70 protein-coding genes and 2 other annotated features (1 of these 72 cut by a window edge) are annotated in these 56,290 nt (G+C 42.6%); all 70 genes read right to left on the bottom strand.

Annotated elements, in window-relative coordinates; all coding sequences use genetic code 11:
• Positions 1–259: the 5' end (the start) of an N-acetylmuramoyl-L-alanine amidase CwlD gene (gene cwlD / locus P4V41_RS18575; protein ID WP_328086653.1), read on the bottom strand. It extends 467 nt beyond the left edge of the window; 259 of the gene's 726 nt are visible here — the first part of the coding sequence; its start codon is at positions 257–259; the stop codon falls past the left edge of the window.
• A gap of 64 nt (positions 260–323) precedes the next feature.
• A complete protein-coding gene (locus P4V41_RS18570; protein WP_066390704.1) occupies positions 324–764 on the bottom strand; it encodes a DUF2521 family protein in 441 nt (146 codons plus the stop codon).
• Positions 765–1,109: 345 nt separating this feature from the next.
• A complete protein-coding gene (rpsI, locus tag P4V41_RS18565) occupies positions 1,110–1,502 on the bottom strand; it encodes a 30S ribosomal protein S9 (protein ID WP_066237857.1) in 393 nt (130 codons plus the stop codon).
• Between the two features lie 16 nt (positions 1,503–1,518).
• Positions 1,519–1,956, bottom strand: a complete 438-nt coding sequence (gene rplM, locus P4V41_RS18560) for a 50S ribosomal protein L13 (RefSeq protein WP_066237860.1) — start codon at positions 1,954–1,956, stop codon at positions 1,519–1,521.
• A 151-nt stretch (positions 1,957–2,107) separates the two neighbouring features.
• The gene (truA, locus tag P4V41_RS18555; protein WP_328086652.1) at positions 2,108–2,860 is read right to left on the bottom strand and encodes a tRNA pseudouridine(38-40) synthase TruA; all 753 of its coding nucleotides are present in this window, start codon (positions 2,858–2,860) and stop codon (positions 2,108–2,110) included.
• A 13-nt stretch (positions 2,861–2,873) separates the two neighbouring features.
• Entirely contained in the window at positions 2,874–3,671 is a 798-nt protein-coding gene (locus P4V41_RS18550) for an energy-coupling factor transporter transmembrane protein EcfT (protein ID WP_328086651.1), read from the bottom strand.
• A gap of 1 nt (position 3,672) precedes the next feature.
• Positions 3,673–4,539, bottom strand: coding sequence for an energy-coupling factor ABC transporter ATP-binding protein (locus P4V41_RS18545; RefSeq protein ID WP_328086650.1), 867 nt, complete (start codon positions 4,537–4,539; stop codon positions 3,673–3,675).
• Positions 4,524–5,354 carry an energy-coupling factor ABC transporter ATP-binding protein gene (locus tag P4V41_RS18540; RefSeq protein ID WP_328086649.1) on the bottom strand — a complete coding sequence of 277 codons (831 nt, stop codon included), beginning with the start codon at positions 5,352–5,354 and terminating at the stop codon, positions 4,524–4,526. The genes P4V41_RS18545 and P4V41_RS18540 overlap by 16 nt, the downstream gene beginning before the upstream one ends.
• Before the next feature lie 318 nt (positions 5,355–5,672).
• Entirely contained in the window at positions 5,673–6,035 is a 363-nt protein-coding gene (gene rplQ / locus P4V41_RS18535; RefSeq protein ID WP_066237878.1) for a 50S ribosomal protein L17, read from the bottom strand.
• Positions 6,036–6,093: 58 nt separating this feature from the next.
• A complete protein-coding gene (locus P4V41_RS18530; RefSeq protein ID WP_066390697.1) occupies positions 6,094–7,038 on the bottom strand; it encodes a DNA-directed RNA polymerase subunit alpha in 945 nt (314 codons plus the stop codon).
• A gap of 143 nt (positions 7,039–7,181) precedes the next feature.
• Entirely contained in the window at positions 7,182–7,577 is a 396-nt protein-coding gene (gene rpsK, locus P4V41_RS18525; protein ID WP_066237883.1) for a 30S ribosomal protein S11, read from the bottom strand.
• A 20-nt stretch (positions 7,578–7,597) separates the two neighbouring features.
• Entirely contained in the window at positions 7,598–7,963 is a 366-nt protein-coding gene (gene rpsM / locus P4V41_RS18520) for a 30S ribosomal protein S13 (protein ID WP_066390695.1), read from the bottom strand.
• Positions 7,964–7,984: 21 nt separating this feature from the next.
• Complete coding sequence (rpmJ, locus tag P4V41_RS18515) at positions 7,985–8,098, bottom strand: 50S ribosomal protein L36 (RefSeq protein ID WP_007203526.1); 114 nt, start codon at positions 8,096–8,098, stop codon at positions 7,985–7,987.
• A 35-nt stretch (positions 8,099–8,133) separates the two neighbouring features.
• Positions 8,134–8,352, bottom strand: coding sequence for a translation initiation factor IF-1 (infA, locus tag P4V41_RS18510; protein WP_066237890.1), 219 nt, complete (start codon positions 8,350–8,352; stop codon positions 8,134–8,136).
• The gene (locus tag P4V41_RS18505; protein ID WP_066390694.1) at positions 8,345–8,668 is read right to left on the bottom strand and encodes a KOW domain-containing RNA-binding protein; all 324 of its coding nucleotides are present in this window, start codon (positions 8,666–8,668) and stop codon (positions 8,345–8,347) included. Before P4V41_RS18505 ends, infA begins: the two co-directional genes overlap by 8 nt.
• 14 nt (positions 8,669–8,682) lie before the next feature.
• A complete protein-coding gene (gene map / locus P4V41_RS18500; protein ID WP_197134178.1) occupies positions 8,683–9,429 on the bottom strand; it encodes a type I methionyl aminopeptidase in 747 nt (248 codons plus the stop codon).
• Entirely contained in the window at positions 9,426–10,079 is a 654-nt protein-coding gene (locus tag P4V41_RS18495; RefSeq protein ID WP_066390692.1) for an adenylate kinase, read from the bottom strand. The genes map and P4V41_RS18495 overlap by 4 nt, the downstream gene beginning before the upstream one ends.
• Positions 10,080–10,148: 69 nt before the next feature.
• Positions 10,149–11,450 carry a preprotein translocase subunit SecY gene (secY, locus tag P4V41_RS18490; protein ID WP_066390690.1) on the bottom strand — a complete coding sequence of 434 codons (1,302 nt, stop codon included), beginning with the start codon at positions 11,448–11,450 and terminating at the stop codon, positions 10,149–10,151.
• Positions 11,450–11,890, bottom strand: a complete 441-nt coding sequence (rplO, locus tag P4V41_RS18485) for a 50S ribosomal protein L15 (protein WP_066390689.1) — start codon at positions 11,888–11,890, stop codon at positions 11,450–11,452. The genes secY and rplO overlap by 1 nt, the downstream gene beginning before the upstream one ends.
• Before the next feature lie 31 nt (positions 11,891–11,921).
• Positions 11,922–12,110: a 50S ribosomal protein L30 gene (rpmD, locus tag P4V41_RS18480; protein WP_066237910.1), complete on the bottom strand. Its 189-nt coding sequence runs from the start codon at positions 12,108–12,110 to the stop codon at positions 11,922–11,924.
• A gap of 14 nt (positions 12,111–12,124) precedes the next feature.
• Positions 12,125–12,625 (bottom strand): 30S ribosomal protein S5, encoded by a 501-nt coding sequence (gene rpsE / locus P4V41_RS18475; protein WP_066237913.1) that lies wholly within the window; start codon positions 12,623–12,625, stop codon positions 12,125–12,127.
• A gap of 14 nt (positions 12,626–12,639) precedes the next feature.
• Positions 12,640–13,002 (bottom strand): 50S ribosomal protein L18, encoded by a 363-nt coding sequence (rplR, locus tag P4V41_RS18470; RefSeq protein WP_066237916.1) that lies wholly within the window; start codon positions 13,000–13,002, stop codon positions 12,640–12,642.
• A 31-nt stretch (positions 13,003–13,033) separates the two neighbouring features.
• Complete coding sequence (rplF, locus tag P4V41_RS18465; protein ID WP_066237919.1) at positions 13,034–13,573, bottom strand: 50S ribosomal protein L6; 540 nt, start codon at positions 13,571–13,573, stop codon at positions 13,034–13,036.
• A 24-nt stretch (positions 13,574–13,597) separates the two neighbouring features.
• Entirely contained in the window at positions 13,598–13,996 is a 399-nt protein-coding gene (gene rpsH / locus P4V41_RS18460; protein ID WP_066390683.1) for a 30S ribosomal protein S8, read from the bottom strand.
• 32 nt (positions 13,997–14,028) lie between these two features.
• On the bottom strand, positions 14,029–14,214 hold the full coding sequence (gene rpsN / locus P4V41_RS18455; protein ID WP_066390681.1) for a 30S ribosomal protein S14: 186 nt from the start codon (positions 14,212–14,214) through the stop codon (positions 14,029–14,031).
• A 24-nt stretch (positions 14,215–14,238) separates the two neighbouring features.
• The gene (gene rplE / locus P4V41_RS18450; RefSeq protein WP_066390678.1) at positions 14,239–14,778 is read right to left on the bottom strand and encodes a 50S ribosomal protein L5; all 540 of its coding nucleotides are present in this window, start codon (positions 14,776–14,778) and stop codon (positions 14,239–14,241) included.
• Between the two features lie 26 nt (positions 14,779–14,804).
• Positions 14,805–15,116 carry a 50S ribosomal protein L24 gene (gene rplX, locus P4V41_RS18445; RefSeq protein ID WP_328086662.1) on the bottom strand — a complete coding sequence of 104 codons (312 nt, stop codon included), beginning with the start codon at positions 15,114–15,116 and terminating at the stop codon, positions 14,805–14,807.
• Positions 15,117–15,173: 57 nt separating this feature from the next.
• A complete protein-coding gene (gene rplN, locus P4V41_RS18440; RefSeq protein WP_066237936.1) occupies positions 15,174–15,542 on the bottom strand; it encodes a 50S ribosomal protein L14 in 369 nt (122 codons plus the stop codon).
• Positions 15,543–15,587: 45 nt separating this feature from the next.
• Positions 15,588–15,851, bottom strand: a complete 264-nt coding sequence (rpsQ, locus tag P4V41_RS18435; protein WP_066390676.1) for a 30S ribosomal protein S17 — start codon at positions 15,849–15,851, stop codon at positions 15,588–15,590.
• A gap of 22 nt (positions 15,852–15,873) precedes the next feature.
• Positions 15,874–16,077: a 50S ribosomal protein L29 gene (gene rpmC, locus P4V41_RS18430; protein ID WP_066237940.1), complete on the bottom strand. Its 204-nt coding sequence runs from the start codon at positions 16,075–16,077 to the stop codon at positions 15,874–15,876.
• Positions 16,067–16,501: a 50S ribosomal protein L16 gene (rplP, locus tag P4V41_RS18425; RefSeq protein ID WP_066237943.1), complete on the bottom strand. Its 435-nt coding sequence runs from the start codon at positions 16,499–16,501 to the stop codon at positions 16,067–16,069. Before rplP ends, rpmC begins: the two co-directional genes overlap by 11 nt.
• Before the next feature lie 2 nt (positions 16,502–16,503).
• The gene (rpsC, locus tag P4V41_RS18420) at positions 16,504–17,163 is read right to left on the bottom strand and encodes a 30S ribosomal protein S3 (RefSeq protein ID WP_066237945.1); all 660 of its coding nucleotides are present in this window, start codon (positions 17,161–17,163) and stop codon (positions 16,504–16,506) included.
• A gap of 3 nt (positions 17,164–17,166) precedes the next feature.
• Positions 17,167–17,508 (bottom strand): 50S ribosomal protein L22, encoded by a 342-nt coding sequence (gene rplV / locus P4V41_RS18415; protein WP_066237948.1) that lies wholly within the window; start codon positions 17,506–17,508, stop codon positions 17,167–17,169.
• A gap of 19 nt (positions 17,509–17,527) precedes the next feature.
• Positions 17,528–17,806 (bottom strand): 30S ribosomal protein S19, encoded by a 279-nt coding sequence (rpsS, locus tag P4V41_RS18410; protein ID WP_066237951.1) that lies wholly within the window; start codon positions 17,804–17,806, stop codon positions 17,528–17,530.
• Between the two features lie 57 nt (positions 17,807–17,863).
• Positions 17,864–18,694 (bottom strand): 50S ribosomal protein L2, encoded by an 831-nt coding sequence (rplB, locus tag P4V41_RS18405; RefSeq protein WP_066390675.1) that lies wholly within the window; start codon positions 18,692–18,694, stop codon positions 17,864–17,866.
• Positions 18,695–18,722: 28 nt separating this feature from the next.
• Positions 18,723–19,010: a 50S ribosomal protein L23 gene (gene rplW, locus P4V41_RS18400; RefSeq protein ID WP_066390671.1), complete on the bottom strand. Its 288-nt coding sequence runs from the start codon at positions 19,008–19,010 to the stop codon at positions 18,723–18,725.
• A complete protein-coding gene (gene rplD, locus P4V41_RS18395; RefSeq protein ID WP_066390669.1) occupies positions 19,010–19,633 on the bottom strand; it encodes a 50S ribosomal protein L4 in 624 nt (207 codons plus the stop codon). Before rplD ends, rplW begins: the two co-directional genes overlap by 1 nt.
• A 17-nt stretch (positions 19,634–19,650) precedes the next feature.
• Positions 19,651–20,289: a 50S ribosomal protein L3 gene (gene rplC, locus P4V41_RS18390; protein WP_066390667.1), complete on the bottom strand. Its 639-nt coding sequence runs from the start codon at positions 20,287–20,289 to the stop codon at positions 19,651–19,653.
• A gap of 49 nt (positions 20,290–20,338) precedes the next feature.
• Positions 20,339–20,647: a 30S ribosomal protein S10 gene (gene rpsJ, locus P4V41_RS18385; RefSeq protein WP_053356198.1), complete on the bottom strand. Its 309-nt coding sequence runs from the start codon at positions 20,645–20,647 to the stop codon at positions 20,339–20,341.
• A 1,021-nt stretch (positions 20,648–21,668) separates the two neighbouring features.
• Positions 21,669–22,859 carry an elongation factor Tu gene (tuf, locus tag P4V41_RS18380; protein ID WP_328086643.1) on the bottom strand — a complete coding sequence of 397 codons (1,191 nt, stop codon included), beginning with the start codon at positions 22,857–22,859 and terminating at the stop codon, positions 21,669–21,671.
• 116 nt (positions 22,860–22,975) lie between these two features.
• Positions 22,976–25,054, bottom strand: a complete 2,079-nt coding sequence (gene fusA, locus P4V41_RS18375) for an elongation factor G (protein ID WP_066390663.1) — start codon at positions 25,052–25,054, stop codon at positions 22,976–22,978.
• A gap of 75 nt (positions 25,055–25,129) precedes the next feature.
• Complete coding sequence (gene rpsG, locus P4V41_RS18370; protein WP_066237973.1) at positions 25,130–25,600, bottom strand: 30S ribosomal protein S7; 471 nt, start codon at positions 25,598–25,600, stop codon at positions 25,130–25,132.
• A 40-nt stretch (positions 25,601–25,640) separates the two neighbouring features.
• Positions 25,641–26,063 carry a 30S ribosomal protein S12 gene (gene rpsL / locus P4V41_RS18365; protein WP_066390653.1) on the bottom strand — a complete coding sequence of 141 codons (423 nt, stop codon included), beginning with the start codon at positions 26,061–26,063 and terminating at the stop codon, positions 25,641–25,643.
• A gap of 116 nt (positions 26,064–26,179) precedes the next feature.
• Positions 26,180–26,428, bottom strand: a complete 249-nt coding sequence (locus P4V41_RS18360) for a 50S ribosomal protein L7ae-like protein (protein WP_066237983.1) — start codon at positions 26,426–26,428, stop codon at positions 26,180–26,182.
• A gap of 84 nt (positions 26,429–26,512) precedes the next feature.
• Positions 26,513–30,136: a DNA-directed RNA polymerase subunit beta' gene (gene rpoC, locus P4V41_RS18355; RefSeq protein ID WP_328086640.1), complete on the bottom strand. Its 3,624-nt coding sequence runs from the start codon at positions 30,134–30,136 to the stop codon at positions 26,513–26,515.
• 29 nt (positions 30,137–30,165) lie between these two features.
• Positions 30,166–33,708: a DNA-directed RNA polymerase subunit beta gene (gene rpoB / locus P4V41_RS18350; protein WP_197134196.1), complete on the bottom strand. Its 3,543-nt coding sequence runs from the start codon at positions 33,706–33,708 to the stop codon at positions 30,166–30,168.
• Between the two features lie 291 nt (positions 33,709–33,999).
• Positions 34,000–34,602, bottom strand: coding sequence for a class I SAM-dependent methyltransferase (locus P4V41_RS18345; protein ID WP_328086639.1), 603 nt, complete (start codon positions 34,600–34,602; stop codon positions 34,000–34,002).
• A gap of 232 nt (positions 34,603–34,834) precedes the next feature.
• Positions 34,835–35,200, bottom strand: a complete 366-nt coding sequence (gene rplL, locus P4V41_RS18340) for a 50S ribosomal protein L7/L12 (protein ID WP_198769413.1) — start codon at positions 35,198–35,200, stop codon at positions 34,835–34,837.
• Between the two features lie 47 nt (positions 35,201–35,247).
• The gene (gene rplJ / locus P4V41_RS18335; protein ID WP_198769412.1) at positions 35,248–35,748 is read right to left on the bottom strand and encodes a 50S ribosomal protein L10; all 501 of its coding nucleotides are present in this window, start codon (positions 35,746–35,748) and stop codon (positions 35,248–35,250) included.
• 39 nt (positions 35,749–35,787) lie between these two features.
• Positions 35,788–35,939 (bottom strand) — a sequence feature (ribosomal protein L10 leader region).
• 45 nt (positions 35,940–35,984) lie between these two features.
• On the bottom strand, positions 35,985–36,686 hold the full coding sequence (rplA, locus tag P4V41_RS18330; RefSeq protein ID WP_066390636.1) for a 50S ribosomal protein L1: 702 nt from the start codon (positions 36,684–36,686) through the stop codon (positions 35,985–35,987).
• A 160-nt stretch (positions 36,687–36,846) separates the two neighbouring features.
• Positions 36,847–37,272 carry a 50S ribosomal protein L11 gene (gene rplK / locus P4V41_RS18325; RefSeq protein WP_066238005.1) on the bottom strand — a complete coding sequence of 142 codons (426 nt, stop codon included), beginning with the start codon at positions 37,270–37,272 and terminating at the stop codon, positions 36,847–36,849.
• A gap of 158 nt (positions 37,273–37,430) precedes the next feature.
• Positions 37,431–37,964 carry a transcription termination/antitermination protein NusG gene (gene nusG / locus P4V41_RS18320; RefSeq protein WP_328086637.1) on the bottom strand — a complete coding sequence of 178 codons (534 nt, stop codon included), beginning with the start codon at positions 37,962–37,964 and terminating at the stop codon, positions 37,431–37,433.
• 75 nt (positions 37,965–38,039) lie between these two features.
• The gene (gene secE, locus P4V41_RS18315) at positions 38,040–38,246 is read right to left on the bottom strand and encodes a preprotein translocase subunit SecE (RefSeq protein ID WP_328086636.1); all 207 of its coding nucleotides are present in this window, start codon (positions 38,244–38,246) and stop codon (positions 38,040–38,042) included.
• A gap of 57 nt (positions 38,247–38,303) precedes the next feature.
• Positions 38,304–38,453: a 50S ribosomal protein L33 gene (gene rpmG / locus P4V41_RS18310; RefSeq protein WP_077365486.1), complete on the bottom strand. Its 150-nt coding sequence runs from the start codon at positions 38,451–38,453 to the stop codon at positions 38,304–38,306.
• 307 nt (positions 38,454–38,760) lie between these two features.
• Positions 38,761–39,411, bottom strand: coding sequence for an RNA polymerase sporulation sigma factor SigH (gene sigH, locus P4V41_RS18305; protein WP_066390628.1), 651 nt, complete (start codon positions 39,409–39,411; stop codon positions 38,761–38,763).
• A 79-nt stretch (positions 39,412–39,490) separates the two neighbouring features.
• Entirely contained in the window at positions 39,491–40,009 is a 519-nt protein-coding gene (locus P4V41_RS18300; protein WP_328086634.1) for an NYN domain-containing protein, read from the bottom strand.
• Entirely contained in the window at positions 40,006–40,779 is a 774-nt protein-coding gene (gene rlmB, locus P4V41_RS18295) for a 23S rRNA (guanosine(2251)-2'-O)-methyltransferase RlmB (RefSeq protein ID WP_328086633.1), read from the bottom strand. The genes P4V41_RS18300 and rlmB overlap by 4 nt, the downstream gene beginning before the upstream one ends.
• A 2-nt stretch (positions 40,780–40,781) precedes the next feature.
• Positions 40,782–41,189, bottom strand: coding sequence for a Mini-ribonuclease 3 (locus tag P4V41_RS18290; protein WP_328086632.1), 408 nt, complete (start codon positions 41,187–41,189; stop codon positions 40,782–40,784).
• Positions 41,190–42,593: a cysteine--tRNA ligase gene (cysS, locus tag P4V41_RS18285; RefSeq protein WP_328086631.1), complete on the bottom strand. Its 1,404-nt coding sequence runs from the start codon at positions 42,591–42,593 to the stop codon at positions 41,190–41,192. It abuts the gene before it with no gap.
• Positions 42,594–43,241, bottom strand: coding sequence for a serine O-acetyltransferase (gene cysE / locus P4V41_RS18280; RefSeq protein WP_328086630.1), 648 nt, complete (start codon positions 43,239–43,241; stop codon positions 42,594–42,596).
• 283 nt (positions 43,242–43,524) lie between these two features.
• Positions 43,525–43,748 (bottom strand) — a binding site (T-box leader).
• 56 nt (positions 43,749–43,804) lie between these two features.
• The gene (gene gltX, locus P4V41_RS18275; RefSeq protein ID WP_328086661.1) at positions 43,805–45,274 is read right to left on the bottom strand and encodes a glutamate--tRNA ligase; all 1,470 of its coding nucleotides are present in this window, start codon (positions 45,272–45,274) and stop codon (positions 43,805–43,807) included.
• Between the two features lie 246 nt (positions 45,275–45,520).
• Positions 45,521–45,997, bottom strand: a complete 477-nt coding sequence (gene ispF / locus P4V41_RS18270; protein WP_328086629.1) for a 2-C-methyl-D-erythritol 2,4-cyclodiphosphate synthase — start codon at positions 45,995–45,997, stop codon at positions 45,521–45,523.
• Complete coding sequence (gene ispD / locus P4V41_RS18265) at positions 45,994–46,689, bottom strand: 2-C-methyl-D-erythritol 4-phosphate cytidylyltransferase (RefSeq protein ID WP_328086628.1); 696 nt, start codon at positions 46,687–46,689, stop codon at positions 45,994–45,996. The genes ispF and ispD overlap by 4 nt, the downstream gene beginning before the upstream one ends.
• Positions 46,690–46,707: 18 nt before the next feature.
• A complete protein-coding gene (locus tag P4V41_RS18260; protein ID WP_328086627.1) occupies positions 46,708–47,799 on the bottom strand; it encodes a PIN/TRAM domain-containing protein in 1,092 nt (363 codons plus the stop codon).
• A gap of 95 nt (positions 47,800–47,894) precedes the next feature.
• On the bottom strand, positions 47,895–48,968 hold the full coding sequence (gene disA / locus P4V41_RS18255) for a DNA integrity scanning diadenylate cyclase DisA (RefSeq protein ID WP_066390602.1): 1,074 nt from the start codon (positions 48,966–48,968) through the stop codon (positions 47,895–47,897).
• A gap of 8 nt (positions 48,969–48,976) precedes the next feature.
• Entirely contained in the window at positions 48,977–50,353 is a 1,377-nt protein-coding gene (radA, locus tag P4V41_RS18250) for a DNA repair protein RadA (RefSeq protein WP_328086626.1), read from the bottom strand.
• 563 nt (positions 50,354–50,916) lie between these two features.
• Entirely contained in the window at positions 50,917–53,337 is a 2,421-nt protein-coding gene (gene clpC, locus P4V41_RS18245) for an ATP-dependent protease ATP-binding subunit ClpC (RefSeq protein WP_137792297.1), read from the bottom strand.
• 14 nt (positions 53,338–53,351) lie between these two features.
• Entirely contained in the window at positions 53,352–54,416 is a 1,065-nt protein-coding gene (locus tag P4V41_RS18240) for a protein arginine kinase (RefSeq protein ID WP_328086625.1), read from the bottom strand.
• Between the two features lie 3 nt (positions 54,417–54,419).
• The gene (locus P4V41_RS18235; protein WP_328086624.1) at positions 54,420–54,953 is read right to left on the bottom strand and encodes a UvrB/UvrC motif-containing protein; all 534 of its coding nucleotides are present in this window, start codon (positions 54,951–54,953) and stop codon (positions 54,420–54,422) included.
• Between the two features lie 36 nt (positions 54,954–54,989).
• Positions 54,990–55,457 carry a CtsR family transcriptional regulator gene (locus P4V41_RS18230; protein ID WP_328086623.1) on the bottom strand — a complete coding sequence of 156 codons (468 nt, stop codon included), beginning with the start codon at positions 55,455–55,457 and terminating at the stop codon, positions 54,990–54,992.
• Between the last annotated feature and the right edge of the window lie 833 nt (positions 55,458–56,290).

The following is a 56,290-nucleotide window of genomic DNA, read 5'->3' as shown; positions in this document are numbered from 1 at the left end:
TAACCAGTGCTCCCGCTTCTTGTAAATAATCTCGAAGCATAACGGAAATGTTTAATGCGATCTCTTTTTCAAGAACTTCTCCATCACCAACAGCACCACCGTCAGCACCGCCATGGCCTGGGTCGATTACGATAATCTTTCCAGAGAGCGGCATGTTCCACGAGCGCCACGAATCATCATCTAAAAAATGATAGGTGAAAATAAAGATAAGGACAGCGCATCCAAGTGCAAATGCGGCTCCCTTCACCCACTTCTTCATGTTTCGTCCCCCTATACAAGCCATATAACATTATGTATATGGGACAAGAAGAAAATTATAACTATTATTGCAGCTTCATGCGATAGCGTTTTTCGCCGTTTTTGTAGCCTTCCATCCACCAGATGTGAACGAATGCCTCACAGCAAAGATGAAGAGATTCCATCATCATCTCAGTTCCCCAGCACCAGAACTGCCAATATTCAAAAAGACCGTCTGCGATTGCCTTTTGTTTAGCATATGCTCGTTCTTTAATCTTTTCTAACGTTTCTCCATGATACGCAAACCGACTATAACCTGCGCCTAAAAGATAAGAATCAATCGCCATGTCGATGCACGCATCCTCTATATCATTTTGATAAAGAAGCGAGTATTGAAAAAAAGGTTGAAACAAACGCTGAAATTCTTTTTTTATGGTAGCAAGAGACAAGTCCCGAAGTACTTTTCGCTCGAATGTTTCTTTTTTGAAGCGCTGCTTTTCTTTAAAGTTGTTTAATACGATTGCCATTATTACCTCCCCTTTCATCATGTTGTGTTTTCCATATCTATATTTTCTCCAGAGATAGCTTCACGACACTTCATAAAAGATGGGAATAATAACTCTTTACTGCCTGCGACTGGGATATATGCAGAACAAAATAAGATCAGCCGTTAGACTTAATTTTTCTGATTTCGACTTAATTATTTTAAATTTAGACTTAATTATTTGGATTCAGGCTCAATTTTCTTGATTCAGGCTTAATGGTCTCAGAATTAGACCCAATCTTCCCTAATCAGAGGCGATTCATCACAAACAAAAAAACCCCGCTCTCTAAAAAAGAGAACAGGGTTTTTTTGATAAACGTAATAAAAATTAACGTTTTGAGAACTGAGGTGCACGACGAGCGCCTTTAAGTCCGTACTTCTTACGCTCTTTCATACGAGCGTCACGAGTAAGGAATCCAGCTGCTTTAAGAGATCCGCGGTACTCAGGATCTGCTTCTAGAAGCGCACGAGAGATACCGTGACGGATAGCTCCTGCTTGTCCAGTGTATCCACCGCCATGAACAGTAACTAATACGTCATACTTGTCAGTTGTTTCAGTTGTGTTAAGTGGTTGCTTAACGATAAGCTTTAAAGTTTCTAATCCGAAAAATTCGTCAATGTCACGTCCGTTGATTACGATACGGCCTTCACCAGGAACTAATCGTACACGCGCTACGGAGTGCTTACGACGTCCAGTGCCATAATATTGTACTTGTGCCACGTAAATACCCTCCTTTTTATCCGCGTAACTCGTAGTTTTCAGGTTTTTGTGCTTGGTTGTTGTGCTCAGCTCCAGCGTAAACGTGAAGCTTTTTGAACATTTGGCGACCAAGGCTGTTCTTTGGAAGCATACCTTTGATTGCTAGCTCAAGCATTTGAACTGGACGAGTTGTACGCATTTCTAATGCAGTTCTCGTACGCAGTCCACCTGGGTGACCAGTGTGGCGGTAGTAAATTTTGTCTGTTAATTTCTTACCTGTTAATTCAATCTTCTCAGCGTTGATGATGATTACATGATCACCAGTGTCAACGTGTGGTGTATAAATAGGCTTATGCTTACCGCGAAGGATAGATGCAACTTCACTGGATAGACGTCCAAGTGTTTTGCCTTCAGCGTCGATCACAAACCATTTACGTTCTACTTCAGAAGCTTTCGCCATGAAAGTCGTACGCATGTGTTTTCCCTCCTGTATCTTCAATCAAATTTCATTATATTCATGTGAACATTTCCCGAGATATCTACACGGGGCATGTGGACGATATCTGTAGAAATACCAAATAATATCTTATAATATATAAACAACGATGTCAAGCGTATCCTAAATATTATTCCGTTTTATCTTCATATTCTACATGAAAGAGATAGAGTCCGTTTGCCGGAGCTGTTTTTCCAGCGAGCGCACGGTCTTTGCTTTTAATAATCGCTGAGATCTCCTCAGTTTTTCGCTTTCCTTGACCAACTTCTAAAAGTGTACCAACAAGTATGCGAACCATGTTATATAAAAAACCACTGCCTCTTACCTTCAGCGTTAGGACGTTGCCTTCTTCCTCAACATCTAAAGCAAAGATCGTACGAATTTTATCTTCCACTTCCGACTTTGCTGATGAAAATGAGGTAAAGTCATGTGTACCTAAAAATAACGATGCAGCTTGCTTCATATCCTCTACGTTTAAGGAGTAAGGGAAATGAAACATATGATTTCTTTGAAAAATATCTGGTTGCTTACTTCTTAAAATTTTATAGTGATACTCTTTACCTGTTGCAGAGAAACGAGAATGAAAAGAATCACTGACCATCTCTACGTCTTTTATTAGAATATCATTCGGAAGCATCGCATTCAATGCCTTCCCCCAAGCTTCAGAAGGAATCTCCATGGGTGTATCAAAATGAAACACTTGACCGATGGCATGAACACCCGCATCTGTGCGTCCTGAGGCATAGATTCCTACAGGTTCCCCTTTGTGCATCTTTTGCAGCACGGTCTGAATCGTTCCTTGTACCGTTCTACCGCTAGGCTGTATTTGGTATCCAGCAAAATCCGTACCATCATAGGCTACGGTTACTTTCATACGAGCCATGTTCAATCTCCTTTTAATTTCGTAATAAGAATAGCGAAAGAGACAGCAATGCTAATAAAAGCAGTGCAAACGTATCACGCTGATGCCATTCTAGTGCACGAAGTCGGGTTCTTCCTTCACCACCACGGTATCCTCTTGCTTCCATCGCAAGAGCGAGTTCTTCAGCCCGCTTAAACGAAGAAACGAATAACGGAACTAACAGCGGTACAAAAGCCTTTGCTCGTTCTTTGATCGGTCCGCTCGTGAAATCAGCACCACGTGCCATCTGCGCTTTCATGATTTTTTCCGTCTCTTGTAAGAGTGTTGGAATAAACCTGAGTGAGATCGACATCATCAATGCGAACTCATGAACAGGAAGTTTCCACTTTTTCAAAGGTCCCAACAAGTGCTCTAATCCATCAGTTATATCAATTGGTGTTGTTGTTAAAGTTAAAAGTGACGTCATCATAACAAGCAGCAAAAGCCTTAGTGCGATGAATATCCCTTGAATCACTCCGCCTTCATAAATTTCAAGAAAGCCCGCTTTATAAAGCAGATCGCCTTCTTTTGTTAAGAAAATATGCAAAAGCATCGTAAAAACTACGAGTAAAAGAATAGGCTTTAATCCTTTGTATAAAAAACGAAATGGGACTTTTGATAAACTGATCGTTACAAACGTAAATGCGATCAGCAGTCCATAAGTCAGCCAATTGTTCGCCAAAAAGACGATAAACAAATAAAAGAAGGCAGCAATAAGCTTCGAACGTGAATCCATTCGATGAAGTGGAGAGGAAGCTGGGTAATACTGCCCGATAATAACATTCTGCAGCATATTAGTCCCCCCTCTTCTTCAGACTCTGACTAACTTGTTTAGCCAGCTCTTCCACTGTAAACTTTGATAATTCGAGATTCAGACCAGACTTCTCGTTCCACTTTTGTAAAAACTGAACGGTCTCTGGGACATCTAATCCTGCTTTCTTCAAAGCTTCTCGCTCACTAAAGATAGCGGTCGGCTTACCATTCAGATACAGTTCGCCTCTATGCATCACAGCGATCTCGTCTGCGTATCTCGACGCATCCTCCATGCTGTGAGTAACAAGTATCGTAGTAAGGTTGTTTCTTTCATGCAGGGAATAGAACAGCTCCATTATTTCAACACGCCCTGCTGGATCTAGACCTGCTGTAGGCTCGTCCAAGATCAGCACTTCCGGATTCATAGCAAGGACACCCGCAATCGCCACACGGCGCATCTGGCCACCGCTCAAGTCGAAAGGAGACTTGCTTAGAACATTCTCTGGAAGTCCTACCATCTCAATTACTTTAGCAGCAGTTCGCTTCGCGTTTTCTTCTGAAACACCAAAATTACGCGGCCCAAACATAATATCTTTTTCTACCGTTTCTTCAAAAAGCTGATGCTCAGGATACTGAAAAACGATTCCGGCTTTTTTTCGAAGTGATTTCAAATCTTGCTTCTTACCCCCAGCTTTAAGTTCAGTACTACCCATCTTTATCGAGCCTGCTGAAGGCTTTAACAATCCGTTAAGATGTTGAATAAGCGTAGACTTTCCAGAGCCAGTGTGCCCGATCAAAGCAAGGAAAGTACCATCCGCGATGTCGAGGTTAATATCGTGCAGTGCACGCCTCTCAAACGGAGTTCCCTCCATATATTTATGCTCTAGACGGTTTATGCTAATTTCCATAATGCATTCACCAGCTCTTCCTGCGTTAAATAGCTTTTATCAAGCTCCATACCTTGTTGGCGAAGAGCCTCACTTAACTTTAGTGAAAACGGTAAATCCAGACCGGCCGATTTCAACAGTTCGCGCTGCTGAAAAATGTCTTCAGGTATTCCCTCAGCTGCCTTCTCTCCCATTTTCATGACGACAACTCTGTCTGCACTTAGCGCTTCCTCTAAATCATGAGTGATAGAAATGACAGTGATGCCCTCTTTTTTATTCAGTTCGCGCACAGTCTCGATCACTTCAATTCGACCGATCGGATCGAGCATCGATGTCGCCTCATCCAAAACGATAACAGAAGGTTTCTGTGCCAATATACCGGCTATTGCCACTCGTTGCTTCTGCCCACCGGATAATTGATGAGGTTCCTGGTTTAAGAAAGCTTCCATTCCCACTCTCTCTATACTTTCATTGATACGCTTTACCATCTCGTCTCGCGGAACGCCGAAATTCTCAAGACCAAACGCGATATCATCCTGTACACTCGTTCCAACGAACTGATTATCTGGATTTTGAAAAACCATCCCAACAAGTCTTCTTATTTCCCAGATATCGTCTGGACGGCCTGTCGTGTACTCTGAGACATATACAGCACCCTCATTGGGCAACAGTAGCCCGTTGAGCATCTTTGCCAACGTTGACTTCCCAGAACCGTTATGGCCCACGATAGATAGCCATTCCCCTTTATGAACGTCTAACGTTACACCCTTAAGCGTAGGTGTCTCTTCTCCCGGATAATTAAAGGTCACATCTTTAACGGTAATGATGTTTTCCATGTGACAATCCTCCCCTTAACTGCTGCTCATTCTAAGCTGCTCTCTGCTCGATATTATTCTTTAATAAAATTGTTGCTTTCAAAAAGTTTGAGCTTCATTGACTAGTTGATTGGAGCGCAAGGTGCGAGACTCCTGCGGGACAAGCGGTCAAGTGAGACCCTTAAGGGCGCAAAGCGGCAAGGGGCTCACCGCCTGCCCCGCGAAAAGCGAGCACCTGGAGCGCAAATCAACCTTTCGAAAATCTACTCGGATTTTCGATAAAATAAAAAAGGGCAAGATTGTCATTGAAGACTTGATCCCGCCCTTTCATACGTTTTATTAAACTAATTCAATGATAACCATTGGTGCACCATCACCACGGCGAGGGCCGATTTTTGCGATGCGAGTGTAACCACCGTTACGCTCTGCATAGCGAGGTGCAAGATCACTGAAAAGCTTTTGTAGAGATCTTTGTCCAGACTCAGCGTCTGCTACTTCGTTACGAAGGAACGATGCAGCTTGACGGCGAGCATGAAGGTCTCCACGCTTACCAAGCGTAATCATTTTCTCAGCAAATTTACGAACTTCTTTTGCACGTGCTTCTGTAGTTTCAATACGCTCGTTGATGATTAAATCAGTAGCTAAATCACGAAGCATTGCTTTACGAACCGCAGATACACGACCTAACTTTTGGTATCCCATGCTTGTATTCCCTCCTCTGCGCGTTTCTCTCTCGTCTTGAAAAAGCGCGTATTACGAATTAATCGTCAGCGCGTAATGAAAGACCTAGCTCTTCAAGTTTCTCTTGAACTTCTTCAAGAGATTTCTTTCCAAGGTTGCGTACTTTCATCATGTCTTCTTCAGACTTATTCGCAAGTTCTTGAACTGTATTAATGCCAGCACGCTTTAGGCAGTTATAAGAACGAACAGAAAGATCAAGTTCTTCGATCGTCATCTCAAGTACTTTTTCTTTTTGGTCTTCTTCTTTTTCTACCATAATCTCAGCGTTCTGAGCTTGATCTGTTAAGCCAACAAAAATGTTTAAATGTTCGCTAATGATCTTCGCACCAAGAGAAACTGCTTCCTCTGGACGAATGCTCCCATCTGTCCATACATCAAGCGTTAGCTTATCATAGTTTGTTACTTGTCCTACACGAGTGTTTTCCACTTGATAGTTCACACGCGAAATTGGCGTGTAAATAGAATCAACAGGAATAACTCCGATAGGCAGGTCTTCGCGTTTATTGCCTTCTGCCTGTACATAACCACGACCACGTTTTGCATGAAGCTTCATTTGGAAATGAGCTCCTTTTGCTAGTGTTGCGATATGAAGATCCGGGTTAAGGACTTCAACATCGCTGTCATGCGTAATGTCGCCAGCTGTTACAACACCGTCACCTTGTACATCGATTTCAAGTGTCTTCTCTTCATCAGAGTAAATCTTCATTGCTAGTTTCTTTAAGTTTAAGATGATGGTTGTAACATCTTCAACTACACCTTCAACTGTAGAGAACTCATGCAATACGCCATTGATCTGAATAGATGTAACTGCTGCACCAGGTAGTGAGGACAACAAGATACGACGCAAGGAGTTGCCTAGTGTAGTCCCGTATCCACGTTCAAGTGGTTCAACAACAAACTTTCCGTATGTGGCATCGTCGCTGATTTCAACCGTCTCAATTCTTGGCTTTTCGATTTCGATCATTCAACTGAACCCTCCTTCAAACGTCGAATCTCGGCTGGAGATTTCCAGCCGAAATTCCCCATAGGCATTCCGACTTATCATTTACCAAAACGTTCACTATAACCATTATAGACAAGTTATAGAAATATATACCGTGTATATTGTTACACGCGACGGCGTTTTGGCGGGCGGCAACCGTTGTGAGGTACAGGAGTAACGTCACGAATAGCTGTTACTTCTAAGCCTACCGCTTGAAGGGCACGGATTGCTGCTTCACGTCCAGCACCAGGTCCTTTAACGGATACTTCCAACGTTTTCATACCATGTTCCATTGCAGTTTTACCAGCTGTTTCAGCTGCCATTTGTGCTGCGAACGGAGTAGACTTACGAGAACCTTTAAATCCTAGGTGACCAGCAGTCGCCCAAGAGATTGCGTTCCCGTGCGTGTCAGTGATCGTAATGATCGTGTTGTTGAATGTAGAACGGATATGTGCTACGCCGACTTCAACATTCTTTTTGACACGACGTTTACGTGTATTAGTCTTACGTGCTTTTGCCATTTAGAGTTTACCTCCTTTACTTACTTTTTCTTATTCGCTACTGTACGACGAGGTCCTTTACGAGTACGGGAGTTGTTCTTCGTGTTTTGACCACGTACTGGTAATCCACGACGATGACGAACACCACGATATGCTCCGATCTCGATTAGACGCTTGATGTTTAGTGATACTTCACGACGAAGGTCACCTTCCACTTTGTGTCCATCGATGACTTCGCGGATTTTATTTAATTCATCTTCAGTAAGATCACGAACGCGTGTATCTTCAGAAACTCCAGCTCCAGCAAGAATTTGCTGTGCTTTTGTTTTACCGATACCGAAGATGTATGTTAAAGAGATTACTACTCGCTTATCACGAGGAATATCTACACCTGCAACACGTGCCATAATTTTTGCACCTCCTGTATATTAACCTTGTTTTTGTTTATGTTTCGGATTTTCACAGATCACCATTACAGTGCCTCTGCGGCGAATCACTTTACATTTTTCACATATTGGCTTGACTGATGGTCTTACCTTCATTGTTTATAACCTCCTTATGTCACGGAGTACATTGATTATTTAAAACGATACGTTATACGACCACGTGATAAGTCATACGGAGACAATTCTACGGTTACTTTATCCCCTGGAAGAATTCGAATGTAGTGCATACGAATCTTTCCAGAAACGTGCGCTAGAACTTTGTGTCCGTTTTCTAGTTCAACACGAAACATGGCGTTCGGAAGAGGTTCAATTACTGTACCTTCGACCTCAATAACATCATCTTTAGCCATCGACTTGATCTCCCTTCTTCAGAGCAATGACTTTCTCGTCGGAAAACTTCGCTACTGCATAACGCAATTTGCCATTGGTTACACGACCTGTTTCAAGAATGCTTTTAACAACTTCCGGAGAAGTAAAATCCAGCAGTTCTAAGTGGTTTAGGTTCTTGCGCTTGGCTCGATCAAACTTTCTCTTGTCACCATCTGCTACGAGGACGAAACGCCCATCGAGAATACCGACAATCACACCTAACCGATCTGCGTCTCTTCCTTTTAGTATCCGAACCAGTTGACCTATGTTCGGTACCGAATCAGATTCGCTTACCATCTCATCACCTTCACTTAGATCTTTGTTAAGATTTCAAAGCCTTCTTCCGTAATGACAACCGTGTGTTCAAAGTGAGCACACCATTTGCCATCCGTTGTGACAACCGTCCAGTTATCGGATAATGTTCGAACATAGCGAGTTCCCGCATTAATCATAGGCTCTATTGCTAGAACCATGCCCTTTTTCAGCACCGGCCCTTTACCAGGCGGTCCATAATGAGGAATTTGCGGGTCCTCATGTAAGTCCTGGCCTATTCCGTGTCCGACATATTCGCGAACAACAGAAAACCCTTCACCCTCAGCATACTTTTGTATCTCATGAGAAATGTCAGTTAACCGGGCACCGGCTTTTGCTTTTTCAAGTCCTTTATATAAAGACTCTTCGGTTACATCCAGAAGTTTTTGAGCTTCATCTGAAATCTCGCCAACTCCATACGTCCAAGCGGAGTCACCGTGGTATCCTTTGTACTTCGCCCCAATATCTATAGAGATAATGTCGCCATGGTTGAGTACGCGTTTACCTGGAATTCCGTGCACAAGTTCTTCATTTACAGAAGCACAGATGCTTCCACTAAAACCATTATAGTTTTTAAATGAAGGAATTGCACCTTGGCTGCGGATAAACGTATCAGCAATTTTATCCAGTTCCTTAGTAGTTATGCCAGGCTTAATGTGTTTTTTTAACTCTTGATGAGTTAAGGCAACAATGCGACCTGCCTCCCGCATGATTTCAATCTCTCGCGGTGTTTTGCAGATTATCATTTCGCCAATCCCCCAATAAGTTGGTCAATGTCTTGAAAGACTTTGTCGATATCCTGATCACCATTCATGTTTTTCAGGTAACCTTTTTCACCATAAAAATCAAGCAGTGGTTTAGCCTGCTTCATGTTTACATTTAAACGGTTTCGAACGGTCTCTTCATTATCATCTTGACGTTGGATAAGCGTACCGCCGTCTTTATCACATACTCCTTCAACCTTTGGCGGGTTGAATATTACATGATACGTGCTTCCGCATGTTTGGCAAATCCGACGACCTGTTAATCGCTGCATAAGCTGATCAGAATCTACTGAAATGTTTAACACATAATCAATCGTTCTTCCTAGCTCAGTTGTGATTTCTTCCAGTGCTTCCGCTTGGGCAACTGTCCGAGGGAATCCATCTAGTAAAAATCCTTTTTCGCAGTCCTTTTTAGAAAGTCGGTCACGTACGATACCGATTGTAACTTCGTCAGGAACGAGGTTACCCGCATCCATATACGATTTTGCCTCAAGTCCAAGAGGAGTCTCCTCTTTAATTGCTGCTCGGAACATATCTCCAGTAGAGATATGAGGTATTCCGTATTTCTCAACAATTCTTTCTGCTTGAGTACCCTTACCTGCTCCGGGTAATCCCATTAAGACTAGATACATCTAATCCCTCCATAAATCACAATCGTCTTTTTTTAAGAGCATGATGGGAAGATGAATCTTCCCGTGCTCTTATTTTATGAAGCCTTTGTAGTGTCGCTTTATCAGCTGACTCTCAATTTGCTTCATGGTGTCTAGTGCCACACCTACAACAATCAGCAAGCTTGTTCCACCAATTTGAATGGCTGGCGGAAGGTTCAAACCTGGAATTGCTGTAAAGACAACTGGCAGGACTGCAATTGCAGCCAGGAATAGAGATCCAACAAATGTTAATCGATACAGAATTCTTGTTATATAAGTTTGAGTGTTAGCTCCTGGACGAATGCCAGGAATGTATCCACCCTGCTTCTTTAAGTTTTCCGCCATTTGCTCCGGATTAACTTGGATGAACGTATAGAAATACGAGAATCCAATAATAAGGAGCGCATATATAATCATTCCGACTGGTTTCGTGTAGTCAAACGTGTTGATAATCCAAGTCGTTACATCATTCTGTCCGAAGAAGCCAGCAACAGTTCTTGGCGTGATGATCAAGGAAATCGCGAAGATAACCGGGATAACACCTGCTGCGTTTACTTTAATCGGAAGATGAGTTGACTGGCCGCCAACAGGCTTTGTTCCAACGACTCGCTTTGCATACTGAATCGGGATTTTCCGAACACCTTGTTGAATAAAGATAACACCCATAATAATGAGTACAATCGCAAGAGCAAGCAGTACAATCGTTACAATATGCATGAATAACTGATCGTTACCACCTTCAAATTGCGTTGTGAAAAGCTGGTTAACTGCTGTAGGAATAGCTGCGGCAATCCCCGCAAAAATCAGAACTGAAATTCCGTTTCCAATCCCCTTAAGGGTAATCTGCTCACCTAACCACATTAAGAATGCAGTACCTGCAGTTAAAACTAACGCGATAAAAAGATACGTAGACATACTAGGGTTTTGAATAAGTCCTGGGAAAAGATTGTTAAAACCGATAGACATACCGATTGCCTGGATAAAACCAAGAACAATAGTTCCATAACGAGTGAATTGAGCTAACTTCTTACGCCCAACTTCACCTTGCTTACTCCACTCCGTAAATTTAGGAACAACGTCCATCTGCAGAAGCTGCACGATGATCGATGCTGTAATATACGGCATGATACCCATAGCGAAAATGGAGAAGTTCTGTAAAGCTCCACCGCCAAACGTATTCAAAAAACCAAAAATGTTAGCACTGTCGCCTGTACTGAATTTCAGTACATCGCGATTTACGCCTGGTACTGGGATAAATGTTCCTAAACGGAACACTACCAGCATAGCAAGTGTAAACAATATCTTGTTTCTCAGATCACCCACACGCATAATGTTGGAGATTGTCTGGAACATTAGATCACCTCAGTAGTTCCGCCCGCTGCTTCAATTGCTTCTTTAGCAGAAACAGAGAATTTGTGCGCCTTAACTGTAAGCTTAGCTTCTAACTTGCCATTTCCTAGAACTTTAATTCCGTTTTTAAGACTGCTAACTACTCCTGTTTCGATAAGAAGTTCCGGAGTAACTACTGTGCCCTCTTCAAAACGAACTAGCTTCTCAAGATTTACAACTGCATACTCTTTACGAGTAGGGTTTGTGAATCCGCGTTTCGGTAAACGACGTGCTAGTGGATTTTGTCCACCTTCGAATCCAGGTCTAACACCACCGCCTGAACGAGAGTTTTGACCTTTATGACCACGACCACTTGTTTTACCATTGCCTGATCCGATACCGCGACCTACACGGTTGCGAACTTTACGGGATCCTTCTGATGGCTTCAACTCATGAAGTTTCATCTGAGCACCTCCTCATGATTTATTTATCTTATTAAGCTTCTAATTCTTTCACTGTTAAAAGGTGAGACACCTTGTTAACCATACCGCGGATAGCCGCGTTATCTTCGTGTACAACCGTCTGGTGCATTTTGCGTAAACCAAGTGTCTTAACAACGATACGTTGGTTTTCAGGACGGCCGATAACACTACGAGTGAGGGTGATTTCTAATTTCTTAGCCATCTAAAGTTCCCTCCTTAACCTAAAAGCTCTTGTACTGATTTACCGCGAAGTTTCGCAACGTCTTCAGCACGCTTTAAATTTTTCAAACCTTCGATAGTTGCACGAACCATGTTGATTGGGTTGTTAGATCCAAGTGACTTAGAAAGGATGTCACCTACACCAGCAAGCTCCAATACTGCACGTACAGGTCCACCAGCAATTACCCCAGTACCTTCAGATGCAGGCTTAAGAAGTACGTTACCTGCTCCAAAGCGTCCAATTACTTGGTGAGGAATTGTTGTTTTTACGATCGGTACAGTTACTAAGTTCTTCTTAGCATCTTCAATCGCCTTACGGATCGCTTCTGGTACCTCTTGGGCTTTACCAGTACCGAATCCAACGTGACCGTTTTTGTCACCAACTACAACTACTGCAGCAAAGCGGAAACGACGTCCACCTTTTACTACCTTAGCTACACGGTTAACGGTAACGACGCGTTCTTCAAGTTCAAGTTTGTTAGGGTCGATACGCATCAGGTTCCCTCCTTCGATTAAAATTCTAACCCAGCTTCACGAGCTGCGTCTGCTAATGCTTTAATACGTCCGTGATATAAATATCCGCCTCGGTCAAATACTACCGATTTGATTCCTTTTTCAACTGCGCGCTTAGCGATTTCTTGACCAATCGCTTTAGCAGCATCTACGTTTCCACCGTTTTCTACACTTACACCTTTATCAAGGGAAGATGCAGATACAATTGTTACACCTGCTTGATCATCGATCAATTGAGCATAGATGTGCTTTGTAGAACGGAATACGTTCAAACGAGGACGTTGTGCTGTTCCGCTTACAACGCGGCGAACACGAGCATGTCTTTTCTTACGAGCGACATTCTTATCTGCTTTCGTGATCATCCTTTGCACTCCTTTCCGCTACCTAACGGCTTTATTTACCAGTTTTACCTTCTTTACGGCGAACGAATTCACCTTCGTAACGAATACCTTTACCTTTGTAAGGCTCAGGTGAACGAACTGAACGGATGTTTGCAGCAACTTCACCTACACGTTGCTTGTCAATACCCTTAACGATTACCTTCGTGTTAGAAGGTACTTCGATGTCGATCCCTTGCTCAGGAACGATTTCAACAGGATGAGAGTAACCTACGTTAAGTACAAGCTTGTTACCAGCTTTGGAAGCACGATATCCAACCCCGATAATTTCTAGAGCTCTTTCATAACCGTTTGTTACACCGATTACCATGTTGTTTAGTACGCTACGAGTTGTACCATGCAATGCACGGTGCTCTTTGTGGTCGCTCGGGCGTTCCACAGTAATTTCGTTATCTTGAACATTAATCTTAATGTCAGCATTGAATTTGCGAGAAAGTTCACCTTTAGGGCCTTTTACAGAAACCGTGTTGTCATTTGCAACATCGATCGTAACGCCACCTGGAACTTCAATCGGTTTGTTACCTACGCGAGACATGTTGACACCTCCATTCGCTATTTATTACCAAACGTACGCTAGTACTTCGCCACCCATTTGTGATTGGCGAGCTTCTTTATCAGTCATAATGCCTTTAGAAGTAGATACGATCGCAATACCAAGTCCTCCAAGTACACGTGGAAGATCAGTTGATTTTGCATAAACACGTAGACCAGGCTTAGAGATACGCTTAAGACCTGAGATTACACGCTCATTGTTAGAACCGTACTTAAGGAAGATGCGAATCATTCCTTGTTTGCTATCCTCTACATATTCCACATCGCGAACAAAACCTTCACGCTTAAGGATTTCAGCTATTTCTTTTTTCATATTAGAAGCAGGAAGCTCCAATTTATCGTGACGAACAGTGTTTGCGTTGCGGATACGAGTAAGCATATCTGCAATTGGATCTGTCATAACCATTACTAGTTACCTCCTTCCCTTTTTTCAGGGTATTACCAGCTGGCTTTTTTAACGCCAGGAATTTGACCTTTGTAAGCAAGTTCTCTGAAACAAATACGGCACAGTTTGAACTTGCGGATTACTGAATGAGGACGCCCGCAACGTTCACAGCGCGTATATTCTTGCACTCCGAACTTTTGCTTGCGTTGTTGCTTAGCAATCATGGATTTCTTTGCCACGGGTAAACCTCCTTTGGCTAAAGGTTATTTTTGGAATGGCATTCCGACTTGTGTAAGAAGCTCACGTGCTTCTTCGTCAGTGTTCGCAGTCGTTACGATAACGATGTCCATTCCGCGAACTTTGTTTACTTTATCATAATCGATCTCCGGGAAGATCAATTGCTCTTTAACTCCAAGCGTGTAGTTACCACGGCCGTCAAATGACTTCTTGGAAACCCCACGGAAGTCACGTACACGTGGAAGGGAAACGCTGATTAACTTATCAAGGAAGTCATACATGCGCTCTCCGCGAAGTGTAACTTTTGATCCGATCGGCATACCTTCACGAAGTTTGAATCCAGCGATAGATTTCTTAGCACGCGTGATCACAGGCTTTTGACCAGCGATTGCTGTAAGTTCCTCTACTGCTGTATCTAAAACTTTAGAGTTGGATACTGCTTCACCAACACCCATGTTGATAACGATTTTCTCGATCTTTGGTGCTTGCATTACTGAAGTGTAATTAAACTTTTCCATTAGAGATGGTAAGATCTCTGCTTTATATCGCTCTTGTAGACGGTTCATTATGTGTCCTCCTTTCACTCTGAGACTTATTTATCTAGGGATTCACCAGATTTTTTGGCCACACGAACTTTTTTCCCATCAACTACGTTGTAGCCTACACGAGTAGGAGCACCAGTTTTAGGGTCAAGAGGCATTACGTTAGAAGCATGAATTGGTGCTTCTTGGCTAAGGATTCCACCTTGTGGATTAGCTTGAGAAGGTTTTGCGTGTTTCTTAACAACGTTCACGCCTTCAACAAGCACTCTGTTTAGCTTCGGATAAGCTTCAAGGATCACACCTTGTTTACCTTTATCCTTGCCGGAAATAACTTGTACTTTATCGCCTTTTTTCACATGCAATGGCATTGTGATGTTGCACCTCCTTACAAGACAATAAGCGCCTTGCTAGTAAATATATTAAAGAACTTCTGGAGCAAGAGATACGATTTTCATAAATTGCTTGTCACGAAGTTCACGTGCTACTGGTCCGAAGATACGAGTTCCTCGAGGACCTTTATCATCCTTAACGATTACAGCCGCGTTCTCATCAAAGCGGATGTAAGATCCGTCGTTACGGCGCATACCACGCTTAGAACGTACCACTACCGCTTTAACAACGTCACCTTTCTTAACAACGCCACCTGGTGTTGCGGACTTAACCGAACAAACGATAATGTCACCAACGTTAGCGTACTTACGACCAGAACCACCAAGAACTTTAATGCAAAGTAACTCTTTCGCACCGGAGTTATCAGCTACTCTTAAACGGGATTCTTGTTGAATCATGCGAATGGACCTCCTTTCGGATATGAGTATAATCCGAACAATTTATTAAATAATTACTGCTTCTTGTACTACTTCAACTAGACGGAATCGCTTGTCTTTAGAAAGCGGACGCGTTTCCATAACCTTTACGATATCGCCAATTTTAGCAGTGTTGTTTTCATCATGCGCTTTTAACTTTTTAGAGTATTTAACGCGCTTGTTATATAAAGTGTGAGTCTTGTATGTTTCTACAAGCACTGTAATCGTTTTGTCCATCTTGTCAGAAACAACACGACCAGTGTACACCTTGCGCTGGTTACGTTCACTCATTGTGCGAACCTCCTCTCAAGATTTAACCGTTAGTAATCCCAAGCTCTCTTTCACGTAAAACCGTTTTTGCACGGGCAATTGCTTTACGAACTTCACGAATGCGGGCCGGGTTTTCAAGTTGACCTGTCGCTAGTTGGAAACGAAGGTTAAAAAGCTCTTCTTTAAGTGCTTTTGCTTTTTGTTCAACTTCTGCAGTGGTCAGGTTACGAATATCATTAGCCTTCATTTGTGTCACCACCCACTTCTTCGCGTTTAACAAACTTACATTTTACAGGAAGTTTGTGTGCTGCAAGACGCAACGCTTCGCGTGCCACTTCTTCAGAGACACCTGCGATTTCAAACATAACTTTTCCTGGCTTAACTACTGCTACCCATCCTTCAGGAGCACCTTTACCAGATCCCATTCGGACTTCTAGAGGCTTTGCAGTGTAAGGCTTAGACGGGAAAATCTTAATCCATACTTTACCGCCACGCTTCATATAACGAGTCATCGCAATACGAGCTGCTTCGATCTGACGGTTAGTAATCCAGCTAGCTTCAAGAGCTTGCAAACCGAATTCTCCGAAATGAACTTCAGTACCGCCTTTTGCGTTCCCACGCATTTTACCGCGGTGTTCACGACGATATTTAACACGTTTTGGCAATAACATAATTATTTGCCTCCTTCCTCTTTTTTCGTTCCTCTTGTTGGAAGGACCTCACCACGATAAATCCAGATTTTAACTCCAAGCTTACCGTAAGTTGTGTCTGCTTCAGCAGTACCGTAATCGATGTCTGCACGAAGTGTGTGAAGAGGAACTGTACCTTCACTATAATGTTCAGCACGAGCGATATCAGCTCCGCCAAGACGGCCTGACACTTGTGTTTTGATACCTTTCGCACCCATACGCATTGCACGTTGGATCGCCTGCTTCATAGCACGACGGAAAGATACACGGTTTTCAAGTTGACGAGCGATGTTTTCAGCTACTAACTTAGCATCAACGTCAGCTTGTTTGATTTCAAAGATGTTTACGTGAACTCTTTTGCCAGTGATGTCGTTAAGGGCTTTACGAAGTGCTTCAACTTCAGATCCACCTTTACCGATTACCATTCCTGGTTTAGCAGTTTTAATTGTGATATTCACACGATTAGCTGCACGTTCGATTTCAACACCTGATACAGCAGCGTCTTTTAAACGCTTTTCAATATAAGAACGGATCTTAAGGTCTTCATGTAAAAGATTAGCGTAATCCTTTTCAGCGTACCATTTTGAATCCCAGTCACGGATGACGCCAATACGTAGACCTATTGGATTTACTTTTTGACCCACGTCTTAACCCTCCTTCTTTTCAGAAACAACGATTGTGATGTGGCTAGTACGTTTGTTGATACGGCTTGCACGACCCATCGCACGAGGACGGAAACGCTTAAGAGTAATACCTTCATCAACGAACGCTTGCTTAATCACCAAGTTGTTCGGTTCCATTTCATAGTTGTGTTCTGCGTTTGCAATAGCAGACTTAAGCACCTTTTCAATTACAGGAGAAGCTGCTTTAGGCGTCAAACGTAGAATCGCAAGTGCCTCACCTACTTGCTTGCCTCGAATCAAATCGATTACGATGCGAGCTTTACGAGGAGCAATACGCACTTGTTTAGCAATTGCTTTTGCTTCCATTTTGTGTACCTCCCCTCAATTAACGTCTTGTTTTCTTATCATCAGCTGCATGGCCTTTGTAAGTACGAGTAGGTGCAAACTCACCTAGCTTGTGACCGACCATATCTTCTGTACAATAAACCGGCACGTGTTTACGACCATCATAAACAGCGATTGTGTGACCGATGAAGTCAGGGAAAATCGTAGAACGACGAGACCAAGTTTTAACTACTTTCTTGTCGTTAGATTCATTAAGTGCCTCGACCTTTTTCATCAAGTGGTCATCTACAAAAGGCCCTTTTTTCAAACTGCGACCCATTTGAGAACCTCCCTTTGTGTTTGCGCTACGGCTCGATTGAACCGTAGTACAATCACATTATTTTTTGCGACGACGTACAATGTACTTGTCAGTTTGGCTATTTTTCTTACGAGTTTTATATCCAAGAGTTGGTTTACCCCATGGAGACATTGGTGATTTACGTCCGATTGGAGCGCGACCTTCACCACCACCGTGTGGGTGATCGTTAGGGTTCATTACAGAACCACGAACTGTTGGGCGGATACCCTTCCAACGAGAACGACCTGCTTTACCAACGTTTACAAGTTCATGCTCTAAGTTTCCAACTTGACCGATTGTTGCACGGCAAGTAAGAAGGATCATACGAACTTCACCAGAACCTAGACGAACTAGCGCATACTTTTCTTCTTTACCAAGAAGTTGAGCTTCAGCACCAGCTGAACGAGCCAATTGTCCACCTTTACCAGGCTTAAGTTCGATGTTGTGAATTGTAGAACCTACAGGAATGTTAGCTAATGGAAGTGAGTTACCTACTTTAATATCAGCTTCAGTACCGGACATGATTTCTTGTCCTACTTTAATTCCTTTTGGAGCTAAGATATAACGCTTCTCACCATCTGCATAGTGGATTAGCGCGATGTTAGCCGTACGGTTTGGATCGTACTCGATTGTAGCAACGCGACCTGGTATTCCATCTTTGTTACGTTTGAAATCGATGATACGATACTTACGCTTGTGTCCTCCACCTTGGTGACGAACAGTTAGTTTACCTTGGTTGTTACGCCCAGCTTTTTTGCTAAGAGGAGCAAGCAAGGATTTTTCTGGTTGGTCAGTTGTAATTTCAGCAAAGTCAAGCTGAGACATGTTACGACGACCGTTAGTTGTCGGTTTAAACTTTTTGATACCCATTGTAATTTCCCTCCTTTACGAGTTCTTTTTAAACTCCTTCAAAAAAGTCGAGTTCTTTGCTTTCTGGAGTTAATGTAACTACAGCTTTTTTACGTTTAGAAGTGTAACCAGTATGACGGCCTACACGCTTAAACTTACCTTTGTAGTTAGCAGTGTTAACAGATTGAATTTTCACGCCAAAGATTTCTTCTAGTGCGCCTTTGATTTGAGTCTTAGTAGCACGAGGGTTTACTTCGAACGTGTATTTTTTGTCAGCCATTATTTCAGTAGAACGCTCTGTAATAACGGGGCGCTTAATCACATCACGAGCTTCCATTATGCGAGCACCTCCCCTACTTTTTCCACAGCGTCTTTAGTCATAAGAAGCTTGTCGTGGTTTAACACGTCAAGAACACTAACGCCGTTAGCCGTAACAACTGTTACGCCAGGGATGTTACGTGCAGACAATGCAACAGCGTCATTGTAATCAGCAGTTACAACTAATGCTTTACGATCTGCGGATAGATTTGCAAGTACTTGCATCATTTCCTTTGTTTTAGGAGCTTCGAATGCAAGTCCTTCTAAAACGATTAAGTCGTTATCTAGAACCTTAGAAGATAGCGCTGATTTAATAGCTAAGCGACGAACCTTCTTAGGTAATTTGTAAGAATAGCTTCTTGGTGTTGGTCCGAAAACCACTCCACCGCCAACCCATTGTGGAGAACGGATAGATCCTTGACGAGCACGTCCAGTACCTTTCTGTTTCCAAGGTTTGCGTCCACCACCAGCAACTTCAGAACGGTTCTTTACATCGTGCGTTCCTTGGCGCTGTGATGCTTGCTGCATAATAACAGCGTCGAAAAGCACGCTTTTATTTGGTTCAATACCGAAAACGGAATCGTTTAATTCGATATCGCCAGCTTGAGTACCATCTTGTTTAAATAATGCTACTTTTGGCATCAGATTGTCCTCCTTCCTTATTTAGCATCCTTTGCTTTAACAGCAGAGTTAATTGTAACGTAGCTCTTTTTCGCTCCAGGTACGTTACCTTTGATTAGTAGAAGATTACGTTCTGCATCAACTCTTACAACTTCTAAGTTTTGTACAGTTACTGTATCTCCGCCAGTACGTCCAGGTAATGCTTTCCCTTTGAAAACACGGTTAGGGTCAACTGCACCCATTGAACCAGGACGACGGTGGTAACGGGAACCGTGGCTCATTGGCCCGCGTGATTGCCCGTGACGTTTGATAACACCTTGGAATCCTTTTCCTTTAGATGTACCAGTAACGTCTACAGCGTCACCTTCTGCAAAAATGTCAGCTTTGACTTCCTGACCAACTTCGTATCCCGCAACATCAACATTACGGAATTCTTTTACGTAGCGCTTAGGGCTCGTGCTAGCTTTAGCAGCATGTCCTGCTTGTGGCTTGTTAGAACGAGAGTCTTTTTTATCATCAAATCCAAGTTGGATAGCTTCGTAGCCATCATTCTCAACGGATTTCTTTTGAAGAACAACGTTAGGAGTTACTTCTACTACAGTAACTGGAATTAGATCTCCGTTTTCTGCGAAAACTTGAGTCATACCAATTTTTCTACCTAAGATTCCTTTGGTCATTCGTCACACCTCCTATTAATAAGTAAAATATTTATAAGCAAACGTGAAATTATAGTTTAATTTCGATGTCTACACCAGACGGTAGATCCAAACGCATTAACGAATCAACTGTTTGTGGTGTTGGCTCGATAATATCGATCAAGCGCTTATGAGTACGCATTTCGAACTGCTCACGAGAGTCCTTGTACTTATGAACCGCACGAAGGATCGTGTAGATCGCTTTCTCAGTAGGTAGTGGGATAGGACCAGATACCTTTGCTCCTGAACGCTTAGCAGTTTCTACGATTTTTTCAGCTGATTGATCAAGAATTCTGTGATCATACGCCTTTAAACGGATACGAATCTTTTGCTTTGCCATTTTTTTCCCTCCTTTATTCGCCTATTTTGATAAACAGACATTGCTCCGCGGAAATTCAACCTGATATCACCAGCCATGGCAAAGGGGCCTAGTGTGTCAGCAACCTTCCGGATCATCGCAGTGAATGACCAACATTACTTATTATAGAGAAAAGCAACGCCCAATGCAAGTGTTATTTGCATTTATTTATTGCTAATCGCACTTTTTCTATTATAGAGACTTTATCAGCAGATTTCAACTTCCTTTTTTTTCTTTTGCATATTTGAATGTGTTTCTTCTATATATATAGAAGAGATGCGAATGGTAGTGGTGATCCAGATAATGCGTTGCTGATCACGCATGTGGTTATTCAGTTTTTCAGCCGACTGTAATCGCATGTCATATATATTTTACTATTTGTGGATTCACGACCAAAACTCGTGGATTCAAGGGCCAAACTTTTGGATTCAGCTATTAAATTTCTGGATTCATCATCTTTATTTTTGGATTGATTGTGTTTCAAGCTATTTCAGGTACATTCTGACACTCAGGATCAGCTACTCAATGCTAATTGGATAGAGATTTCTTCACTATCGATTCATTTATACTTAATAATCAATTTTTTTCTTACTGCATGTTTCAATTGGGGTATTTGTTCATACTCTTCTTTGATCAGTTGATTGGAGTGGAGGGTGCGAGACTCCTGCGGGACGAGCGGGCAGTCCTAAAAGTGGAAGTGGCTCGTTCAGCCCCGACAAGCAAAAGGTGAATGGGTTTGAAGGCGCACTTTGCCTTCTTAGCCATTTAACTTTTGACCTCGAGGGGCTAGCCACTGCAACTAGACAGGTGAGACCCTTAAAGGCACAAAGCGGAAAGGGGCTCACCGCCTGCCCCGCGGAAAGCGAACAACCTGGAACGGAAATCACCCCCTTCCAAAAGCAACAAAGTTTTACGAAAAATTTCTTTAATATAATCGAATTCGATTATATACAAAAAAACACCCTCCAAAAGGAGAGTGTTTTCTTATAAAAGAGTAATGAGATTACTCAGTGATTGTTGCAACTACGCCTGCACCAACTGTACGTCCACCTTCACGAATAGAGAACTTAGTTCCTTCTTCGATAGCGATTGGAGCGATTAGTTCTACAGTCATCTCAACGTTATCTCCAGGCATAACCATTTCTACGCCTTCAGGAAGTTGGATGATACCAGTTACGTCAGTTGTACGGAAGTAGAACTGAGGACGGTAGTTAGAGAAGAATGGAGTATGACGTCCACCCTCTTCTTTTGAAAGAACATAAACTTCTGATTTGAACTTAGTGTGAGCTTTAACAGTACCTGGCTTAGCAAGAACTTGTCCACGCTCAACATCTTCACGAGAAACCCCACGAAGAAGTGCACCAATGTTGTCACCAGCTTCAGCATAGTCAAGAAGCTTACGGAACATTTCAACACCTGTTACAGTTGTTGATTTTGGCTCTTCAGTAAGACCAAGGATCTCAACTACGTCACCAACTTTTACTACACCACGCTCAACACGTCCAGTAGCAACAGTACCACGACCAGTGATTGAGAATACATCCTCAACTGGCATCATGAATGGCTTTTCAGTGTCACGTGGAGGAGTTGGGATATAAGAATCTACAGCGTCCATTAGCTCGTAGATTTTAGCTTCCCAATCAGCGTCTCCTTCAAGAGCTTTAAGAGCAGAACCTTTGATTACAGGAATGTCATCTCCTGGGAAGTCATACTCAGAAAGAAGGTCACGAACTTCCATTTCTACTAACTCAAGAAGTTCTTCGTCGTCTACCATGTCACACTTGTTCATGAATACAACAAGGTAAGGTACACCTACTTGACGAGAAAGAAGGATGTGCTCACGAGTTTGTGGCATTGGGCCGTCAGCAGCAGATACTACTAGGATCCCACCATCCATTTGTGCTGCACCAGTGATCATGTTCTTAACATAGTCAGCATGTCCTGGGCAGTCTACGTGTGCATAGTGACGAGAATCAGTTTCATACTCAACGTGTGCTGTTGAGATAGTGATTCCACGCTCGCGCTCTTCTGGAGCACCGTCGATTTGGTCATAAGCCATTGCGATACCCTTACCGTTTTTCTTAGCAAGAACAGTAGTGATAGCAGCTGTTAAAGTTGTTTTACCATGGTCAACGTGACCGATAGTACCAATGTTAGCATGCGTTTTGGAACGATCAAATTTCTCTTTACCCATGAGAAAGATTCCTCCTTAAATATGTTTACATATAGTAGATTTTTTTATTTAAAACGAACAGTTTGTACTGCCCATTTTAGATTACATGAAAATGTTGTTTCTTACAACCGAAGAGATTAAGCTCCAGTTGATTTTTTGATGATTTCTTCAGAGATTGACTTAGGTACTTCTTCGTAGTGATCGAAGTGCATTGAGTAAGTACCGCGGCCTTGTGTACGAGAACGCAAGCTAGTTGCATATCCGAACATCTCAGCAAGTGGAACCATCGCTTTAACGATTTGTGCGTTACCACGAGCTTCCATACCTTCAACACGTCCACGACGGGAAGTTACGTCACCCATGATATCACCCATGTACTCTTCAGGAACCGTTACTTCAACTTTCATAATCGGCTCTAAGATTGCAGGGTCACACTTTGATTTAGCGTTCTTAAGAGCCATTGAACCGGCAATCTTAAACGCCATTTCGTTGGAGTCAACATCATGGTATGATCCATCAACGATACGAGCTTTAAGGTCTAGTAATGGGAAACCAGCAAGCATTCCGTTTTTCATTGATTCTTCAATACCAGCTTGAACTGCAGGGATGTATTCACGAGGAACTGCCCCACCAACGATTTTGTTTTCAAATACGAATCCAGATCCTTCATCACCTGGCTCGAATTCAATCCAAACGTGACCGTATTGTCCACGACCACCGGACTGACGAACGAATTTACCTTCAACTTTAGCAGCTTGGCGAATTGTTTCACGGTATGCAACCTGAGGAGCACCCACGTTAGCTTCTACCTTGAATTCACGGCGCATACGGTCAACTAGGATATCAAGGTGAAGCTCACCCATACCTGCGATGATCGTTTGTCCAGTTTCTTCGTTTGTTTCAGTACGGAATGTTGGATCTTCTTCAGCTAGCTTAGCAAGCGCCATACCCATCTTGTCTTGGTCTGCTTTAGACTTCGGCTCGATAGATAGTGAGATAACTGGCTCTGGGAATACCATTGATTCTAAGATAACAAGGTTCTTTTCATCACATAGTGTATCACCAGTTGTAGTGTCTTTAAGACCTACAGCAGCCGCGATATCTCCAGCGTATACGATAGAGATCTCTTCACGGGAGTTTGCGTGCATTTGAAGGATACGTCCAACACGCTCGCGCTTTCCTTTAGTAGAGTTCTGTACGTATGATCCAGAGTTTAGTGTACCTGAGTACACACGGAAGAATGTTAACTTACCAACATAAGGGTCAGTCATAACTTTAAATGCAAGTGCAGAGAATGGTGCTTCGTCACTTGATTCACGAGTTACTTCTTCTTCAGAGTCAGGAAGTACACCTTTAATAGCTGGTACATCGATTGGCGATGGAAGGTAATCAAGAACAGCGTCTAGCATAAGCTGAACACCTTTGTTCTTAAATGCCGATCCACACATTACTGGATAGAACTCAACGTTACAAGTTCCTTGACGGATACCTGCTTTAAGTTCTTCATTCGTAATTTCTTCGCCTTCTAAGTACTTCATCATCATTTCTTCATCTAGCTCAGCAACCGCTTCGATAAGTTTTCCACGGTATTCTTCAGCTAAAGGCATGTGCTCTTCTGGAATATCACGAACTTCGATATCAGTACCAAGGTCGTTTCCGTAGAATACAGCTTTCATTTCGATAAGGTCGATGATTGCTTCGAATTGGTCTTCCGCACCGATCGGTAATTGGATCGGGTGAGCGTTAGCACCAAGGCGGTCATGAATCGTTTTTACGGAGTATAAGAAATCCGCACCGATCTTGTCCATTTTGTTTACGAATACTACACGAGGTACCCCGTAAGTAGTCGCTTGACGCCAAACTGTTTCTGTTTGTGGTTCAACACCTGATTGTGCATCAAGTAATGCAACCGCTCCGTCTAATACACGTAATGAACGTTCTACTTCAACTGTAAAGTCTACGTGTCCTGGTGTATCAATGATGTTGACACGGTGACCTTTCCATTGAGCAGTAGTAGCAGCGGAAGTAATCGTGATTCCACGCTCTTGTTCCTGCTCCATCCAGTCCATTTGTGAAGCTCCTTCATGAGTTTCACCGATTTTGTGGATACGGCCAGTATAGTAAAGAACACGTTCAGTAGTCGTTGTTTTACCAGCATCGATGTGAGCCATGATACCGATATTACGAGTATTTTTTAAGGAGAATTCTCTAGCCATGAATTTCTCTCCTTCCCTTTTTAAAAGGAATTTTTATAGTGTTTTAGAGACAGTCCGAAAACTGTCTCTATGATTTTACCAGCGGTAGTGAGCAAACGCTTTGTTTGCTTCTGCCATTTTGTGCATATCTTCGCGCTTCTTAACAGAAGCACCAGTGTTATTAGCAGCATCCATGATCTCATACGCAAGACGTTCTTCCATTGTCTTTTCTCCGCGTAGACGAGAGTAGTTCGTTAGGTAACGAAGTCCTAGTGTTGTACGACGCTCTGGGCGAACTTCAACTGGTACTTGGTAGTTAGCTCCACCAACACGGCGAGCACGAACTTCAAGAACTGGCATGATATTTTTAAGAGCTTGTTCAAACACTTCCATAGGATCTTGGTTTGTACGTTCTTTAATAAGATCGAACGCATTGTACAAGATTGTTTGAGCTACCCCTCTCTTACCGTCAATCATAATTTTGTTGATTAGACGAGTTACAAGCTTAGACTTGTAAATTGGATCAGGTAACACATCACGACGAGCAACAGGTCCTTTACGTGGCATGTGGTCCCCTCCTTTCTGATAGTTGTGTAATTTATTTTAATTATTTCTTAGCTTCCTTTGGACGCTTCGTTCCGTATTTAGAACGACCTTGCATACGGTTGTTAACACCAGCCGTATCAAGAGCACCACGAACGATGTGGTAACGTACCCCTGGTAAGTCTTTTACACGTCCTCCACGGATAAGAACAACACTGTGCTCTTGAAGGTTGTGGCCAATACCAGGAATGTAAGCTGTAACTTCGATTCCGTTAGTTAGACGAACACGCGCATACTTACGAAGCGCCGAGTTCGGCTTCTTAGGAGTCATAGTACCAACACGCGTACAAACTCCACGCTTTTGCGGAGATGAAACGTTAGTTTGGGACTTTTTGAAGCTGTTGTAACCTTTGTTTAACGCAGGAGAGTCAGATTTCTTTGATTTAGAAACACGACCTTTGCGGACTAATTGGTTAATAGTAGGCATTTTGTATTTCCTCCTCTCTTTTTTCGTAATACCACCGACCCAGGTGGTTCATTTTAGGACAAAAGAAAGTTTTTGCGAGAGGAGCGATATTGATGCCCATCGCAAAAACATGAATTTTATCCTTTTATCGCAACAGTTGCGGCCCCGACATCTATACCGCATGCTTTTCCAAGCTTTTTCATGGAATCAACCTTTACGATCGGTACGTGCTTCTCTTCGGCAATCTGCAATACTTTGCTCGTTACTCGAAAATCTGCGTCTTCCGCAACGACCAGCTCTTTGACCTCGCCGTTTTGTAAAGCTTTGATTGTTTGCTTAGTACCTACGATAATTTCAGAAGCCTGTGTCACTTTTTCATAAGACATACGAATATCCTCCAAAGTAACAAATCTTAGGAGCACATCCGTAATCATATCACCGATGCGCTCCCGATGTCAACATTTCATTTATTAATCTTGAGAAACAAGTTCTGTAGGCAATTCTGCCTCTTCATTGTTCTCATCTTCAACTACTGGAGAGTTAATTCCGATGTTTCTGTAACGGTTCATACCAGTTCCAGCCGGAATCAGCTTACCAATAATAACGTTTTCCTTAAGTCCGAGTAATTCATCACGCTTACCTTTGATGGCAGCATCCGTAAGAACTCGAGTTGTTTCTTGGAATGATGCAGCAGATAAGAATGATTCTGTCTCAAGAGATGCTTTTGTAATACCAAGAAGCACTGGACGACCTGTAGCAGGAGTTCCACCTTCAAGAAGTACACTACGGTTAACATCCGTGAAGGCATGAATATCCATAAGAGCTCCTGGAAGTACTTGAGAATCACCAGAATCGATGATGCGCACTTTACGAAGCATCTGGCGAACCATTACTTCAACGTGCTTATCTCCGATTTCTACCCCTTGCATACGGTAAACTTTCTGAACCTCACGCAATAGGTATTCTTGTACGCCTTCTGCACCACGCACTTTAATTAATTCTTTAGGATCGATCGAACCTTCCGTCAATACTTGACCGGCAGTTACCTTATCACCTTCGACCGCTTTAATGCGGGCACCGAAAGGAATCGTGTAAGATCTAGATTCAATTTCACCTTGAACGACTACTTCACGCTTATCTTTATTGTCGTTCACGCCAACAACCGTACCTTCAAGCTCAGAGATAACCGCTTGACCTTTCGGGTTACGCGCTTCAAACAATTCTTGGATACGCGGAAGACCTTGTGTAATATCGTCTCCTGCTACCCCACCTGTATGGAAGGTACGCATTGTAAGCTGTGTACCTGGCTCACCGATGGATTGAGCAGCGATAATTCCAACAGCTTCCCCAACTTCAACGTCAGAGCCTGTTGCAAGGTTGCGTCCGTAACATTTCTTACATACACCGTGACGTGTATCACAAGTAAATACAGAACGGATCGTTACTGCTTTCACGCCTACTTCTTCAATATGAGCGGCCATGTCTTCAGTGATCAGCTGATTAACGTCTGCAAGAAGTTCTTTTGTTTCAGGATGGTATACCTTTTTATAAGCAGTACGACCGATCAAACGCTCGTGAAGAGGTTCGATTACTTCGTTGCCTTCTTTAATAGCTGCAACTTCTAAGCCACGGTCCGTTCCACAGTCATCTTCACGTACGATAACGTCTTGAGCAACGTCAACCAAACGACGAGTAAGGTAACCTGAGTCAGCTGTTTTAAGGGCTGTATCGGCAAGACCTTTACGCGCTCCGTGAGTAGAGATAAAGTACTCGAGTACTGTTAGACCTTCACGGAAACTTGATTTGATTGGAAGCTCGATGATTTTACCAGCCGGGTTGGCCATCAGACCACGCATACCAGCTAGCTGCGTAAAGTTAGATGCGTTACCACGGGCACCGGAGTCACTCATCATGAAGATTGGGTTTCGCTTATCAAGTGTACCCATCAATTTATTTTGGATTTCGTCTTTCGCCAAACTCCAAACATTAATTACACGCTCATAGCGCTCTTCTTCCGTGATCAAACCACGTCTGAATTGCTTTGTAACGTTAACTACTTTTTCTTCGGCTACAGCAAGGATTTCTTGCTTTTCAGGTAGTACTACGATATCGGATACACCGATCGTGATACCAGCGCGCGTAGAATATTTGAATCCTAAGTCCTTCATGCGGTCAAGCATCTTAGACGTTTCAGTAATCTTAAAGCGTTTGAATACTTCCGCGATAATCTTACCTAGGATCCCTTTCTTAAATGGAACAATTTCCTCATGCTTCTGAATTTCCTCTTTTACATTAGCAGCCGGATCTAAGAAGTACTTTTCAGGTGTTTCCACTTGAAGGTTCGTCGTAGTCGGTTCGTTAATGTATGGGAATGACGGTGGCAGGATTTCGTTGAATAACAACTTACCTACTGTTGTCATAAGAAGCTTAGATTGCTGTTCATCTGTGAAAGTTTCTTTATTTAAGCTGGATACAGGAACAGCAATACGAGAATGCAAGTGTACGTATCCATTTTCATAAGCGATGATCGCTTCATTGATATCTTTAAATACAGACCCTTCACCAATAGCTCCTTCACGTTCTAGAGTTAAGTAGTAGTTACCTAAAACCATATCCTGTGAAGGTGTTACTACCGGCTTACCATCTTTCGGGTTCAAGATGTTTTGGGCAGCTAGCATTAAGATACGAGCCTCTGCTTGTGCTTCAGCAGATAGAGGAACGTGGACCGCCATTTGGTCACCGTCAAAGTCAGCGTTGTAAGCTGTACATACGAGCGGGTGAAGACGAATTGCACGGCCTTCTACAAGCGTTGGTTCGAATGCTTGGATACCAAGTCTGTGAAGTGTAGGTGCACGGTTTAGTAGAACTGGGTGTTCACGAATAACTTCTTCTAAAACATCCCAAACTTCTGGCTGAACGCGCTCTACTTTGCGTTTTGCACTCTTGATGTTGTGTGCAAGACCTTTTGAAACTAGCTCTTTCATAACGAATGGTTTGAAGAGCTCAAGTGCCATCTCTTTAGGTAGACCACATTGGTACATCTTTAAGTTCGGACCTACTACGATAACCGAACGGCCAGAGTAGTCAACACGTTTACCTAGCAAGTTTTGACGGAAACGACCTTGTTTCCCTTTCAGCATGTGTGAAAGTGATTTTAACGGACGATTTCCTGGTCCAGTAACCGGACGGCCACGACGACCATTATCGATTAATGCATCGACTGCTTCTTGAAGCATACGTTTTTCATTTTGAACGATAATGTTTGGAGCACCTAGGTCTAATAGACGCTTCAGACGGTTGTTACGGTTGATAACACGACGGTAAAGGTCGTTAAGATCAGATGTGGCAAAACGTCCACCATCAAGCTGAACCATCGGACGCAGTTCCGGTGGAATAACCGGAAGTACTTCTAGAATCATCCAGTCAGCATGGTTACCAGAGTGACGGAATGCTTCTAGTACTTCTAAACGCTTAATCGCACGTGTACGGCGTTGGCCTTGTGCTGTTTTAAGCTCTTCTTTCAACATCTCAACTTCTTTTTCAGCATCGATGTCTTCTAAAAGACGTTTGATCGCTTCTGCACCCATTTGTGCAGTGAAACCTTTTCCATACTTTTCACGGTATGTGCGGTATTCCTTTTCTGAAAGCAATTGTTTCTTCTCAAGAGGAGTATCTCCTGTATCAGTAACAACGTATGAAGCAAAGTAGATTACTTCTTCTAATGCTCTTGGAGACATATCCAAAACAAGACCCATACGGCTCGGGATACCCTTGAAGTACCAAATGTGAGATACAGGAGCAGCAAGCTCGATGTGACCCATTCGGTCACGTCGAACTTTAGCTCTTGTTACTTCAACACCACAACGGTCACAAACCACGCCTTTATAACGGACGCGCTTATACTTTCCGCAATGACATTCCCAGTCTTTTGTAGGACCGAAAATTCTTTCGCAGAACAAGCCGTCTTTTTCAGGCTTAAGTGTACGGTAGTTGATTGTTTCAGGTTTTTTTACTTCCCCTCTTGACCACGACCGAATTTTGTCCGGTGAAGCAAGACCAATTTTCATATATTCAAAATTATTTACGTCTATCAAGGAGCGTACCTCCCTTTTGATATCCTGTTTTAGTCATTCGAAGTGTAAGACTCAAGATTTAGATTTAGTTTCTCGCTTGCCTGATCGTCTTCATCATCAAGCTCTCTCATTTCAATTTCCTTGTCATCTCCAGAACAGATCTTAACGTCCATTCCGAGAGATTGAAGTTCTTTGATCAATACTTTAAATGATTCTGGAACACCTGGTTCAGGAACGTTTTCACCTTTAACGATGGCTTCATACGTTTTCACACGGCCGACAACATCATCGGATTTAACCGTAAGAATTTCCTGTAGTGTGTATGCTGCACCATATGCTTCAAGCGCCCATACTTCCATCTCACCGAAACGCTGACCTCCAAATTGTGCTTTACCACCAAGAGGCTGCTGTGTAACAAGTGAGTAAGGTCCAGTAGAACGAGCATGTAGCTTGTCATCAACCATGTGAGCCAGTTTGATCATATACATAACCCCAACTGATACACGGTTATCAAACGCAGTACCTGTACGTCCATCATAAAGAACCGTTTTACCATCGCGAGCCATTCCAGCTTCTTCGATCGTAGACCAAACATCTTCCTCACGCGCTCCATCGAATACCGGTGTAGCAACATGAATGCCTAGCTGACGTGCAGCCATTCCAAGGTGAAGCTCCAATACCTGACCGATGTTCATACGGGAAGGTACCCCTAGCGGGTTTAACATGATGTCAACTGGCGTTCCATCTGGAAGATAAGGCATATCTTCTTCAGGCATAATTTTAGAAATTACACCCTTGTTTCCGTGACGGCCGGCCATCTTATCTCCTTCGTGAATCTTACGTTTTTGCACGATGTATGCACGAACGAGCTGATTCACACCTGGAGGAAGTTCATCGCCATCTTCACGGTTAAACACTTTAACGTCAAGGATGATTCCATCTCCACCGTGAGGTACACGCAATGATGTATCGCGGACTTCACGAGCTTTTTCACCGAAGATCGCATGCAATAGACGTTCTTCAGCTGTTAATTCAGTTACACCTTTAGGCGTTACTTTACCAACTAAGATATCTCCATCTTTAACTTCTGCACCAACACGGATGATTCCGCGTTCGTCCAGGTTGCGCAATGCATCTTCTCCGACGTTTGGAATATCACGAGTGATTTCTTCTGGTCCAAGTTTTGTATCACGCGCTTCTGATTCATATTCTTCAATATGGATCGAAGTATAAACGTCGTCTTTAACAAGACGCTCGCTCATGATAACAGCATCCTCGTAGTTGTAACCTTCCCATGTCATGAAGGCAACAAGAACGTTACGACCTAAAGCAAGTTCACCGACTTCCATTGAAGGGCCATCCGCTAAGATTTCCCCTTTCGTCACGCGGTTACCTGTGCTTACGATCGGGCGCTGGTTATAACACGTTCCTTGGTTGGAACGAATAAACTTAAGCATGTTGTAAGTGTCAAGGTCGCCTGAAACTTCCTTGCCATCTACTTCTTTAATGCGGCGTACTTGAACTTGTTTTGCTGTAACGCGCTCAACGATTCCTTCATGCTTACAGATAACTGCAGCTCCGGAGTCTTTTGCTGATACGTGCTCCATTCCTGTACCAACAATCGGTGATTCAGGAACAAGCAAAGGTACAGCCTGACGTTGCATGTTCGCTCCCATTAGGGCACGGTTGGAGTCATCATTCTCTAAGAACGGAATACAAGCTGTCGCAGCAGATACTACCTGTTTCGGCGATACATCCATATAATCGATGCGTTCGCGTTTAACAACAGTGTTATCACCACGGAAACGTGCGATTACGTCTTCGTTCATGAACTCTCCGTTATCACCTAGGATAGAGTTCGCCTGTGCAACTACGTATAAATCTTCTTCATCTGCAGTCAGGTAGTCAATACGGCTCGTTACACGACCTGTTTCAGGATCAACCCGACGGTATGGTGTTTCGATAAATCCATATTGGTTCACTTTTGCATAAGAAGAAAGTGAGTTGATCAAACCGATGTTCGGACCCTCTGGCGTCTCAATCGGACACATACGACCGTAGTGAGAGTAGTGAACGTCACGAACTTCAAAGCCTGCACGTTCACGTGTAAGACCACCTGGCCCTAGTGCAGATAGACGACGCTTGTGCGTCAATTCTGCTAGCGGGTTCGTTTGATCCATGAACTGTGAAAGCTGAGAGCTTCCGAAGAACTCTTTAATAGAAGCAATTACAGGACGTATATTGATCAATGCTTGTGGTGTGATCGCATTTGTGTCTTGGATGGACATACGCTCACGCACAACACGTTCCATTCTGGAAAGTCCGATTCTGAATTGGTTTTGCAGAAGCTCACCAACAGAACGAAGACGACGGTTTCCAAGATGGTCAATATCATCTGTAGTTCCTACTTGATGCAATAGGTTGAAGAAGTAGTTAATAGAAGCAATAATGTCAGAAACTGTGATGTTTTTAATTTCTTTATCAACAAGTCCGTTTCCGATAACATTAATGATTCTTTCACCTTCTTGATCATCAGGCGCATAGATTTTGATAGATTGAAGAGCGATATCTTGATCTTCAGCCACTCCTCCTGCTGGTGTAACAGTCTTAAAGCCTACACCGCTCTCAAGAGCAGGGATAATCTTATCTAGCGTTCTGCGGTCAAGAAGCGTACCTTCTTCAGCGATCACTTCACCAGTTTCAGCATCAACAAGTGTTTCAGCTAGTTTTTGGTTGAAGAGACGATTCTTTATATGAAGCTTTTTATTGATTTTGTAGCGTCCAACGTTAGCTAAGTCATAGCGTTTAGGATCAAAGAACCTAGAATCTAATAAACTTTTTGCGTTATCTACTGTTGGAGGCTCTCCCGGACGAAGACGCTCATAGATTTCTAGAAGGGCTTTTTCCGTTCCTTCTGTATTATCCTTATCTAGCGTGTTGCGAAGATACTCATCTTCTCCAAGCAAATCAATGATTTCTTGATCAGACCCAAACCCTAAAGCACGAAGCAATACGGTAATAGGGATTTTTCTTGTGCGGTCAATACGCACATAAACTACGTCCTTAGCATCTGTTTCGAACTCCAGCCAAGCACCGCGGTTTGGAATGACAGTAGCGGTAAAACCTTTTTTACCGTTTTTGTCGATTTTCTCACTATAGTAAACACTTGGTGAACGAACGAGCTGTGATACAATTACACGCTCTGCCCCGTTGATCACAAAGGTTCCCGTATCTGTCATTAACGGGAAATCTCCCATAAATACTTCCTGCTCTTTTACTTCGCCCGTCTCTTTATTGATCAGACGCACTTTCACACGAAGCGGAGCAGCGTAAGTAACATCGCGCTCTTTTGATTCATCTACAGGATACTTCGGCTCACCTAAGTTATAATCAATAAACTCTAAAACGAGGTTCCCTGTAAAATCTTCAATTGGCGAAATGTCTCGGAACATTTCACGTAACCCCTCATCAAGAAACCATTGATAGGAAGCGGTTTGAATTTCAATTAAGTTTGGTAATTCAAGCACTTCGCTAATCCTTGCATAACTTCTTCGTTGGCGGTGGCGTCCAAACTGAACTAGTTGACCTGTCAACTGCTTCACCCCTCAAATCCAGCGTTTTTTTCGTGTATCATAATTCTATCTAACATTCTATTAAGAAGGTTAGAAAACAAAAAGAAAAAGGGTTTCATATTCTTAAAACCGCAGTTTTCCTAATTTGATAAAAGCTATTATATAATTTTGTCCAACTTTTTCGCATTCTATACGTCTAAACATGAGTAAAAAACGTTGATTTATCAACGTTTTTTCGCTTACCACGAAAAATAAGCAGCAAAATGCGAATCCATTGGCATTTTATAATACTAACATACGGAATTTATCAAGTCAAACTTTTCTTGCGCGTAAAATATAGTAGCCTTTTTTCTTCGCAACCGTTTCAACTTGGCCGAATAATTGTTCCATTTTATCCATAGCAGATGGCGCACCTTGTTTCTTTTGAATCACTACCCATAACTCGCCACCAACGCAAAGTTTGTGATAAGCTTCTTCGAAAATTTGATGCACGACCGTCTTACCTGCACGAATCGGCGGATTTGTAATAACAGCAGCAAATTCAGCATCCTTCACTTCAGCAAATAAATAACTTTTATAGATCTTAACGTTATCAACCTTGTTCTTATCTGCGTTCAGCTTAGCAAGTTCTATTGCTCTTTCATTTATATCCACCATTTGAACAACACGATCTTTTTCCGCTCTCGCAAGCGAAAGTCCGATCGGGCCATATCCGCATCCTACATCTATATAATCACCATGTACTTCTGGAGGTACAAAGGATTCTATTAAAACACGGCTGCCAAAATCTACTTCTTTCTTTGAAAAGACACCAGCATCCGTCGTAAAGCGAAACTTTTCTCCGTTCAATAAAAAATCCCACGTCTCTCTTTTACTTTCTGTACCAGGTGTTTCAGAATAATAATGGTTTTTCATCGTTTTTAAACTCTCCTTACCTTCTGATAAAGACAGTATTCCCGTTCCGAAATTCTTTAACGGTCTATCTATAAAGTTACTTGTGTGAGTAGTTGATTTCCATTCCAGGCTGCTCGCTTTCCAATCAACTTGCATTGATGAGAATAGCAACACCCTTCTTGTAGAAAGCCTTCTAAAAGATTAAGCGAAACAAACAAAAAGGTCCGCCATCGGGCGAACCTTTTCTTTTGAATTACTTAACTTCAACAGAAGCTCCAACTTCTTCAAGTTTAGCTTTGATTTCTTCAGCTTCGTCTTTAGATACGCCTTCTTTAACTGGCTTAGGAGCACCGTCAACAAGTTCTTTCGCTTCTTTAAGTCCAAGACCTGTAAGTTCACGAACAACTTTGATAACTTTAATTTTTGAAGCTCCACCGCTTGCAAGAATTACGTCGAATTCAGTTTTCTCAGCAGCAGCGTCTCCACCAGCAGCTCCACCAGCTACAGCTACAGGAGCAGCAGCAGTTACACCAAACTCTTCTTCGATTGCTTTTACTAGGTCGTTAAGCTCTAAAACAGTCATTGTTTTTAAGCTTTCAATGATTTGCTCTTTAGACATTATAATTTCCTCCTTATGGAATGTAAGTTATTGGTTGAAGATAAGACTTAAGCGCCTTGCTCTTCTTTTTGTTCTGCAACAGCCTTAGTAGCCAACGCAAAGTTGCGGATAGGTGCTTGAAGCACGCTGAGTACCATTGAAAGAAGACCATCTCTTGATGGAAGTTCAGCAAGAGCTTTCACTTCTTCTAGAGACGCAACGCGTCCTTCGATTACACCAGCTTTAATTTCAAGCGCTTCGTGTTTCTTAGCGAAGTCATTAAGGATCTTAGCCGGAGCTACAACATCTTCATTTGAAAATGCGATCGCTGTAGGACCAGTTAAGTGTTCAGCTAATTCTTTAAGGTCATTCTCTTCAGCAGCGCGAACTACCATTGAGTTTTTGTAAACTTTGAACTCGATGCCAGCATCACGTAAAGACTTACGAAGTTCAGTAACCTCAGAAACAGTAAGACCACGGTAGTCAACAAGGATTGTCGATTGGCTATTTTTGATTTTCTCAGAAATAGTGGATACTAACTGCTTTTTTGTTTCTAAAATGCTGCTCATTATTACACCTCCTGTAAAATGATTGCATCACCGCAGGTTTTGTCCAAAAACAAAGCCTCCATGTCGAGACATGGAGGCGTGAGTATCTAAAGTCATAAGTAATTAACTAATGAGCTTATCGATGCTTCACCTCGGCAGGAAGATTTAAGCCAGTTGGCTCCTGCTGTCTACGGCATTCATCTGATGCATTTGTGTTTAACAGTATATAATATAACGGGTCAAAACCCGTTTGTCAACTATCGTTTTACAGCGAATGAAGATGGATTAACTTTGATCCCAGGTCCCATAGTTGAAGAAACAGCAACGTTCTTCATGTAAGTTCCCTTTGCAGCTGCAGGCTTAACTTTCAACAATGTTTCGATGATTGTGTTAAGGTTTTCTGCAAGCTTTTCAGCTTCGAAAGATACTTTACCGATAGGAACGTGTACGTTACCAGTCTTGTCGACACGGTATTCTACTTTACCAGCTTTGATTTCGTTAATCGCTTTTTCTACTTCAAATGTAACTGTGCCTGTTTTAGGGTTAGGCATTAAACCTTTAGGCCCTAGAACACGTCCAAGTTTACCAACTTCAGCCATCATGTCCGGAGTTGCAACGATTACGTCAAACTCGAACCAACCTTGTTGGATTTTGTTGATGTAGTCAGAATCGCCAACGTGATCTGCTCCAGCAGCTTCAGCTTCTTTTGCTTTTTCACCTTTTGCGAATACTAATACACGTTGAGTCTTACCAGTTCCGTTTGGAAGCACTACTGCTCCACGAACTTGTTGGTCAGCTTTCTTTGTGTCTACACCTAAACGAACTGCAACTTCTACAGACTCGTCAAATTTTGCAGGAGCAGCTTTTTTAACTAGCTCGATCGCTTCTGCAGCGTCATATGCTTTTGTGCGGTCTACTAGCTTAGCCGCTTCTTGGTACTTCTTACCTTTGTTTGCCATTTTATTGTCCTCCTTATGTGGTTTAGCGGATATTCCTCCCACTTATTGCACTTAAAAATCAAGCGCAATTACACGCATTGCATGAATAAAGGTTGCGAACCGTTTGACGGGCAGGATATTAATCCATTTACTCGCAACCTAATAGACATCAAACACAGGATTAGTCTTCGATAACAATTCCCATGCTGCGTGCAGTACCTTCAACCATACGCATTGCAGCTTCAACGCTAGCAGCGTTTAGGTCAGGCATTTTTGTTTCTGCGATTTCGCGAACTTTATCACGCTTTACAGTCGCAACTTTTTTCTTGTTCGGCTCACCAGAACCTGACTCGATTCCCGCAGCTTTCTTTAAAAGAACAGCAGCCGGAGGAGTTTTAGTGATGAATGTAAATGAACGGTCTTCGAAAACCGTGATTTCTACCGGAATGATTAAACCAGCTTGATCAGCAGTACGAGCGTTGAATTCTTTACAGAATCCCATGATGTTTACCCCAGCTTGTCCTAGTGCAGGTCCAACTGGCGGTGCCGGGTTTGCTTTACCAGCAGGGATTTGCAATTTCACCATTTTAATAACCTTTTTAGCCACGCGACACACCTCCTTAAGTCCGTGATGTGGTATTATGGGCCGAAACCCTCCCACTCAAAAATACGCTTCCCCTCCTAAAAGAGAGGAAGCAGTTGATTAGTAATATCAAACATAAAAAATTCTATCACCTTTTTGAAGTGATTACAAGTCTTTTTCCATTATAACTTGCTAACTTGGGTAAACTCAAGTTCAACTGGCGTTTCACGACCAAACATGTTGACGTGAACTTTCAGCTTCTGTTTTGTTGCATCGATCTCTTCAATCGTACCAACAAAGTCAGCAAAAGGACCTTCTTTTACTTTTACAGATTCCTTGATTTCAAAGTCGACTTCAACGCGCGGAGCTTCAATACCCATACCTTTAAGAATGTGATCTACTTCCTCGGGCAAAAGTGCCGTAGGCTTTGAGCCCGCTCCAGCAGAACCGACAAATCCTGTTACACCTGGCGTATTACGTACAACGTACCACGAATCATCTGTCATGATCATCTCCGTTAATACATAACCAGGGAAAACTTTCTTCATGCTTGTCTTTGTCTTGCCGTTCTTTGTTTCGGTCTCTTCTTCTACAGGTACAAGTACACGGAAAATCTTATCTGTCATCCCCATAGATTCCAAACGCTTTTCCAAGTTTGCTTTTACTTTGTTTTCATACCCTGAATAGGTATGAACAACGTACCAATTTTTTTCCATACGATGGGACCCGTGTCCTTTCCCTCCTAAAATGGATATACTCTAGCATTCTATCCAAAAGAAGCTATATCTAATCTACCCTAAAATAAGCTCAACTAATTGTGAAATACCAAGATCCACAACCCAGAAGAACAAAGCCATAATCACTACAGTTGACAGTACAACACCCGTATAGCGAAATAATTCTTTTCGCGAAGGCCAGCTAACACGTTTCATCTCTTTATTTACATCTGAAAGAAACTTTGCTGGTGATTTTTTTGTCTTTTCTGCAACATCCGCCATCTTCATAAACCCCCATGCCTTTGATCAATTAACATTTATAAAAAAAGCTTGTTTCGCTTACTTCGTTTCCTGGTGAATGGTATGAGCATTGCAGTAGCTGCAAAACTTTTTAACCTCGACTCGTTCAGGATTGTTTTGTTGGTTCTTCATCGTTGTATAATTTCGTTTTGAGCATTGTTTACAGGCTAAAAAAACTTTTTTTCTCATGCTAAATAAACACCTTTCGTGCGACAAACCCACTCATCCACGTTACAATGTTACTTTTAAAACCTTAACATAGGGGTATACGCTTGTCAATAAAGGGAAAATGGAGGTTTATCTCATCTAAACTTAATTTTAAATTCATACTAAGACGAAATTTTTCTTTGAGCTTGTCGTTATCTTTCATTTTTCTTTGGGCGCAAAGCGGCAAGTGGCTCACCGTACGCCCCACGGAAAGCGAAGCACCTGAAACGGAAATCAACATCTTTCAACTTCAACACCAAAAGAAAAAGAGCAGGAACAATCCCCGCTCTTAAGATGATATTTCTCTTAGCTCTAAATAGCGCTCTAATTTACGTTTCACTCGCTGAAGCGCGTTGTCGATCGACTTCACGTGTCTGTCGAGATCCACTGAGATTTCCTGGTACGATCTTCCGTCAAGATACAGCATCAGAACCTTACGTTCCAGGTCACTTAATATTTCTCCCATCTTCACTTCAATATCATCAAATTCTTCTTGATTGATAATCAGTTCTTCTGGATCAGTGACTTTTGTACCGCATATTACATCCATTAGTGTACGGTCGGATTCCTCATCATAGATTGGCTTGTCCAACGACACGTAAGAATTTAACGGAATGTGTTTTTGTCTAGTTGCCGTTTTGATAGCGGTAATCATTTGCCTTGTTATACATAGTTCGGCAAAAGCTTTAAAGGATGACAGCTTGTCCTCTTTAAAATCGCGAATGGCTTTATACAGCCCGATCATGCCTTCTTGAATGATATCTTCTCGGTCTGCACCGATCAAAAAGTATGATCTTGCTTTCGCACGAACAAAGTTTTTATATTTGTTGATCAAATATTCAAGTGCTGCGCTGTCCCCCTCATGAACCAGTTCCACAAGGCTTTCATCTTCCATGAGCTCGTAATCGCTTACTGACCGTTCCTTGAGATCTATGTTCACGACAAATCCCCCCACCAGGTTTTTACCGGCAAAATATAGCAATATTATAGCTCATAGTTCACAAAAGCGTCAAGATTCCTTATTTTTGCCCTCTTCTCCATCTTTCAAATATTTCGGCAATTTCGTCTGAAAGGTGGATTGATGAGGAGGTTTGCTTTCTTTTTCGCTCGCCAACAGACACATGTATATGTTTTTCGATCTCATCCATCTCATTTTTTAATTCTCTCGCAGATTTTCTCAATGCGCCCTTACCAAAAATCTGCCACTGTTCCGTTGAATCTGAAGTTGCGACGTAAATTCGCGTATCGATCGATTTCAACTCTACAACTAGACGTTCGATTCGTTCATCCGCCGTTTCGTTCTCCCTCGTAAAGATGACTTCAACGCCGTGGTTTTTCGTTTTTTTCTCTATGCCAGGTGAGAGATGGGCATCAAATACTACGATTACTTGATACCCAGTCGTTCCCTGGTACTCTGCCATAAATTCAATCAGCAGGTCTCTTGCTTTGGCAAAATCGGATGTTTTTAAGCTCCGCAGTTCGGGCCAAGCGCCAATGATGTTGTAGCCATCAACAATCAAATAGTGGCGGGTTTTCATTTTCGTGCTTCTAAAGGATTTCGGTCACGGTATACTTCATACATCAAGAGACTAGCAGCAACTGATGCATTAAGCGAGGTAACCTTCCCTTTCATCGGAAGCTGAACGAGGAAATCACACGTTTCTGATACGAGTCTTCCCATTCCCTTTCCTTCACTTCCGATCACAAGACCTAATGGCATGTCCCATTTGGCTTGTCTATAGTCGTCTTTCCCTTTCATGTCTGCACCAGCAAACCACATACCGCGGTCTCTAAGCTCTTTCATCGTTTGAACGAGGTTTGTAACACGAACGACAGGAATGTACTCGATCGCACCCGTTGAAGCTTTTGCTACTGTAGCGGTCAATCCTACTGAGCGTCGCTTCGGAATAATGATGCCATGTGCACCAACTGCATCAGCCGTACGCATGATCGAACCTAGATTATGAGGATCTTCAAGCTCGTCCAATAAAATAAAGAACGGCTCTTCTCCTCTTTCTTCCGCAATTTTAAACAAATCATCAAGCTCTGAGTATGAGTATGCTGCTACACCAGCGATCACACCTTGATGATTGCCTCCTCCGCTTAAAGAATCTAGCTTTTGTTTCGGTACATATTGCACAAGGACATTTTGCTTTTTCGCCATAGACACGATGGTACTTACCGGTCCTTTTTGAGATCCTTCACCTACGAAAATTTTATTAATATCACGGCCGGAGCGCAGTACTTCCATAACCGGATTTCGGCCGATAATCAGTTCTTGTTCTTTTTGTTCTTTTGCTTCACTCATCTTTAGACCTCCCCCTTTTTATTATCTGATAACACATATTCCATCATGTTCTTTAGTCGCTCATGGTTATTTAACAGATAGAGATAACCGATGATCGCTTCAAAGCTTGTTGCATGCCTATACGTTTGAACATCCGTATTTTTCGGGACAGTCCCTTGATTTGCATTGCGTCCACGCTTAATAACAGCGACCTCTTCTTCTGTAAAATAATTTTCTTCAAGCAGCTGAACGACCATGCCCGCCTGCGCTTTTGCTGAAACAAACTTTGTGGCCGACACGTGGAGCTTGTTCGGCTTCACCTGTCCATTACGAATAAGGTGTTCACGCACGAACTGCTCCATTACCGCATCTCCCATATAAGCAAGCGTGGTTCCGTTCAGTTGTTTAATATCTGCGTCCGTTATCTTCATTTACTTATCTCTTTTCCACCGAACACCTTGTGCGGTATCTTCCAAAATGATGTTCTGTTCTTTTAACTGATCACGAATTTCGTCTGCGCGAGCAAAGTTCTTTTCTTTACGCGCTTGGTTACGTTCTTGAATAAGAGCATCAATCTCTTCGTCTAACAGTTCTTCTTCTTTATGAAGAGTAAGTCCGAGCACACCAGCAAGCTCATCGAACAGTGCTATGAATTCTGTAATAACGGCTTTAGAAGTGTTCTTCTCCTGAAGATATACGTTCGCTTCTCTTGAAAAATCGAAAAGATGAGAGATCGCGTTCGCCGTGTTAAAATCATCATCCATATCCGTGATAAATTTCTCTCTTGTTTCTTTAACGAGCTGAGTCCATCTTTCTGTATCTATAGAAAGGTCTGCAGATACACTCAAGCGATGTTTCAAGTTTTCATAAGACGTACGGATTCTATTCAATCCTGCCTCTGCTGCTTCTAACAACTCTTGACTGAAGTTGATTGGGTTGCGGTAGTGGACTGCAAGCATAAAGAATCTGATAACTTGCGGATCCTGCTGTTGTACAAGATCATGAACAAGTACAAAGTTTCCAAGTGATTTGGACATTTTTTCGTTATCAATATTAATATACCCATTATGCATCCAATACTTAGCCATCGGAACTTCATTTAATGCTTCAGATTGTGCGATCTCATTCTCATGATGCGGAAAAGCTAAATCTTGACCGCCGCCATGAATGTCGATTGAATCACCTAAGTATTTTTTGGCCATTGCCGAGCATTCAATATGCCATCCTGGACGCCCTTTGCCCCACGGGCTCTCCCAATAGATCTCTCCGTCCTTTGCCGCTTTCCAGAGCACGAAATCAAGTGGATCTTCCTTTTTCTCTCCCACTTCGATTCTTGCGCCAGATCTCAGATCATCGATCGATTGATGAGAAAGCTTACCATAGCCGTTAAACGAGCGTGTTTTAAAATAAACATCTCCCCCCGCTTCATAAGCAAAACCTTTTTTGACGAGGTTTTCGATAAACTCGATGATTTCTGGTATCGTTTCGGTTACACGTGGATGTGCATCCGCTTTTTGTACGCCTAGTGCGCAAGTATCCTCATGGTAGGCATGAATGAATTTTTCGGCGATCGTCGGAACATCACTTCCCATTTCATTAGCCGCTTTAATGAGCTTGTCATCAACATCCGTAAAATTGGAGATGAATTGCACATCATAATCTCTGTATTCCAAATACTTTCTCACCGTATCAAAAACAATAGCCGGCCTAGCGTTACCGATATGGATATAATTATAAACAGTCGGTCCACACACATACATCTTTACTTTACCCTCTTCTAACGGAACGAAAGGCTCTTTTTGACGTGTCATTGTATTATAGATTTTAATACCCATTTAAACATCACTCCCTTTTTTTAATCTCTCGAGCTCGTTACACATTCTTCTAAGTTCCTCGTGCATCTCTCTAAACTTATCAGCCACCGGGTCAGGAAGATCGCGGTGATCAAGTTCACACCCTACTTTGATGCCGTCTTTAATAACGACTCTTCCTGGAATTCCAACTACGGTCGCATCCGGTGGTACATGTTGGAGGACAACAGACCCCGCCCCCACTTTTGAGTTTTTGCCGATGGTAATGTTGCCTAGCACCTTCGCTCCTGTAGCAACAAGAACATGATCTTCAAGTGTGGGATGCCTTTTTCCTTTTTCTTTTCCCGTACCTCCGAGCGTAACGCCTTGGTAGAGCGTCACGTCATTGCCGATGATACACGTTTCGCCGATCACCACACCCATTCCGTGATCGATAAAAAAGCGTCTGCCGATCTGTGCACCAGGGTGTATTTCAATACCAGTAAAAAAGCGGCTGATCTGTGAGATCAAGCGGGCTAAAAACAGCCAGTTTCGCTTGAATAATTTATGTGCTAATCTATGGGCCCAAACCGCATGTAGTCCTGAGTATGTTAAGAATACTTCGAATGAACTTCTAGCCGCTGGGTCTTTCTCAAAAACAACTTGAATGTCTTCTCTCATGGCTGAAAACATGTTCTCCAACCTCCTTGCATAAAAATATCGTGCTTTTACGGTGAATACAATGTTGCCTTGGAAGAGGTTGATCTCCGTTACAGGTGCTTCGCTTTCCGCGGGGCGTGCGGTGAGCCCCCTGCCGCTTTGCGCCTTTAGGGGTCTCGCCTGCCCACTCGTCCCGCAGGAGTCTTGCGCCTTCCACTACAATCAACTAGCCAAAGTTGAAAAAAAGTGATTCATAAGCAAATTGTTTAGATTTAATCTAATTAAAAAATAAAAAACGCCCCTGTGCCATATATGACACAGAGACGTACTGATAGACGCGGTTCCACTCTGTTTAACAGGTATTAAACCCACCTGTTCCCTTAAGCTCCATAACGGGGAGTTACCGCCCAAACCTACTTAACTTTCGGCAAGGGACTCCGAGGGGCACTTCAGCAAGCATTTCCATGAACCACTTTCAGCCGGTGATGGTTCTCTCTACTATGAAAAGCGCTAGCCTACTTTCCTCATCTGCGTTTTTACATTTTGATATAAGTTTCTTTTACTATATTATAATCTTTGCAAAATGTGTACTTTTATTACTTTTTAATTTGAGTAAGTACAGCATTTACGCGCTTCGTAATAACTTCTTTTCCTAAAAGAGAAACAGCAGCAGGTAGATCTGGACCATGTTGCTGACCAGTCGTCGCCACACGGATCGGCATGAATAAGTTCTTTCCTTTTTGGCCCGTTTCCTTCTGAACAGCTTTCATCATCGCCTTGATGTTTTCCGCTTCAAATGAATCACTATTTTCGATCTGAGTTAAGAATGATTCCATAACAGATGGAACACCTTCACCTTTTAAAACTTCAAGTGCTTCTCCTTCATACTCGATCTCTTCTTTGAAGAAAAGTTCCGTTAAGTCTACGATTTCAGCACCGTAGCTCATTTTTTCCTGATGAAGAGCGACAAGCTTTGTGATCCACTCTTGTTCTTCGGGGCTAGGGTTAGTAGACACTCTACCCGCTTTTACTAGGTGAGGCATACATAACTCAACAATACGGGCTACGTCTTGCTGTTTCATATATTGGTTGTTCAGCCACTCTAACTTTTGTGTATCAAACACAGCAGGTGCTTTTGACAAACGGTTCGGGTCAAAGATCTCAATAAACTGCTCACGGGTAAAGATCTCTTCTTCCCCACCTGGAGACCAGCCTAATAATGCGATAAAATTAAACAGCGCTTCTGGTAAATATCCTAGATCTTTATATTGCTCGATAAACTGAACGATCGATTCGTCACGTTTACTTAACTTTTTACGGTTTTCATTCACGATCAATGTTGTGTGACCAAACTTCGGATGCGAAAATCCTAGCGCATCATAGATCAATAGCTGCTTCGGTGTGTTCGAGATGTGATCATCACCACGCAGTACGTGAGTGATCGCCATTTCGTGGTCATCGATAACAACAGCGTAGTTGTAAGTTGGGATTCCGTCTTTTTTTACAATAACAAAATCACCAAAGCCGCTCGATTCAAACGATACTTCACCTTTAACCATATCATCAAACGTGATCGTACGGTCTTGTGGAACTTTAAAACGAATGCTTGGACGGCGACCCTCTTCTTCTAGTGCCGCTTTTTCTTCAACCGATAAGTTTCGACAGCGTCCGTCATAAACTGGTGTGACCCCTTTGGCCATCTGCTCTTCACGAGACACTTCAAGCTCTTCTTCCGTACAATAACAAGTGTATGCAAGACCTTTTGAAAGTAGTTCATCTGTATACTTCTCGTATAGATCTAAACGTTCCATCTGACGATACGGACCGTAATCTCCTCCGATATCCACACTTTCGTCCCAATCCATCCCGAGCCATTTCAAATGATTCAGCTGGCTCTCTTCTCCACCTTGAATGTTACGCTTCTGGTCCGTATCTTCAATACGAATAATAAATTTCCCGCCAGTGTGGCGTGCATATAAATAATTGAATAGAGCTGCTCGTGCATTCCCTATATGTAAGTGTCCCGTTGGACTTGGCGCATAACGCACTCGAACTTCGTTTGCCATCATGTTTCACCTCTATAATTTTTTTCTTCTTTAGATAAATGGGTGGATCGCTTGACTGATCCTCTTCACTGAAAAGTTGATTGAAGTGAAAGGTGCGAGACTCCTGGGGGATCAGCGGGACAGGTGAGACTCTTAAAAGCGCAGAGCGCTAAGAGGCTCACCGCACGCCCCCCGGAAAGCGAGCAACCTGGAACGGAAATCAACCGCTCCCTTAAACTCCAGAGCTTTCCTTAAACAGCAATATAATTATGCTTTCTCTATCAACACAACCGCTTGAGCTGCGATTCCCTCTTCGCGTCCAGGAAATCCTAGCTTTTCAGTCGTTGTCGCCTTCACGTTGATTCTCTCTACATCAACACTAAAAATATCTGCGATCACTCCGCGCATCTCTTCAATATACGGTAGCATCTTTGGTTTTTGAGCAATGATCGTACAATCTATATTACCTAAAGAATACCCTTTTTTCTCAACCAATTTCCAAGAATCAAGTAGCAAACGCTTAGAATCTGCGCCTTTGTATGCTGGATCTGTATCTGGAAAGTGTTTGCCGATATCTCCTTCACCCGCTGCGCCTAGCAATGCATCTGTTATCGCATGCAAAAGAACGTCAGCATCAGAATGGCCTAAAAGTCCTTTTTCATAAGGAATCGTTACACCGCCAATGATTAACGGACGACCCTCACTAAAGGCATGTACATCAAAACCCTGTCCGATGCGCATCATGCTTTTTCCCCCTGTCTCTCTAACAAAATGGCTTGTCCAAACAACAAGTCATCAGACGTAGTTAATTTTATATTATGATAGTCTCCCATTACAATAGCGACTGTTTGTCCAATTCGTTCCACAAGGCTGGCGTCATCCGTTCCAATATATCCTTCTTCGTCTGCCTTCCTGTGTGCATCCATGACGATAGAAAGACGAAAAGCTTGCGGGGTTTGAACAGCCCACAAGCTGGAACGATCGATCGTTTCTTCCACTTGATTCTCTAACACCCGCTTAACCGTGTCCTTTACAGGAACAGCTAACACGGCAGAGCCTGTTTCTCGTGCCGTGTTAACAAGGTGTGAAATAGAATCATGTGTGATGAAAGGACGTGCAGCATCATGAATAAGAACGAGATCCGCATCAATAGGCACGACCTTTAAACCCTCATACACGCTTTGCTGACGCTCTTTTCCGCCTGGAACGATTTTGCGCACTTTTTTGTATTGGAACGACTCTACAAAATCTTGCATCTGCTGCAATTCCTTTTCACTGCCAACAAGGATAACACCCTCGCAATGTGGATCATTTTCAAACACATGTAGCGTGTGCGCGAGGACTGGTTTTCCTAAGAGCTCGATCCACTGCTTAGAGATCCCAGCATTCATGCGTTTACCTTGTCCAGCAGCGGGAATGACTGTCCAATAATTCACGTGCTTCCCCACCGTTCGTTACAATGCTTTTTCTAATAGTTTCTTTTTGGCAAAGATCATTCTGCCTGCTGATGTTTGGAGTACGGATGTAACAACAACATCAATCGTCTTGCCTACATAATCACGACCATCTTCCACGACGATCATCGTTCCATCGTCCAGATAGCCTACACCTTGACTCTGTTCTTTCCCGTCTTTGATCACTTGTACAACAAGCTCTTCGCCCGGAAGAACTACCGGTTTCACCGCATTTGCAAGGTCATTAATATTCAGTACTGCAACGTTTTGCAGCTCACATACTTTGTTCAAGTTAAAATCGTTTGTTACGACGACACCGGATAACAACTGAGCGAGTTTTACAAGCTTGCTATCAACTTCTGTTACCTCTTCAAAGTCACCTTCATAGATTTCAACTTTCATAGAAAGCTCTTTTTGAATACGATTTAGAATGTCAAGACCACGGCGTCCTCTGTTTCGCTTTAGAACATCTGAGGAGTCAGCAATATACTGCAATTCTTCTAAAACAAAACGAGGTATGATAAGCGGACCTTCTAAAAAGCCAGTTTGACAGATATCTGCAATACGGCCATCAATAATTACACTCGTATCTAAAATCTTATACTTACCACTAGGCTTCTCGATCTCTGCTTCTTTTTTCCGTTCTTTGCCTTGGCTTTTCAAAGAGAACAGCTGAATCAATTCGTCTCTCTTTTTAAAACCTACTTGAAAGCCTAAATAACCGAGCAGGAATGTGATAGCGATCGGCAGGATCGAGCTGACCACAACAATATCCATAGAGCTTAACGGTGACTGGATCAAAAAGGCTACGATCAGCCCGATAATGAGTCCCATCGTCCCCGATAAAAGATCAGTTGCTGGAGCTTTCACAACAGTTTCCTCAGCCCAGCGGATTAAACCTACTACGTAATCGGACAGCCAAAATGTAGATAAAAATAGTATAAGTGCACCAATCACTGCCCCGACATATGGGGATGTTACTTGATTCGGAAGATCACCGAAATTAAGTACACGAATGAGATCTGGTATATATAGATAGCCTAGCATGCCCCCTATTACAATGAAAAATAGTTGAACAATTCTTTTTAGCATGCCTGATTCACCTCCCCTAATCATTATTTACAAAATGACCGTATTAAAAACGTGCAAAAAATAGAAAATTCCTTTTTTTACGTAGAATGTTCCATTTAAATATGGCGATCGACAAAAAGCTGCTCCTGAATGCGTTTTAGACCTTCTTTTACTTTTTTCGCACGAATCTCACCGATACCCTCTACCTCGTCCAATTCATCGATGGAAGCACGCAAAATTTGCGGAAGGTTTTCAAATGCATCTGTTAAATTCTCGATAATAACAGCTGGAAGCCTTGGAATCTTGCCAAGAATACGGTATCCACGTGGATGAATCGTCTCATCCTGCATATTCATACCGGCTGAGAAGCCTAAAAGTTTCATAATAACGGATTCATCGAACAATTCTTCAGATGAGAGTTTGTTCAATTGGCGAAGAATCGCATAAGGATCACTTTCACGATCTTTCATATAATCCTTGATTAAAAGCAATGCTTCTTCCTCGATGTTAGAAACGAGTTCTTCCATCTGGATTCGAATCAGCCTGCCTTCAACACCAAGTTCATTAACATATTTAATAATCTCATTTTTTATGCGTAAAACCATCTCAATTCTGTGAATAACTTGTGTAACTTCTTGGAAAGTCACTAATTCTTCAAATTCTAGTGCTCCAAGGTTCGTAACACTTTGGTCAAAAACAACTTTATATTTCTCAAGTGTTTGAATCGCTTGATTCGCTTTAGTCAAGATCACTCCGATCTCTTTTAGTGAATAACGAATCATCCCTTGATATAGCGTAATTACGTTACGACGTTGAGAGATGGAGATCACAAGATTGCCTGTTTGTCGTGCAACACGCTCCGCCGTTCTATGACGAATCCCCGTTTCTGTTGACGGAATAACTGTATCTGGAATGAGCTGTGTGTTCGCATACAAAATTTTAACAGCATCTTCGTTCAAAATGATCGCACCATCCATCTTGGCAAGCTCATATAGTGATGCTGGTGAGTACTTGCAGTTAATAGAGAAACCTCCATCAACGATTTCTTTTACTTTATCGTTATATCCAACAACGATCAGTCCACCGGTGTTCGCTCGCAGTACGTTGTCGATACCTTCCCGAAGTGGTGTCCCGGGAGCAACTAGCTGTAGCATTTGGCTTATGATAGCTTCTTTTATCGCATGATCCATAATATGCTTTACCCTCCTAACGCTGCTTGTAATGCCTCATAAACGGTCGATACTCCGACGACTTGTATTCCTTTTGGAACCGTCCAGCCGCCAATATTTTTATCAGGTATAATAGCTCGCGTAAAACCTAACTTAGCAGCTTCATGTACACGCTGCTCGATACGGGAAACTCTTCTAACCTCTCCCGTTAATCCTATTTCTCCAATCATAACATCTGTTGGCTTTGTTGGTGAATCGCGAAAGCTTGAAGCGATGCTGATCGCAACAGCAAGATCGATCGCCGGTTCATCCAGCCGAACACCACCTGCAACGTTCAGATACGCATCCTGGTTCTGAAGCAGCAGTCCGACTCTCTTTTCTAAAACAGCCATAAGCAGCGAGACACGGTTGTGATCGATACCCGTAGCCATCCTTCTAGGATTACCAAAGCTTGTTGGTGATATTAAAGCCTGAAGTTCTACTAGCATCGGACGCGTTCCTTCAAGAGAAGCAACTACAGTCGAACCCGCTGCCCCTTTCGAACGTTCTTCTAAAAAGATCTCGGAAGGATTTAATACTTCTTCAAGGCCCACTTCCTTCATTTCAAAAACACCGATTTCATTCGTAGAGCCAAATCGGTTCTTAACAGCACGCAAGATCCGGAAAGTATGATGTCTTTCTCCTTCAAAGTACAACACCGCATCTACCATGTGCTCTAAAAGACGCGGTCCGGCGATATTCCCTTCTTTTGTAACATGTCCAACGATAAATACAGCAATACCTTTCGTTTTCGCCATTCGCATCAAGTGCGACGTACACTCTCGTACTTGCGAAACACTTCCTGGAGCGGAGGTGACCTCAGACCGATAGACGGTTTGAATGGAGTCGATGATCATAACAGAAGGCATCACATCTGTCATCGCCTGCTCGATCAGCTCTAGATCTGTTTCTGCTAAAACAAACAAGTCTTTTGCATCGATATCTAAACGATCCGCTCGAAGCTTCGTTTGTTTCACAGATTCCTCACCAGATATGTATAGAACACGCTCTCCTTTTTGTGCAAGCTGTGCTGATGTTTGCAATAACAGTGTGGACTTACCAATTCCGGGGTCTCCACCAACTAAAACCATTGAGCCCGGAACGATTCCTCCACCTAAAACACGGTTGAACTCCTGATAATTTGTCGGTATGCGCGGCTCTTGCTCGCTTTTCACATCCGCTATTGACTGGGGTTTTTGCTTTACGTTCTTATCTCCGCCAGAGCTTAATCCCCTAATATTTTTTTCAGGTCGAATCGTTTCCTCCACCATCGTATTCCACGCATGGCATCCAGGACATTTTCCCATCCACTTCGGAGACTCATAACCGCAATCTTGGCAAAGAAAGATTGATTTTACTTTAGCCATCTAAAAAACTCCTCTTCCAAACTTAACACTTTAATATCTATCTATTTCATAACCTTTAGTTTCTACTTTCAGACGCTTGGTGAGTTGATGCTTCTAAAGTATTACTGAAAAGACTTTTCTAGAGTATCCCTGAAAAGACTTCATAGAAAGGTTGATTGAAGTGAAAGGTGTGAGACTCCTCGAAAATTAAACTTCAAATTTTCTTCGTGCGATGTGTCTCTGCCGAAGCATTCCTTGTCCTGCGGAACGAGTGGGCAGGAGAGACCCCTAAAGGCGCAAAGCGGCAGGGGGCTCACCGCACGCCCCGCGGAAAGCGAACACCTGTAACGGAAACCAACCACTTTCAAAGCATCATTGTAAAGGAAAAATAGGTTTACTATTTTAATAAGTTAAATACTGAAAATATCAAGATTTATTCACTAATATCATAACATAAAACCTAACAACTACTTCCATCTGAGCTCTGCAAAAAAAGGCGAACGGCTAAGATTATTTCGACAAAAACCCGGAGGACATGTCTGTCTTCCGGGTCTTTTGTAGGATATTCTCATATGTGGTAAATGTTAGACCGTTTGAACGACAAAATCGTTCTCTTCAACATCGATTTTAACGGTCTGCCCTTTGTTAATATTTCCTCTTAGAAGCTCTTCAGATAATCGATCTTCAATCTTACGCTGTAGGGCACGGCGCAATGGACGAGCTCCGTAATCTGGATCGTATCCTTCTTCTGTAATCTTCTCAAGAGCGGCTTGTGTTAACTCGATCTCGATTCCTTGATCACTTAAACGTTGTTTAAGTGAGGCAGCCATCAAGCTAACGATTCTTAATAAGTGCTCTTTTTCTAGAGAATGGAACACGATGATTTCATCGATACGGTTTAAGAACTCTGGACGGAATGCACGCTTCAGTTCATCCATTACTTTAGACTTCATATCGTTATACTTTTGACCTTCGTTATGAACAGCAAACCCTAATGAACGGTTACGCTTAAGCGTGCTCGCTCCTACGTTTGAAGTCATGATTACAACCGTGTTGCGGAAATCGACCGTACGTCCCTTAGAATCAGTAAGCCGACCATCCTCTAGCACTTGAAGCAAGATATTGAATACTTCTGGATGCGCTTTTTCGATCTCATCAAGCAAGATAACAGAGTAAGGCTTTCTTCTAACTTTTTCTGTTAACTGACCGCCTTCTTCGTGTCCAACATATCCTGGAGGAGATCCAACAAGACGGGAAGTTGTGTGTTTCTCCATGTACTCAGACATATCGATACGGATAATCGCATCTTCATCACCAAATAGCGTTTCGGCAACAGCTCTAGCAAGCTCCGTTTTACCTACCCCTGTTGGCCCTAAGAAAATGAACGAGCCGATCGGGCGCTTCGGATCTTTGAGTCCAGCACGTGCTCTTCGGATAGCTTTAGAGATTGCTGTAACAGCCTCAGACTGTCCGATAACACGATCATGCAGAATTTCTTCCATTTTCAGAAGACGTTCTGTTTCTTCTTCAGCAAGCTTTGAAACAGGAACTCCCGTCCAAGAGGATACAACTTGTGCGATATCTTCTGGCGTTACTTCTGTATTTTCTTTTCCTTGCTTCTCTTTCCAAACATCCTTCGTCTTCTCTAGCTCTTCGCGAAGGCGTTGTTCAGAATCTCTTAATGAAGCAGCTTTTTCAAATTCTTGACTTTGAACAGCCGCATCCTTCTCCTTACGAACTTCCTCCAGCTTCTGCTCAAGCTCTTTTAAGTTCGGCGGAGCTGTATAAGAACGAAGGCGAACTTTTGACGCCGCTTCATCAATGAGATCGATCGCTTTATCTGGTAAGAAACGATCTGAAATGTAACGATCAGATAGCTGAACAGATGCTTCGATCGCTTCATCCGTGATCGTCACACGGTGGTGAGCTTCATAGCGATCGCGAAGTCCTTGAAGAATTTGAATACTCTCATCCTTCGTCGGCTCGTTAACTGTGATCGGCTGGAAACGACGCTCAAGCGCTGCATCTTTTTCAATATATTTTCTGTACTCATCAAGTGTTGTAGCACCGATACATTGAAGTTCACCCCGGGCAAGAGCTGGCTTTAGAATGTTGGATGCATCGATCGCACCTTCTGCTCCACCTGCACCGATCAAAGTATGAAGTTCGTCGATGAATAGAATGATATTCCCTGCCTGTCGGATCTCATCCATTACTTTTTTCAGACGATCTTCAAATTCACCTCTGTACTTCGTTCCTGCTACAACTGTACCCATATCAAGCGTCATAACACGCTTATCACGAAGTGTTTCTGGCACTTCGTTATTGATGATCTGCTGTGCTAAACCTTCTGCGATAGCTGTTTTACCAACGCCAGGCTCTCCGATCAAAACAGGGTTGTTCTTTGTACGACGGCTTAGAACCTCAATAACACGTTGAATTTCTTTTGCACGCCCGATTACAGGGTCTAGTGTACCTTCACGAGCAATAGCCGTTAGATCACGCGCTAAGCTGTCTAACGTTGGTGTGTTGGCACTAGCAGATGAACCTCTGTGACTAGAAGAAGATTCATTGCTTCCTAGTAACTGCAGCACCTGCTGACGCGCTTTGTTAAGGCTGACACCAAGGTTGTTTAGAACGCGAGCTGCAACGCCCTCTCCCTCACGGATCAATCCTAATAGAATATGTTCTGTTCCCACGTATGAATGTCCGAGTTTACGAGCTTCATCCATGGAAAGTTCGATTACTTTTTTAGCACGAGGCGTATAATGAATCGTTTGAACAGCCTCCTGACCGCGGCCGATCAATGTTTCCACTTCTTTTTGAATCTTTTCAGGCCCTAGTCCAAGAACTTGAAGAGCTTTCGCTGCAATTCCTTCACCTTCACGGATCAAACCAAGCAGGATATGTTCTGTTCCCACGTTATTATGACCCAATCGAATAGCTTCTTCTTGTGCTAAAGCTAAAACTTTTTGTGCTCTCTCTGTAAAACGACCAAACATCATACTCGTCACGCTCCTTATCGGTTTTCCAATTTTATTCTTTCTCTGATTAAAGTGGCTCTTCTTATGTCACGTTCTTCTGGAGTTAGAACTTCACCTGCATATTGTTGAAGAAAACCTGGTTGTGTAAGTATCATAAGTTCATTGAGTATCATTTTTGAAATCCCGGGTAAAATCTCTAAATCAATGCCCAGCCGCACATCTGATAAACATTTGGCAGCTTCTTTTGATTGGATGATACGGCAGTTCTCTAACGTTCCCAATGAACGGAATAACTTGTCTTCAAGCTGTAATTTCAATCCATCCTGCAGCTGCTTGCGGGCTGCTCGTTCTTGTTGGATGACCTGCATGACAACACCTGCGAGATCTTCCATTATATCCTCTTCCGACTTGCCTAGTGTCATCTGATTTGAAATTTGAAAGATGTTTCCTTGCGCCTCGGTACCTTCTCCATATATGCCTCTCACCGCTAATCCTAACTGATTGATCGCTGGGATGATACGGCTCATTTTTTTTGAGAGAACGAGCGCTGGAAGGTGCATCATAACAGAGGCACGAAGCCCAGTTCCTACATTCGTCGGACAGCTTGTTAAATATCCTCGTTTTTCATCAAACGCATAATCAACGTTTTTTTCGATCTTATCATCGATCTCATTCGCCCGATGAAGAACTTCTTCTAGTTGAAAGCCTGGCGCTAAACATTGGATGCGTATATGGTCTTCTTCGTTCACCATGATACTGACCGATTCATCTGCATTCATGAGAACTGCACCATATTTCGCTTGCTCAGATAAATTGGGGCTGATCAGATGTTTTTCAACAAGTACCCGTTTTTCAACAGGTTTTAATTCCTCCATCATCAGCATTTCTAGATTCTCTGCTTCTTCGCTCTCTTCGCTAATACATGTCGAGATCGCTGATATGACTTCATGAGCCGATTCTTTATCTGCTGCGATGGGAAAAACATATTGATGAATATTCCTTGCTAGTCGGACACGGCTCGATAGAACTATATCCGATTCTGGCCCTTCCCTTTTCATCCAGGGACTGATCGCGTCACTGATAAAACGTTCCAAAGACATCGGTTACGTTTCCCTCCCCTGTTGCAAGCGGTGCTCGATCTCTCTGATGACATCCCTTGTTTCAGCAGCTCTTTCAAATTCCTCATTTAATATATACTGCTGCAAAGCTTGCTTTAATTGCTGAAGCTGCTTTTTTTCTTGAATACTGCTTCCTGCACGGAGTGGAATCTTCCCTGCATGCAAAGTGTTACCACCGTGAACTCTTTTAAAGATAGGATTCAGTTTCGACTCAAACGCTTTGTAGCAATTATCACACCCAAAGCGGCCAATCTTCGCAAACTGATAATAACTCATCCCGCATTTTTCACAGCTTAATGAGGGCGGAATGAAATTGGATGATGGCGTGTTCGGGACATGTCCATCGCCGTGTAAAAGCCCAGAAAGCAATTGGTGAATGGAAAAAGAATTCGACCCCGGCAAGAATTCTCCTTTTTCTTTGGCACAATGTTCACAAATGTGAAATTCTGTTTTCTCTCCATTTATGATTTTTGTAAAATGCAATGAAGCTTCACGTTCATGGCACTCTTCGCAATTCATTCTGCTCCCTCCCTTTATATAGAATGAAAAAAAGGGCTATGTGGTTCGATATTTTAACGTTTTTATCATAGCTTTTAATAATTCTGCTCGTAATTCATCTCGTTGTGGAAGATTAAGTTTTAGAATAGATCTGTCCATCACACTCAGCATAAGTCTTGCTTCTCGTTCTGAAACGATCGTTTCTTCCATAAGTCTCTTTATTACATTTTCTGCGTTGCCTTGCGATATCCTTTCACCGATTAAGGTGGTCAAGTGATCAATTAAATGGGCAGAGCTTTCGGTACGGACCTTCATGATCCGAATATAACCTCCTCCACCTCTTTTACTTTCCACTACAAACCCTTTTTCAATCGTAAATCTCGTGTTTATAACGTAGTTTATTTGAGAAGGCACGCATTGAAACCTTTCAGCAATATCTGTCCGTTTTATTTCAATAGACGGATCATTAGAGCTTGAGAGAATTTGCTTTAAGTAATTTTCAATTACATCTGAAATATTCCTCATTTCCCTCCCCCTTCTGACTTTGACTAACTTTGACTATAGTTATATTATAGCCTGCCTTTTTCCGAAAATGCAAATCTCTATCCCCCATTATTGCCTCCTGGTTAGCTTCTTAACCTGTATGATTCTGTCGAAAAGATGATGCTTTTGGAGGAGGATGGATGTGCGGGTGAAGATGAGATGAGTACGATAAGCGGCTGGTCGGTGTCGGTGTCGGTGATCGGTGTCGGTGTCGAAAATTCGATAAAATTTTTTATCCGTGAAATTATGAGGCTTATCCGTGAATATATGGGAGATTACCGTGAATAAAATCATGATTACCGTGAAATTATGTGGGATTAGGTGATGAGGAGCGCTGTTTTGGGATTTGTATGTAGTATCTAAAGTGTTTTAGTGGGTTTTTAGCTTGGGTGATGGTTGGTGGAGCTGCCAGAGGGGCTTTTTAAGATGATTTTTGGAGCTTTTGCTGAAGAATATCGCGTATTGGAAGATGGCTGTGGCCATCTTCTTCCTATTTAGAGGGTTGAGGAGGTTTCGTGAGGTGATAATGATCTTCGAAGCATACGCAGTGGGGTATCTCCCACTTCTAATTAAGTCTGAATGAAGAAAATTAAGTCGAAATAAGAGCCAATTAAGTCGGAACGAATCTCAATTAAGTCTAAAATCAAAAATAAAGGCCGTTCGCTAAATCTCGACAAACACTCGCGACTCTAAACAAGCTCTATACCCCGAGCCTTCTCCACCTCAAGGTCACTCTTAATCAGAAGTTTGGCATCCGCCAAACCACCTTATTTCTTTTCTATCTTTTTAAGCACAAAAAAAAGAAGATGGATTCT

Source organism: Fictibacillus nanhaiensis (genome assembly GCF_036213205.1).
Lineage (GTDB): Bacteria > Bacillota > Bacilli > Bacillales > Fictibacillaceae > Fictibacillus > Fictibacillus nanhaiensis_E.
The sequence above is the reverse complement of the archived record's forward strand: the minus strand, read 5'-3'. Positions and strand labels throughout refer to the sequence as shown.

What these genes read in the sequence shown, in the direction of transcription:
- P4V41_RS18570 (WP_066390704.1), bottom strand. Translation starts at nt 764, where the DNA reads ATGGCAATCGTATTAAACAACTTTAAAGAAAAGCAGCGCTTCAAAAAA.
- rplM (WP_066237860.1), bottom strand. Translation starts at nt 1,956, where the DNA reads ATGCGTACGACTTTCATGGCGAAAGCTTCTGAAGTAGAACGTAAATGG.
- truA (WP_328086652.1), bottom strand. Translation starts at nt 2,860, where the DNA reads ATGGCTCGTATGAAAGTAACCGTAGCCTATGATGGTACGGATTTTGCT.
- P4V41_RS18550 (WP_328086651.1), bottom strand. Translation starts at nt 3,671, where the DNA reads ATGCTGCAGAATGTTATTATCGGGCAGTATTACCCAGCTTCCTCTCCA.
- P4V41_RS18545 (WP_328086650.1), bottom strand. Translation starts at nt 4,539, where the DNA reads ATGGAAATTAGCATAAACCGTCTAGAGCATAAATATATGGAGGGAACT.
- P4V41_RS18540 (WP_328086649.1), bottom strand. Translation starts at nt 5,354, where the DNA reads ATGGAAAACATCATTACCGTTAAAGATGTGACCTTTAATTATCCGGGA.
- rplQ (WP_066237878.1), bottom strand. Translation starts at nt 6,035, where the DNA reads ATGGGATACCAAAAGTTAGGTCGTGTATCTGCGGTTCGTAAAGCAATG.
- P4V41_RS18530 (WP_066390697.1), bottom strand. Translation starts at nt 7,038, where the DNA reads ATGATCGAAATCGAAAAGCCAAGAATTGAGACGGTTGAAATCAGCGAC.
- rpsK (WP_066237883.1), bottom strand. Translation starts at nt 7,577, where the DNA reads ATGGCAAAAGCACGTAAGACTAATACACGTAAACGTCGTGTCAAAAAG.
- rpsM (WP_066390695.1), bottom strand. Translation starts at nt 7,963, where the DNA reads ATGGCACGTGTTGCAGGTGTAGATATTCCTCGTGATAAGCGAGTAGTA.
- rpmJ (WP_007203526.1), bottom strand. Translation starts at nt 8,098, where the DNA reads ATGAAGGTAAGACCATCAGTCAAGCCAATATGTGAAAAATGTAAAGTG.
- infA (WP_066237890.1), bottom strand. Translation starts at nt 8,352, where the DNA reads ATGGCTAAAGATGATGTTATTGAGGTCGAAGGTACAGTAATTGAACCT.
- P4V41_RS18505 (WP_066390694.1), bottom strand. Translation starts at nt 8,668, where the DNA reads ATGGTAAGCGAATCTGATTCGGTACCGAACATAGGTCAACTGGTTCGG.
- map (WP_197134178.1), bottom strand. Translation starts at nt 9,429, where the DNA reads ATGATAATCTGCAAAACACCGCGAGAGATTGAAATCATGCGGGAGGCA.
- P4V41_RS18495 (WP_066390692.1), bottom strand. Translation starts at nt 10,079, where the DNA reads ATGTATCTAGTCTTAATGGGATTACCCGGAGCAGGTAAGGGTACTCAA.
- secY (WP_066390690.1), bottom strand. Translation starts at nt 11,450, where the DNA reads ATGTTCCAGACAATCTCCAACATTATGCGTGTGGGTGATCTGAGAAAC.
- rplO (WP_066390689.1), bottom strand. Translation starts at nt 11,890, where the DNA reads ATGAAACTTCATGAGTTGAAGCCATCAGAAGGATCCCGTAAAGTTCGC.
- rpmD (WP_066237910.1), bottom strand. Translation starts at nt 12,110, where the DNA reads ATGGCTAAGAAATTAGAAATCACCCTCACTCGTAGTGTTATCGGCCGT.
- rplR (WP_066237916.1), bottom strand. Translation starts at nt 13,002, where the DNA reads ATGATCACGAAAGCAGATAAGAATGTCGCTCGTAAGAAAAGACATGCT.
- rplF (WP_066237919.1), bottom strand. Translation starts at nt 13,573, where the DNA reads ATGTCTCGCGTAGGTAACAAACCGATTGAAGTTCCAGGTGGCGTTACG.
- rpsH (WP_066390683.1), bottom strand. Translation starts at nt 13,996, where the DNA reads ATGGTTATGACAGATCCAATTGCAGATATGCTTACTCGTATCCGCAAC.
- rplE (WP_066390678.1), bottom strand. Translation starts at nt 14,778, where the DNA reads ATGAACCGTCTACAAGAGCGATATAAAGCAGAGATCTTACCATCTCTA.
- rplN (WP_066237936.1), bottom strand. Translation starts at nt 15,542, where the DNA reads ATGATTCAACAAGAATCCCGTTTAAGAGTAGCTGATAACTCCGGTGCG.
- rpsQ (WP_066390676.1), bottom strand. Translation starts at nt 15,851, where the DNA reads ATGAGTGAACGTAACCAGCGCAAGGTGTACACTGGTCGTGTTGTTTCT.
- rpmC (WP_066237940.1), bottom strand. Translation starts at nt 16,077, where the DNA reads ATGAAGGCTAATGATATTCGTAACCTGACCACTGCAGAAGTTGAACAA.
- rplP (WP_066237943.1), bottom strand. Translation starts at nt 16,501, where the DNA reads ATGTTATTGCCAAAACGTGTTAAATATCGTCGTGAACACCGCGGTAAA.
- rplV (WP_066237948.1), bottom strand. Translation starts at nt 17,508, where the DNA reads ATGGAAGCAAAAGCAATTGCTAAACAAGTGCGTATTGCTCCTCGTAAA.
- rpsS (WP_066237951.1), bottom strand. Translation starts at nt 17,806, where the DNA reads ATGGGTCGCAGTTTGAAAAAAGGGCCTTTTGTAGATGACCACTTGATG.
- rplB (WP_066390675.1), bottom strand. Translation starts at nt 18,694, where the DNA reads ATGGGTATCAAAAAGTTTAAACCGACAACTAACGGTCGTCGTAACATG.
- rplW (WP_066390671.1), bottom strand. Translation starts at nt 19,010, where the DNA reads ATGGAAGCTCGTGATGTGATTAAGCGCCCCGTTATTACAGAGCGTTCT.
- rplD (WP_066390669.1), bottom strand. Translation starts at nt 19,633, where the DNA reads ATGCCAAAAGTAGCATTATTTAAACAAGATGGTACTCAAGCTGGCGAT.
- rplC (WP_066390667.1), bottom strand. Translation starts at nt 20,289, where the DNA reads ATGACCAAAGGAATCTTAGGTAGAAAAATTGGTATGACTCAAGTTTTC.
- rpsJ (WP_053356198.1), bottom strand. Translation starts at nt 20,647, where the DNA reads ATGGCAAAGCAAAAGATTCGTATCCGTTTAAAGGCGTATGATCACAGA.
- tuf (WP_328086643.1), bottom strand. Translation starts at nt 22,859, where the DNA reads ATGGGTAAAGAGAAATTTGATCGTTCCAAAACGCATGCTAACATTGGT.
- fusA (WP_066390663.1), bottom strand. Translation starts at nt 25,054, where the DNA reads ATGGCTAGAGAATTCTCCTTAAAAAATACTCGTAATATCGGTATCATG.
- rpsG (WP_066237973.1), bottom strand. Translation starts at nt 25,600, where the DNA reads ATGCCACGTAAAGGACCTGTTGCTCGTCGTGATGTGTTACCTGATCCA.
- rpsL (WP_066390653.1), bottom strand. Translation starts at nt 26,063, where the DNA reads ATGCCTACTATTAACCAATTAGTCCGCAAAGGTCGTGTTTCTAAATCA.
- P4V41_RS18360 (WP_066237983.1), bottom strand. Translation starts at nt 26,428, where the DNA reads ATGTCTTATGAAAAAGTGACACAGGCTTCTGAAATTATCGTAGGTACT.
- P4V41_RS18345 (WP_328086639.1), bottom strand. Translation starts at nt 34,602, where the DNA reads ATGAAAAACCATTATTATTCTGAAACACCTGGTACAGAAAGTAAAAGA.
- rplL (WP_198769413.1), bottom strand. Translation starts at nt 35,200, where the DNA reads ATGTCTAAAGAGCAAATCATTGAAAGCTTAAAAACAATGACTGTTTTA.
- rplJ (WP_198769412.1), bottom strand. Translation starts at nt 35,748, where the DNA reads ATGAGCAGCATTTTAGAAACAAAAAAGCAGTTAGTATCCACTATTTCT.
- rplA (WP_066390636.1), bottom strand. Translation starts at nt 36,686, where the DNA reads ATGGCAAACAAAGGTAAGAAGTACCAAGAAGCGGCTAAGCTAGTAGAC.
- nusG (WP_328086637.1), bottom strand. Translation starts at nt 37,964, where the DNA reads ATGGAAAAAAATTGGTACGTTGTTCATACCTATTCAGGGTATGAAAAC.
- secE (WP_328086636.1), bottom strand. Translation starts at nt 38,246, where the DNA reads ATGGCGGATGTTGCAGAAAAGACAAAAAAATCACCAGCAAAGTTTCTT.
- rpmG (WP_077365486.1), bottom strand. Translation starts at nt 38,453, where the DNA reads ATGAGAAAAAAAGTTTTTTTAGCCTGTAAACAATGCTCAAAACGAAAT.
- P4V41_RS18300 (WP_328086634.1), bottom strand. Translation starts at nt 40,009, where the DNA reads ATGAAAACCCGCCACTATTTGATTGTTGATGGCTACAACATCATTGGC.
- rlmB (WP_328086633.1), bottom strand. Translation starts at nt 40,779, where the DNA reads ATGAGTGAAGCAAAAGAACAAAAAGAACAAGAACTGATTATCGGCCGA.
- P4V41_RS18290 (WP_328086632.1), bottom strand. Translation starts at nt 41,189, where the DNA reads ATGAAGATAACGGACGCAGATATTAAACAACTGAACGGAACCACGCTT.
- cysS (WP_328086631.1), bottom strand. Translation starts at nt 42,593, where the DNA reads ATGGGTATTAAAATCTATAATACAATGACACGTCAAAAAGAGCCTTTC.
- cysE (WP_328086630.1), bottom strand. Translation starts at nt 43,241, where the DNA reads ATGTTTTCAGCCATGAGAGAAGACATTCAAGTTGTTTTTGAGAAAGAC.
- gltX (WP_328086661.1), bottom strand. Translation starts at nt 45,274, where the DNA reads ATGGCAAACGAAGTTCGAGTGCGTTATGCGCCAAGTCCAACGGGACAC.
- ispF (WP_328086629.1), bottom strand. Translation starts at nt 45,997, where the DNA reads ATGATGCGCATCGGACAGGGTTTTGATGTACATGCCTTTAGTGAGGGT.
- P4V41_RS18260 (WP_328086627.1), bottom strand. Translation starts at nt 47,799, where the DNA reads ATGCTAAAAAGAATTGTTCAACTATTTTTCATTGTAATAGGGGGCATG.
- disA (WP_066390602.1), bottom strand. Translation starts at nt 48,968, where the DNA reads ATGGATCATGCGATAAAAGAAGCTATCATAAGCCAAATGCTACAGCTA.
- radA (WP_328086626.1), bottom strand. Translation starts at nt 50,353, where the DNA reads ATGGCTAAAGTAAAATCAATCTTTCTTTGCCAAGATTGCGGTTATGAG.
- clpC (WP_137792297.1), bottom strand. Translation starts at nt 53,337, where the DNA reads ATGATGTTTGGTCGTTTTACAGAGAGAGCACAAAAAGTTTTAGCTTTA.
- P4V41_RS18240 (WP_328086625.1), bottom strand. Translation starts at nt 54,416, where the DNA reads ATGTCTTTGGAACGTTTTATCAGTGACGCGATCAGTCCCTGGATGAAA.
- P4V41_RS18235 (WP_328086624.1), bottom strand. Translation starts at nt 54,953, where the DNA reads ATGAATTGCGAAGAGTGCCATGAACGTGAAGCTTCATTGCATTTTACA.
- P4V41_RS18230 (WP_328086623.1), bottom strand. Translation starts at nt 55,457, where the DNA reads ATGAGGAATATTTCAGATGTAATTGAAAATTACTTAAAGCAAATTCTC.